Here is a 56447-nt window from a genome sequence, read left to right as displayed (position 1 = left end):
ACGGACGTCCTCTGGTACCCGGAGTTCGCCATGTGGTGCGGCACCCGGCTCACCGCGGACTGGCACCGCACCCACCGCGTGGCCGTCATGGTCTACGGCCACCTGCACATTCCCCGCACCACCTGGCTCGACGGCGTCCGCTTCGAAGAGGTGTCGGTGGGTTACCCCCGCGAGTGGCGCAAGCGCTCGGAACCGCCGGGCAAGCTGCGCCGCATTCTGCCGATGGAGGTCGGATCCGGTGATCGAGGAACTGCTCCCGGAGTCGGTCGTGGCCGTGGAGGCACACGCTGACGACCACGCCGAGGGCATGGGGGCCCCGACGCCCCACCCCGAGCTGTATCCCGGGGAAGAGGCGCTGATCGCGCGCGCCGTCGAGAAACGGCGCCGCGAGTTCACCGTGGTCCGCGGGTGCGCCAGACGGGCCATGGAGAAGCTCGGCGTGCCCCCGCAGGCCGTCCTCAGCGGCGACCGGGGAGCCCCGCGCTGGCCCGCGGGGCTGATCGGCAGCATGACGCACTGCGAGGGCTACGCCGCCGCCGCACTGGCCAGGGCCACCGACCTGGCCTCCCTCGGCATCGACGCGGAACCCCATCTGCCGCTCCCCGCCGACGTGCTGCCCTCGGTGGCGCTGCCCGACGAGGTCCGGCGGCTGGGCGAGCTGGCCGCCGACCACCCGCAGATCCACTGGGACCGGCTCCTGTTCAGCGCCAAGGAGTCGGTCTACAAGGCGTGGTTCCCCCTCACCGGGAAATGGCTCGACTTCTCGGAGGCCGACATCGAGGTCTTCATGGATCCCGGACACACCACGTCCGGCGGCCTGAGCGCCGGACTCCTCGTGCCGGGTCCGGTGGTGGACGGCCGTCGCATCGGCCGCTTCGAAGGACGCTGGACGGTGAGCCGGGGACTCGTGGCGACCTCGGTGACCGTCCCGCACGCGCAGGACGGGCAGCACGGGCAGGACGGCCGGCACGGGCAGGACTGAGCGCGGCTCCGCCCGGCGACGGGCGGCCCAGGGGCTGACGGTGGTTCATCACACCTCCGGGCACCAGGTGTGCAGCAGGCGGAAGAACGCCTCCTCGTTGCCCTCAAGGCCCGCCGCGGCCAGCGCGCGCTCCGCCTCCGCGAGGGCCGAGGGCGGCACGACGACCGGCCGCCCCGAACCCGACGGGGCGTCCATGGCGGCTCGTACGGTCTGCAGCAGGCGCAGATAGGCCTGCACGGCGGTGCGTTCGTGATCGGTCAGTACGGCTGTCGGCATCGGACGGCTCTCCCGGTTCGGCTCGGCTTCCGCTCTTCGGTCCTGCTCGCGCCGCCGCACAGCGGTGGCGCTGGGTCCAGCTTGCCGTCCGCCACTGACAATGCCCTTTCCGTGCGTGTTCGTTCGCCCGGTCAGCCGAGGGGAAACCGCACGGAAACCCGTTGTCGGACAAGGGGCTCACGCTGGAACGAAGGCCCGCAGAGGGGAGACGATCCGGTGGTCGGCATCCCACGACGGCGCCCGTGCGGGGCCACGCGGCTGCGGCCCGTGGGCGACGGCGAACTGCGGCTGCGGCACCGCGTGGTGCACGGACACCGCCGCGCCTACCGCGTGACCGGTGAGGGCCCCGCCCTCGTCCTCATCCACGGCATCGGCGACTCCTCGGCGACCTGGGCCGGGATCGTCCCCGGTCCGGCCCGCACCCATACGGGGGTCGCGCCCGACCTGCTGGGCCACGGCGCCGCGGACAAGCCACGGGCCGACTACTCGGTGGCCGGCGTTCCAGGCCCGGCTGTTCGCGCATCTGATGCCCGCTGCTCGACACCGACCTCGGGCAGGACGCGCCCGAGTTGCTCCGGGGAGCCGGCTGGAGATCTTCGAAGGCGCCGGGCACTTTCCGTTCCATGCGGAGCCTGTGCGGTTGCTCGCGCCCGTGCGGGAGTTCGTCGGGGGACCAGTCCTGCCGACTGGAGTCGGGAGCGGTGGGGTGCGCTGCTGCGGGACGGGCGGCCTTGTGTTGAGGCGGCGGGGTCCCGGGCGGACGTGGTGCGCAGTCGTGCGCGGGAGCGGGACCTGCGGGCAGTCAGTGAGCGGAGTGCGACCTGATGTCCGGGGGTCTTGGGTTGTGTGTCGACTGCGGGTGCGTCGTGGCCGGCCGCGCAGTTCCCCGCGCCCCTCGAAGGGGCTGCGCCGCCTTCGAGGAAAGGGGTGCGCGGTGTCGTCCTTCAGGGGGCGGTCCCGGTGCGGGTGGCCTGCACCACCGGGGAGTGGTGCAGGGCCTGGGACATGCGTACCAGGTCGCGGGGGGTCTCGGTGGGCTCCGTCGGGGTGGGGGACTCGGGGGGTCTGCCCTCGGGGGCGGCGGTGCGGGACCGTATCGCCGCTGCCACCATCGCCGCGTCCGCCTCGGCGCGGGCCTGGGCCGGGTCGGAGCCCGACGCGAGGGCCGCGGCGTGCGCGCGGGCCCGTAACCCGGCGTCGAAGTAGGGGTGGAGGCTGAGCAGGCCGTCGTGGATGTCCGACTCCCGCCGGGTGACCTGGAGTTCGGCGGGGGACCACCAGGACATCCGGGCCGCGCGGCCCGCGTATGGCGCAACGGGTGCCAGTTCCCGCCACAACGGCCCGAGCCGGCGGTACGTGCACCAGGTCGACCAGGTGTCGCCGGCCCGCTGACAGGCCAGCGGAAGACAGAAGCCGACCGCGCTGATCTGCGCCCCGGCCGAGGCGAGCACCGGGGCCACGTCGGTGCTCAGGTGGTCGAGGTTCCCGCCGTTCCAGCGCGCCACCACCGCGGTGGACTTGGCCGTCAGATAGGCGATGTTGCACACATAGCCCGCCACGATGATCAGCAGTCCGGCCCGCAGCCGGCCGTGCACCTGGAGCGCCCAGCGACCGCACATCACGTTCATCGCGACACCCGCCACGGCCAGCGCGCCGAGATAGAGCACGATCATCTCGCGGACGAACGGCTCGTCGGCGTAGTACGTGTCGAAGTCCCGCAGCCGCTCGACCGGGGTGTCACCGAGGGCGAACAGTACGACCAGCGCCACGATCACGACGCCGTACCCGGTGATCCAGCGCCGGGACAGCCGCCGGGTCCGTTCGGGCGGGCCGCCGCGCCAGTTGACGATCAGCACCAGACAAGCCGCGCTGAACGCGCTCAGCAGACAGTAGACGAGCGGCGCGGAGACGTTCGTGACGCCGACGATGTCGTTGACCTCGGCGATGGTCGGCGGCGCCGCGAAGAAGAACACCAGCCCCGTCAGCGCCAGCAGCCAGCACACCGACCGCAGCAGCGGATCACGCCAGGAGCGCCGCAGCGAGGGGCACTTGACGGCCAGGACGGCCGCCATGGCGACGGCGGGCAGGTAGTAACTGGACCCGTCCACGAGGTGCCGGCGCTCTCAGTCCTGCGGCCCGCGGTAGCCCAGGGACGCCTCGATGCGGCCCGCCAGACCCTCGCGCCGTACGGGCCCGCGCGAGCCCGGACCGGCCAGCCACCCCCGGCACCTGCTCGACAGGAGCAGCCCGAAGCTCTCGGCGTCCTTCTCGTCGGCCAGGTCGAACCGGGTGCGCGCCGCCACCTGGCGGACGGTCGCCCGCAGATCGGCGTCGTCCGACAGCAGCCGGGCGGCGACGGCCGCACCCTCCACCTGGTGGCCGCGGTGGCCCGCGCTCATGTGCCACAGTTCGTGGCCGAGAATCACCAGCTGGTGGTCGGGCGCGGTGCGCTCCTCGACGACCACGAGGTCCCAGTCCGCGAGGTCGAGCCAGAGCCCGCTGGCGGTGCCCGGCGGGAAGGGGGCCGTACGGAAGCGGACCGGTCGGCCGCGCCGGCTGCTCATGGCCCCGCACAGTGCCGCGTACAGCTCCCCGGGTTCCGCGGGGGCCGGGAGCGACAGCTCGTCGACGAGCTCGCCGCACAGACGGCGCATCTCCCTTCCGACGCCCACGGAGGTCCCCCGGATCACGACTCGGGCCGCTTGACGCTCTCCAGGAGCATGTCCAGCCACTCGGCGACCTTGTCCCGGTGCTGGTCGGTGGGCAGCTGCGCGGCCCGCCAGGCGATGCCGCGGACCCCGTGGTCCTGCAGCAGTCGCTCCAGCGGGTCGTCCGCGATCGCGGGGTCCGCCTGCCGCTCCCGGTCGGCGAGCCGCTGGAGCAGATCCTGCTCGGTGCGCTGCAGGGCGCCGACCAGTGCCTCAGGGTCCTCGGCGGACAGGAAACCGGCGTGGACGCGGAAGAAGCGCTGGATGGCGTCGCAGTGCTCCATGGTGGGGCGCCGGTCGCCGTTGATGAGGGCGCCCGCCTGCTGACGCGACATGCCCGCGCCGTCGGCGATCTCCTGCTGGGTGTACCGGCGGCCGTTCGGCTTCAGGCGGGTACGGCGCAGCAGGTCGAGGCGCTGCAGGAACCGGGCCTGGAGGTCGGGCTCGCCCGCCGACCGGCCGTTCAGCAGGGACGCGACCACGACCTCGGGGACACCCGACGCGGCGGACAGCCGGCGGACGTCGAACACCTCGCTGTGCGGTGTGCCCAGCCGGTCCGCCAGACCGGCGACCCGGGCCACGACGGCCGGCAGCAGACCCGTCGCCGTGGCGCCCGGAACCTCGAAGCCATCCGTCACCGACAGTTCTCCTACGTCTCGATCGACCGACCGCTGAGGGGGAACCGGACCCCTCGGACGTGAAGTCCCTGTGGGGATCCGTGTTGTGCAGCGTGAACTGCCCGAAGACCGGAGAGTAGCCCTTTGGTCGAACTCGCATCCAGGTCTCGCCACAACTGTGGCGGGATTCAGCCGTCAACGGGCGCCAAATGCCACGATAGTTGACACCGCTCCGGCCGGGGTAGCAGGATCACGACGCCGCGTGAAGCCCGCATAGGCAAGAGGGGTGGACCTCCCGATGGCATACCAGGCAGGAGGGCCCCGGCCGCAGCCGCGGCCCGTCCCCGACAGTCTTGAGGCCCAGGCGTACCTCCAGGACTACGCAGCACTTCTGGACGCCGTCACCTTTCCGTCCGTCGTCGTCGACCACCGCTGGGACGTCGTCCTCGCCAACGACGCGTTCGAGACACTTTTCCGCGCGGTGGGCCCGCACCCCACCGCCATGCCCGGCGACAACTTCCTGCGGTTCGTGCTGTTCCACCCGGACGCGGGCACGGTCCTCGCCGAGCACGAGTCGAGCTGGTGCCTGCCGATGCTGGCGCACTTCGCCGCCGCCGTGGAGCGGCACGGCCACGACCACGGACTCCAGTCGATCCTGCGGGACATCGCCCAGGACCCGATCATGGACGCCGCCTACCGGCACGGCCTGCCGCACTGGATCCGCACGGTGGGCCGGCACGCGGTCGAGCACGACGGCGCCGTGCGGCCGCTGCTGCATCCCGATCCGCGGTGGGGGAGCACCTGCCGGATCGTCGGTGAGACCCCCAAGACCCTGCACGACATGGGGTACACACGGCTGACGCTGGTCCTGCGCGAGGCCCGCCGCCCGGCACCGGCGAAGCGCCGGACGAGCAGACCCGGCCGCGGCCGGCGCACGGCGGGCCACCTCAGCGTGGTGCCGGCCGCCGAGGCGTGAGGACCTTCTCCGGCCGCCGGTGACACGTGCGTACACCGCCCTGCTGGGGCCTACTGCGCCTACTGGGGTCTGCTGGGACCTACTGAGGCGGAGGCGTGTCGGTGAGGTCCTTCACCAGGCGGTCGGCGACCGGGGTGCCACGCTTCGCCGCCTGGATCTGCTCGTACACATGCGTGCGCAGTTCGGCGAAGCGCGGGGCCACCCGGGTGTGCAACTGGTCCCGGTCGGCGGGGAGATCGACTTTCAGCTGCTCCTGGACGACGGTCGGGGAGGAGGACAGGATCAGCACCCGCTCACCGAGATAGACGGCCTCGTCGATGTCGTGCGTCACGAACAGGATCGTGATGCCCCGCTGCCGCCACAGCCCGCGGACCAGATCCTCCAGATCGGCCCGGGTCTGGGCGTCCACCGCCGCGAACGGCTCGTCCATGAGCAGCACTCGGGGCTCGTACGCAAGCGCGCGGGCGATGGCGACCCGCTGCTGCATGCCGCCGGACAGCTGCCAGGGGTACGCGCCCGCCGCGTCCATGAGGCCGACGGAGGCCAGCGCGTCGGCGACCAGCTCACGCCGCCTGGCAGCCGTCAACTTCTTCTGCTTGAGGGGCAGTTCGACGTTCTCGCGCACCCGCATCCAGGGGAACAGGCTGCGCCCGTACTCCTGGAAGACGACCGCCATGTCCGGCGGCGGACCGGTCACCCGTCGGCCACCGATCAGGACCTCGCCCGCCGTGGGAGTGAGCAGGCCGCCCACACACTTCAGCAGGGTCGTCTTGCCGCAGCCGGACGGCCCGACCAGACAGACCAGTTCACCGGCGTCCACCGTGAAGGTGAGGTCGCGCACCGCCTCCACCCGCCGGCCCGATCCCTCGTAGACCTTCTTCAGGCCGCGTACGTCGAGCATGGACCGCCCTTTCACGAGGTTCACGACGACCGCCGGGAAGCGTCGCGCGCACCGTGGTACCAGCCGAGCGCACGACGCTCGACGAACCGGAAGACGACCGACAGGACGAACCCGAGCAGCCCGAGCAGCAGGATCCCGGTCCACATGTCGGGGATGGCGAAGCCGCGCTGGAACTGGACGATGGTGAAACCGAGCCCGTTGCTGGCGGCGAACATCTCGCTGATGACCATCAGGATGATCCCGATGGACAGGGCCTGGCGCAGCCCCGCGAAGATCTGCGGGCTCGCCGCGGGCAGCACCAGGTGCCGCAGCCGCGCCACGCCCGTGATGCCGTAGGAGCGGGCCGTCTCGGACATCACCGAGTCCACCGCCCGTACGCCCTCGACGGTGTTCAGCAGGATCGGCCAGACGCAGCCGCTCGCGATCACCACGACCTTCATCGTGTCGCCGATGCCCGCGAACAGCATGATGACCGGGACGAGCACGGGCGGCGGCACCGCCCGCAGGAATTCGAGGACCGGCTCGCACACCGCCCGCACCCCGCGGTACGAGCCGATCACCGTGCCCAGCGCGACGCCCGCGACGGCCGCGCACGCGTAACCGGCGCTCAGCCGCAGCACACTGGGCAGCACGTCCTCGCGCAGCCGCTCGCCGGTCCACACGTCGGGGAACGTGCTGAGGATGGTGCGCAGCGGCGGCCAGTAGATGTCAGTGCTGCCGTCCGACGCGTACCACCACGCCACGACGAGCAGCGCGGGCAGCGCCACGACGAGGAGCAGCCGCAGCAGGACGCGTTCCAGGCCTTTCACACCGCCACCTCCCCGCGTACGGACTGGTGCCAGGCCAGCGCCCGCCGCTCGACGGTCCGCGCGCCCACGTTGATGAGCAGCCCCAGCAGACCGGTGACCACTACCAGCGCGTACATCTCCGGCACCGCCTGCGAGGTCTGCGCCACGGCGATCCGCGCCCCCAACCCCGGTGCGCCGATGACGAGTTCGGCCGTCACGGCGAGGATCAGCGCGACCGCCGCGGCCAGCCGCACCCCCGTCATGACGTACGGGAGGGCCGTGGGCCAGAGCACATGGCGGACCCGCGCCCAGGTGCCGAGGCCGTACGAGCGGGCGGTCTCCTCGGCGACCGGGTCCACGTCCTGGACGCCGTACATGACCTGTACGAGGACCTGCCAGAAGGACGCGTAGACGACCAGCAGGAGCACCGAGCGCAGTTCGGTGCCGTACAGCAGCACGGCGAGCGGGATCAGGGCGACCGACGGGATCGGGCGCAGGAACTCGATCGTCGAGGCGGTCGCCTCGCGCAGATACGGTGTGACCGAGATCAGGACACCCGCGACGATGCCCGCGCTCACGGCGATCACGAGCCCGATCGCCCAGCCGGTGAGGGTGTCCCCGAGTGCGGTCCAGAACGCGTCGTCGGACAGCTCGCCGGCGAGGGCGTCGGCGATGCGGCTGGTCGGCGGGAAGTACTCCTCGTCGACCAGCCCGAGCCGCGGCACCGCCTCGCCGAGAGCGAGGAAGGCCGCGAGCCCGCAGGCGCCCAGCAGGGCGTTGGCGCCCCTCACGGAAGGAGCTTGTCCAGGTCCGGCTCCTTCTCGAACAGGCCGTCCTGCTGCCCCAGTTCGGCCAGCCTCTCGATGGATCGGCGGTCCGGCTCGGCGGGCCACCGCGGCAGGACCAGCGACTCCACCAGCGGCTTCGGGATCTTCGTGTACGTGGTGATGATCTCGCGGACCTCCTCCGGGTGGCTGTCCGCGTACTCCAGGGACTCGATGGTCGCCGCCTGGAACTTCTTCACCATCTCCGGGTTCTTCCGCACATAACTCTGCGAGGAGAAGAACATGGCCACGGTGAGGTCGGGCGACACGTCGACGAAGAGCGACGCGATGGAGGTGCCGCCCTGCGCCTTGATGCTCGCGAGCGCCGGTTCCACGACACAGGCCGCGTCCACCTGACCGCCTTCGAGCGCGGCCGGCATCTGGTCGAAGGGCATCTCCACGAACTTCACCTTGGACGGGTCGCCGCCGTCCTTGCGGACCGACTCCCTGGTCGAGGTGTCACAGATGTTGTTGAGCGTGTTGGCGGCGACCTTCTTGCCCTCCACGTCCTTGGCGGACTTGAGGGGACTGCCCTTCTTCACGGCCAGCTCCGCGAAGTCGGCGCCCTTCTTGCCGGTGGACGCGACCCCGTTCACCACGGCCTCGACCGGCACGTTCTTGGACTGGGCGACCAGCAGGGACGTCATGTTGCTGAAGCCGAAGTCGAACTGGCCCGAAACCACCCCCGGCACGATCGCCGCGCCGCCCTGCGCGCTGGTCAGCGACAACTCGATGCCGCGTTCGCTGTAGAAGCCCTTCTTCTGGCCCAGGTACAGGGGGGCGACGTCGACGATGGGGATGACGCCGACCTTGACCGTGGTGGTACCGCCGGACGCCTTGTCCTTGTCGTCCGACCCGGGGGAGTCGGACGAACCGCAGGCCGTCACGGCGACGAACGTGGCGCCGGTCACGAGGCCGATGAGCAGACGACGCATCACTCCCCCTATGGAAAATATTGGGACAGTTCTTCGACAGGCTGTGCGCAGACCGCACAGAAGTGCTCAGCGGGAACGTAGAACCTGGCCGTGGAACAGGTCAATGCTCCTGACACGCACGGTCGTTGACAGTTGCCGAAGTGTGCTCCTAGCGTGCGCAGAGCGCACCCTCGTGCGTCCCGTGCGTGCGTCCCGTGGAGGCGTTGATGCCTGCTGGAGCCCGCGAACCGCATTTCGTCCGCTCCTTCGAGCGCGGCCTCGCGGTCATCCGCGCCTTCGACGCCGACCATCCGGAGCTCACGCTCAGCGAGGTGGCGCGAGTCACCGACCTGACCCGCGCGGCGGCCCGCCGCTTCCTGCTGACCCTCTTCGACCTGGGATACGTGCAGACGGACGGCCGGATGTTCCGGCTCACCCCGCGCGTCCTGGAACTCGGATACTCCTACCTGTCCAGTTTCACCCTGCCGGAGATCGCCGAGCCCCATCTGGAGCAACTCGTCACGCAGATACGGGAGTCGTCGTCCCTGTGCGTCCTCGACGGGGACGACATCGTGTACGCGGCCCGCGTACCGACGCACCGCATCATGACCGCGACCATCACCGTCGGCAGTCGCTTTCCGGCCCACGTCACCTCGGTGGGAAGGGTGTTGCTCGCCCAGCTGCCCGACGAGGAGATCGACGCCCGGCTCTCACGCGCGGACCTGACCCCCCTGACGGCCCGCACGGTCGTCTCGGCCGAACTGCTGCGCACCGAACTGCGCCGGGTACGCCGTCAGGGGTACGCGATCGTCGACCAGGAACTGGAGGAGGGGCTGCGCTCGGTCGCCGTCCCGGTGCGCGACCGGGACGGCGAGGTGGTGGCGGCCGTCAACATCCCCGTGCACGCCAGCCGCAACTCGGTGGAGTCCGTACGCCGTGACCTGCTGCCCCATCTGCTGGCCACGGTCGCCCGGATCGAGGCCGACCTGCGGATCACAGGTCGAGCACGAGGCGCTTCCCGAGGCACCGGGACACACAGATGAGCATGGTCTCGCCGGCCGCCCGCTCTTCCTCCGTGAGCACCGAGTCCCGGTGGTCGGGCGTACCGTCCAGGACGTCCGTCTCGCAGGTCCCGCAGGTGCCCTCGGTGCAGGAGAAGAGCACCTCGACACCCGCCGCGCGCACGGTGTCGAGCACGGTGGCATCGGCGGGCACGGTGAGGGTGCGGCCGGACCGCTCCAGAACGACCTCGAACCCGGCGTCAGCCGAGCCCCCCTGAGGGCCCGTCATACCGTTACCCCTGGGCTGGAAGCGCTCGACGTGCAGGGTGCCGCTCGGCCACCCCGCGCACCGCTCCTCCACGGCGTCCAGCAGCGGACCCGGGCCGCAGCAGTAGACGAGCGTGTCCGGCCGCGGGGAGCCGCCGAGCGCGCCGGCGAGATCGAGCAGCCCGTACTCGTCCTGCGGAACGACACGCACCCGACCCCCGTAACACTTCAACTCCTCTCTGAAAGCCATGGAGTTGCGAGTCCGCCCGCCGTACAGCAGCGTCCAGTCGGCGCCCGCCGCCTCGGCCGCGGCCAGCATCGGCAGGATCGGGGTGATGCCGATGCCGCCCGCGACGAAGAGGTAGCGGGGCGACGGCTCCAGGGCGAAGTGGTTACGGGGCCCACGCACCCGGACCTTGTCGCCCACCTCCAACTCCTCGTGCACATGGGCGGATCCGCCGCGTCCGTCGGGTTCCCGCAGCACCGCGACGCGCCACTCGCGCCGGTCGGCGGGATCGCCGCACAGGGAGTACTGCCGCTCCAGGTCAGGCCCCAGGACCACATCGACGTGGGCGCCCGGCTCCCAGCCGGGCAACTCGTCGCCGAGCGGATGGCGAAGGGTGAGGGCGAGCACGCCGTCGGCGGCGAAGTCCCGCCGCTGGACGACGAGTTCGGCTTCGTAAACGTCATACGAGGTCATGGCGATGCCCCTCGGGTGTGTGCCCCTCAGGTGTGTGTCCTTCGGGGTGCGCGAGCATCCACTCCCACATGGCGACCGGGTCCTCGGCGGTGTGCTCGGCGCCGCAGTGACAGGTGCCGTGGAGCACGTCGGTGCCCGGCAGCCAGTCGACGCGGTAGACCTCACCGGTGGAACCGCTCACAGGACCTTCTCCACGGGCTTGTCGCCCTCCTCGACCAGCCGGGCGAGGATGCGGCGGGCGGCCAGACCGCCGGTGTCGATGTTGATGCTCAGTTCCTGGTAGCCGCTCCGCTCGGTGCCGAGCGTCCGCTGCAGCAGGTTGAGCGCGTCGACGTCCTGCATCACGACCGTGTGGTTGTTGGCCCGCAGAAACTCGGTCACCTCGGCGTCGTCGGTCGCCCAGTCCCGCGAGACCATCCAGAAGTCGTACACCTTGCCGTCGGCGGACGGGGTGATGGCGTACGTGATCTCCGTGTGGAAGCCGTTCGGGTCGCTGCCGTCCGGTGCGGGCACGACACCGACCGGAGCGATCCGGCTGTGCAGCAGATACAGACACGGCGCGTGATACTCGATGTCCTGCCACCGCGTGATCCGCCCTTCTATGCCGGTCGACTTCGCGTAGAAGGGCGGGCACGCGGCGTCGTCCATGCGCCGGCTGACCCGCACGATGCCGGCGCCCTCGTCCACCTCGGTGGTGATGGGCGTCTCGGCGACCTCGGGGGTACCGATGTAACCGCCGTGCAGATACGTCTCGTGGGACAGGTCGAGGAGGTTGTCGACGAGGAGCCCGTAGTCGGCGTCGATCGGCTCCATCCCGCTGACGGTGACCCAGCCGGGGGAGTCGAGATGCCTGGCCCGCGGTATGACCTCCGGGTCGGCGAGGGCGGGGTCGCCGATCCACACCCAGATCAGGGAGTCCTGCTCGACCACGGGGTAGGAGGCGACGCGGGCGGTACGCGGGACCCGTTTCTGACCGGGCACGTACACGCACGCACCCGTCGTGTCGTACGTGAACCCGTGGTACCCGCAGACGATCCGGTCGCCGTCGAGCCCGCTGGCGGACAGCGGATAACGGCGGTGCACACACCGGTCGTGCAGGGCGACGGGCCGGCCGTCGTCCTCGGTCCGATAGAAGACGAGAGGCTCACCGAGCACGGTCCGCCCGAACAACTCCCGCCCGACCTCATGGGCGTAGGCGGCTACGTACCACTGGTTCCTGGCGAAGGCGGTGGTGTGCGGCATCTTTGCTGCTCCCGTCTCTGATGGTGGTGGCATCGTCGAGGAGAGCGTCATCGGGCCGCAATGCCCCTTCCGTCTCGCGGAAGTCTGCGAGCGCGAGGCGTGCCCGGGGTGGCCCGCCGTGCGAAACGGCTCCGCCCTCCCGAGGGGAGGGCGGAGCCGTTTTTCGGAACCCGTGCGGGTGCGGGGTCAGGCGTGGCGGCGGTTGCCTGTGACGGCTCGGTACACGGCCAGCAGGATGAGCGAGCCCACGATGGCGGCGATCCAGGTGGAGATCTCGAAGAAGCCGTCGATGGAGTCGACGCCGAAGATCACCTTGCCGAGCCAGCCGCCGAGGAGACCACCGGCGATACCGATGAGCATCGTGATGATGATGCCACCCGGGTCCTTGCCGGGCATGAGCGCCTTGGCGATGATGCCCGCGAAAAGACCGATGAGTATCCAGGCGATGATGCCCATGATTGTGTCTCCTACCTGGTCGTATAAAGACTGTGTCAGAGCATCCGAGTGTTCCGTGCCGGTGTTTTCAAACACGGGTCCTTCGGATTCACAGGCTTTCGGCGGTGATGCCCCGGCCCGGGGGCGGACCGGGCGGATCGTCCGCGCAGAACAGGTCGAGGCCGTCGTGCGGGGTCGCTGTCGGCCGGCCGCCGCGTTCCACCGGGACGACCCTCAGCGCGGCGCCGGACAGGACGGCCTCCACGGACGCGGGGTCGGTGGGATCGAAGCCGAGGACTCCTCCGGAGAGGGGGTCGGGTCCTGTCCAGGAGCCGTCCGTCGTCCTGAGGGAGTGGTAGAGCTCGCCGGCGACGAAGCCGTCATCCCTGCGGTGGAGCAGGAGGACGAAGCCGAGGGGGCCGTCGGTCCAGCGGTCGGCGACGACGGGGCCGTGGGTGAGGTCTGCCGGGTGGGGCTCTCGCGGGCCGCGGGCGAGCGCTTCGGCCGCGACGACGGCCATGCTCTTTCTCATGCGTCTTTATATGTCACCCGGACCACTCGAACCGACCCCCGGGGTGGGAGTGGGCCGGTGGGACAGCCGGTGGTCGTACCAGGCCGGGACCAGTGCGGCTGTCATGAGGGCGCCGGTCGCGGCGAAGGCCACGGCGTAGCCCGTTCCCGCGCTGAGGAGACCGAAGAGGACGGCGCCGAGGCCCATTCCCGCGTCGTAGGCGAAGTTCCACAGGGCGCTGGCCACGCCGTAGCCCGAGGGGGGAACGCGGGCATACATCAGTGTCTGCGTGGCGTTCTGGGCGATGCCGAAGCCGGTGCCGAACAGGGCCATGCCGACGAGAACGGCCGCGGCGCTGCCCGTCGGCGCGGTCGCCAGCATGCCGCCGGCGCACAGCAGCAGACCGGGGACGACCAGCCCGGCAGGACCGTGGCGGTCACCGTACCGGCCCGCCACCCAGCGGGCCCCGATGGCCGTGGCGGCTTGCAGGAACAGCGCCGCCGAGACCAGCGCCGCCCGGTCCGGCGGTACGGCCAGCGGCAGGAAGGTGGCGATGATCCCCGCGCCCAGCGCCGTGGTCCCGAAGACCGCGGCCGGCAGGGCCAGCGCGGGGGTGCGGAAACCGTCGACCATGCCCAGGGGCTTCCGCGCGGCCGCTTCACGACGGGGAAGGCCCGCCACCGCGGGGACGGTGGCGAGGGGGAGGACGGCCGCCAGGACGAACACCGTTGTGAAGCCCGCGTGTCGGGCCAGCCATACGCCCAGGGGGAGGGCCACCACCGACTGCGCCCCGGACACGACACCCACCAGGGCCAGGCCCTCGCCGCGCCGTTCGGGGGGTATCAGCACCGCGGTCAGGGCACCGCCGCCGACCACGGTCAACGCGAAGCCCGCGCCGCGCACGAGGCAGACGGCCACGATCCAGCCCATGCTCTGCGCCATGGGCGACACGGTCAGCAGCAGCGAGGGAGCGCCCAGCAGCACCAGCCCGGTCGCCAGCACGAGACGGTAGCCGAAGCGGGCCGTGAGACGGGGCGCGGCCAGTTCGCCGCAGACGGTCGCCAGCATCAGCGCGCTCGTGGACAGCCCCGCCGCGCCGCTCCCGCCCCCGGACTCCTCCGCGTACAGGGGGACGACCGACAGCAGCAGGAAGAAGCCGGCCGAGGCTCCGACGATCGTGACCAGACGGAGTGTCAGCGGCCAAGTCACCAATGGTGGTGCGGAGTTGCTGCTGCCTGGCCGCCGTCGCCGTGTTCGGTCCTCAGGCCGCACGTGTGCGGATCCTGATCTCCCGCAGATTGCGCCGGCACGCGTCGATCGCGGCGTCGGTGTCGGGGCCGAGCGCCGAGATATGGCCCAGGCCGTCCCACTGGCCCTCCAACGGGCGGACCAGGTCGCCGGGCGCCACGCCGAGACTCACCGTGAGGGTGTCCGGGGCGGCGCGTACCCGCTCGACACCCTCGACGCGCTCGACCCTGCCCTCCTCGGCCACCACCAGCCAGCTCGCGGCGGCGCCCCGGGCCACCGGGCGCCCGGGCAGCGGGTCGGCAAGACCCAGGGCCCAGGAAATGGCCAGGGACTGCGCGTCGCACCCGTACACCGCTTCGATCATGTCGGTCAGCAGGGCGCCGCCCACCCGGTTCTGCGACTCGCAGATCACCGGCCCCTGCGGGCTGAGGATGATCTCCGTGTGCGCGGGGCCGTCCCGGAATCCCATCGCACGGAGGAACCGCCGGGCGGTGTCGGCCATGCGTTCCTCGTCCTCGGCGGAGAGCCGGGCCGGCAGGGCGTGGCCCACGTGTACGTGGGTCCGCGGGCGGGTGATGGCCTCGGTGACGGTGAGCACCACATGCCGCCCGTCGAAGCTGAAGGTCTCCACGCTGTACAGCGGCCCCGGGACGTACTCCTCCATCATGAACCGTTCGATGTCGTACGCGCCGGTCAGCGGGTGGTCCGTGGACGTGTGCAGCCGGCGGATCCGCTGCCGGGCCGCTCCGAGTGAATCCGCGCCGTCCACCTTGACGACACCGAAGCTCGCCGTGCCGCTGGTGGGCTTCACGATGAAGGGGAAGCCGTGCGCGGCTCCGAATCGGTCCAAGTCGTCGTCCACGGTGAGCAGTTCGGCGGCGACCCGGCGGGCGCCGACCTGTGGTCCCTCGGCGAGACGGCGGCGCATGAGCCACTTGTCGGTGAAGCGGTGGCTGACCTCGTACGGTGTTCCGCCGAGTCCCAGCAGGTCGTTCACCCGGGCGGCCGGGTCGAGCCCGGGTTCGGTGAGCGACACGGCGGCCGAGAAGCCCCAGGACTCGTACGCCGACTCCACCAGCGGCCGCAGGGACCGCCAGTCGGTGTAGTCGGTGAGGAGGACGGCCTCGGCCAGGGACCGCAGTCCGGGCGCGAACTCGTTCTCGAACTGGACGTACACCACCCCGAGTCCGAGGGCCGCCGCCTTGCGCAGGTGTTTCGGTGTGCCGCCGATGAGCAGGACGTGCTCGGGATTCCTCATTCGGCCTCCTCGCGGGCTTCGGGTTCGCCGCGGGCTTCGGGCTCCTCGCGGAACAAGCTGGGGAAGTAGTTGATGTCGGCGAGCAGCATCGCGGGGAGCGAGGACGCCGACGGCAGAGAGCCGCGCGGCCCCGCCAGCAGGTCGCGGTGGCGTCGCAGCGACTTCGCCGACAGGGGCAGGGCCCCCGCGCGCAAGTACCGGATCGCGCCCTCGGGGTCGCGCCGGGGCACGATCTGCGACCTCGCGAAACGGCTGGCGCTGAACGGGATGTCGAGCGTGCCGTCGGCGAAGGCCTCGACGATCGCCCCGGCGAGCGCCGCGGACGTGGCCGCGCGTCCCTCCAGCACCGGACCGACGATCTCGTCGACCTCCGCCAGGATCCAGCGGCGCTCCTCGCGGACCCGGTCCTGGTCCGCCGAAAGGAAGTCCAGGAGAGGGGAGTTGGCCCGGTCGGCCAGCCGTACCCCTTCGATGTTCGCCCGCACGTCCGGGATCCCGGACGCCTCCTGATGGGTCTTGGTGATGATCTTCGAGGCCCCGCCGAGGCGGGCCACCAACGCGCCGTACAGGATCAGGTCCTCGGCGTGGCGGCGCGCGCGGGGGAAGACGCCCATGAACTCGTGCAGTACGGGGTGGACCGCGACGCCCGGCGGCAGATAGCGCGCGGCGAGTACGGGGACGGCGGTGAGCGCGGCCACGTCCTGTGCCAGATGGCCGCCCTGCGGATACGCGACCGACAGGCAGCGCACTCCGGCTCGCGCGGCCAGTACCGCTTCGAGCACGCTGACCGCGAGGCTGATCGACGGCGGGACCAGGACGGCGGTGAGCGTGCCGAACAGTTCGCGGTCCACCACCAGGCCCAGCTCGGCCAGCTCGCCGCAGCGGCGGTCGACGCGGTCCCAGGCCGCGAGCGACACCGCCAGGGGTACCTGCTTGGAGTAGGGCAGGTTGTAGGAGATGCCTCCGCCCTCGAACGAGGTGATCCCTCCGGCCACGGCCACGTCGAAGAGGCGCTGCGGCTCGGGTGAGCCGTGCCGTACCTCCAGGGGTGCGGCGACCGCCTCGTTCAGGTCCCTGGCCCGTCGCCAGCCGTGGGCCACCAGCGGGTAGCCGTTGAGCTCCTGCGGGTGGCTGCCCAGGAGCCGTTCGGCCTCCTCGAAGCGCCGCAGCCGGGTGTGCGCGTCGATGGTCAGGCTGAGCACGTCCGGCGCGGCCTCCGCCTCCAGGGAGCGCAACAGGGCCCGCATGCCGGTGTGTTCGGCCACCCCGCACCGGGGCTGGACCGCCACCCGGCCGCGGTCGCGGGCCGCCGCCAGGACCTGTGGCACACCGGGTTTGCCCAGGGCCGCGACATAGGCGACGGACTCCCGCAGGCTCGGGAGGGCGCCCCGGGATCCGGCGCGCCGACCCGTCCCGGCCCCAGCGCCCCGACGCACATCTGCGCCGCCCCCCGTGTCAGGGGGGCCTGCGCCCGCGTCCCGGCCCGCCCCCGCCCCCTTGCCCTCGGCCCTGCCCCCTCCCATGTCCGGGCCCGCGACCCCGGAGCGCCCGGCCGGTGGTGGCGCCGTCATGAGGCGCGGGCGTGCGCGGACCACAACGCCCCCGCGCCGACGGTCTGCCCGCCGACGGTCTGCCCTTCGACGGCCTGCCCTCCGACGGTCTGCCCGCCGGCGACTTGGTCGGTGACGGTGCCGTCGGCGGCGGCTCGGTCGGTGAGGGGCCGCTTCACAACGGTCCGGTCGTCGTCGGCGGCGGCCTGCCCGTCCGTGGCGCGCAGTTCGGTCAGTACCGCGGGGAGCGTGGCCGGGTCGTGGACGATCCGGTCCACTCCCAGGGCGTACAGCCGCCTGTCGGACGACAGGCTCTCGCCGTTTCCCACGGAGAGGTTCCCGCCGACCACCACCGGGCAGTGGACGCGCCCGGCCCTCCTCGCCTCCCGCAGACCCCGCAGATCCTCGTGGATGTGTCCGTTCAGGCTGCCGATCAGGAGTGCCTCCGCCTCCGGACGCCGTACGCAGGCGGAGGCGAACTCCTCGACGGATGTGCAGGCTCCGAGGTTCTCCACCTCGAAGCCCTCGTCCCGCAGGTAGCGGGCGATGAGCTGGTTGGCCACGACATGGCAGTCGCTCGCGGCCACCCCGAGAATGACCAGCCTCGGGGGCGGCGGTGTCGTCCACAGCATCGGCTACACCAGCTCCCCGGTGCACGTGTCGTCCAGGTACGCCTGTTTCGCCGCGGTGTCACGGGCCGAGCGCAGATAGCGCGACCAGCCCCGGCGCTCGTGGGAGGTGGCGTCCAGCTCGACCACGTTCTGGGTGGGCCGCAGCAGTCCCGGCTTGGCCGGGTAGGGCAGGAAACCGCCGTCGTCCTTGAAGAACAGGCCCTGCCACATCTCGTCCCGGTCCCGCCACACGCAGACGAGCAGGTAGTACTTGCCGCCGTCGAGGTGCAGCAGCGCGAACCCCAACTCGCCCCGGAACTCGACCTCCTTGGCCGCGGCCCGCTCGGTCAGGAACGCGCGGGCCTCCGCCGTGACGTCCGGGGCCGCCTTGTCGTCGGCGCGCCGGATGTCGTACCACTTCAGACAGGCCCCCGGTACGGTCAACGGCGGGCCGGGAAAGATCAGTTTGGCGGTGTGCGTCCAGTTCGCGGGGTACTCGGAGAGACCGGAGAGGGTCTCGTTCGTCCTGATCATTGGTCTCCATGCCTTTCGCCGGTTGGGGTGGTGGCCGTTCCGCCGACGGCCGTACCGTCGACGGCCGTTACCGCCGGGGGCCGTCGTACAGGTCGCCGCGCTCCAGTGCGCGCAGCCGCCGGTGGTCCGCCGCCACGCGCGCCGGGTCGGCGGAGCCCAGGTACACGTAGCCGGGGGACGAGGCGAGGTCCGTCGTGCGCGGCAGGACGGTGCCCTCCGGCATGGTCAGCGCCAGCTCGACGAACGTGCCCAGGGCCCGTACCGGCGCGAACCGCCCGGCGGACAGCGGGCCGCCCGCACGGGGCGAGCGGAGGGTGACATACCGCAGATGGGCGCGCGGACCATAGCGCGGCAGCCGCCCCCGCGCCGCCTCCTCGGGGTGGGCCAAGGCGCGTGCCAGACAAGCCAGTTGGTCGGTGCCGAGGAACCGGGACACCACGGACGGCGTGTGCGAACCGCCGTGGCGGGCCGCGCACTCCACCAGGACGGGCCCCCGCCCGGTCGTGATCACCTCGGTGTGGGCCGCCCCGTTGCGGATCTCCAGCGCGTCGAGCACTCGCAGCGTGTACGCGCTCAGCACGCCGACCACCGGGTCGTCCGGGGGCACGGGCTCCTCGTGGTCGTACATCGGACGGTCGCCGACCGGCCGCTTGTGATAGCGCCACACCTCGACGACATGGTGTACGCCACCGCTGCTGACGGTGTTGACGAAGTACTCCTCGCCCGCCAGATGCTCCTGCACGAGCACGGCGCGGTTCCGGCCGCCGTACCGGTCGCGCCCGGCCGTGATGGCGGCGACCCCGGCCCGCAACTGCGCCTCCGAACGGCAGAAGAGGACGTTGTCCGTACCGGCGCTGGCCAGCGGTTTGAGTACGAGGGGCCACCGGCCGTGCCCGCGGGCCCACGCGATCACCTCGTCGGCGCTGTCGGTCGCCAGACACGCCGCTGTGGACTGCCCGGCCTCCCGCACCGCGCAGGCCATCTCGTACTTGTCCCGCCGGGCCGTCGGGCGGCTCATCCCGTGCCCCGGCGTGCCGAGTTCGGCGGACAACGCGTCGGCCAGCAGGACACCCGACTCGGCGCCTGCGACGACCCGGTCCACCCCGAACCGGCGCAGCGCGTCGGCCGTGGCGGTCAGGTCACCGCGGTGCGTGACCTCGGGGAGCCGATCCAGCCCGTTTGAGTGGCCCGAGAGGTCGGGCTGGTTCGCCAGGTGTGGGTTCGGGGCGTCCGACCGCACCAGGACGCTCCGTACGCCCTCGTGGGCCAGCGCGCCGGGCAGGAACGCGCCCATGCCGTCGGCGTCCACCACGGCGACCAGGGTGGCCGGACCCGTGGCGCGGACGGCGTACGCGGGAGACGACCGGGCGCTCATGCCCCGCCCGCCCCCGGGATGCCGGCGGCGGCCAGCGCCAGCCCGTGACTGTCGGCCTCGCCGTCGGTCAGTTCACCCGCGGCGTACTTCTGATAGGCCGCCAGGTCGAAGTGCCCGTGTCCGGACAGGCCGAACAGGATGGCCCGGGAGCGCCCTTCCGCACGGCAGCGCAGCGCCTCGTCGATGGCGACGCGCAGGGCGTGGGTGGACTCCGGGGCCGGCAGGATGCCCTCGGTACGGGCGAACCGGACGCCCGCTTCCAGGCAGGCGACCTGGCCCACGGCCGTCGCCTCGATCAGCCCGTCCTCGACGGCCCGGCTCACCGCCGGGCCGATCCCGTGGGCCCGCAGCCCTCCGGCGTGCACCGGCGGCGGTACGAAGCCGTGGCCGAGGGTGTGCATCCGGAACAGCGGGCCGAGCCCGGCCGAATCCGCGTAGTCGTAGGCGATCGTGCCCCGGGTCAGGGTGGGGCAGGCGGCCGGTTCCACGGCGATGATCCGTACGGGCCTGCCGCCGCGCAGCCGGGCGCCGAGGAACGGGAAGGCCAGCCCGGCCAGATTGCTGCCGCCGCCCGCACAGCCGATCACGATGTCCGGGTGGTCCTCGGCCAGTTCCATCTGCCGCACGGCCTCCTGTCCGATCACGGTCTGGTGCAGCAGCACATGGTTTGCGGCGCTGCCCAGCACGTACCCCAGGGACGGGTCCCCGGCGGCCGTCTCCAGCGCCTCGGAGGTGGCGATGCCGAGGCTGCCGGGGCTGTCCGGGTCGTCGGCGAGGATCTTCCGGCCGACCGCCGTCCGGGTGCTGGGGCTCGCCACGCACTCGGAGCCGTAGGTCTCCATCAGAGCCCGGCGGTAGGGCTTCTGCTGATGGCTCACCTTGACCATGAAGACTGTGGCGGTCATGCCGAAGAAGGCCGCGCCCAGGGCCGCCGCGCTGCCCCACTGACCGGCGCCGGTCTCCGTGACCAGCCCGGTCCGGCCCGCCAGTTTGTTGTAATACGCCTGCGGAACACCGGTGTTGGGCTTGTGGCTGCCGGTCGGGGCGCCTCCCTCGTACTTGTAGTAGATACGGGCCGGGGTGTCCAAGGCGCGCTCCAGCCGGTGCGCCCGTACCAGGGGGGAGGGGCGCCACATGGTGTAGATACGGCGTACCTCCTCGGGTATCTCGATCTCCCGGGCGGTGCTCAGCTCCTGGTCGATCAGCGGCTCGGGCATGGTGGCCGCCATCTCCGCGCGGGTCAGCGGCTCCCGGGTCGCGGGGTTGAGGGCGGCGTGCAACGGGCCTCCCGGGAGGTCGGCCGCGAGGTTGTACCAGTGCGTGGGCGTGTCTTCCTCACCCAGCAGGAACTTCGTCCTTCGCATGTCAGGGTCCCTCCAGCGGGGCTGTGCAGGTCGTCCTGGCCGTCCCCGCCTCGGTCGTCCCGGCGGCTCCAGTGGCCCCGGTAGCCGCCGTCGCTTCGGACACGAGCGAGCCCGTGGTCGTGGTGTGCGAGCCCGCGAACAGCAGGGGGTGCGCCTGCCGGATGCCGCCGACGACCTCCGCGTACGGGAAGTCGTCGAACTCGCCCCGCACGGCCAGGAACTCCATATGGCGCCGGCCCTGCTCGTCGTAGGGGTGGTAGTAGCTGTCCGCCCGACCGTCGAAGTCGAGCGGCTTGATGCCGTACAGCGTGCACAGCAGGGCGTTGAACACCGGAGTCGCCCTGACCCAGGCGCCGTTCAGACGTACGGAGGTCAGGCTGTGGAAGCGGAAGACGTCACCGCCCATCAGCGTGCGCAGCCGGGGCGAGGCGAGATGGTTGCGCACGTCCGCGTAGACGAGCCGGCTCTCGATGCCCACGACGCGCACCGCGGCGGCGTAGACGATGGACTTGTGGACGCAGAACCCCGCGCCGCGTTCGATGACGCTGCTCGCCCTGAGGCCGTCGGCGGACAGGTCGCAGTCGTACACGTCGTAGCGGATGCCGTCGCGGACGGCGTAGTAGAGGGCCACCGCGGCGGCCACCGGGTCCCCGGGTTCCGTCGTGTGCAGGGCCTCGCGCACGAACTCCCGTACCACCGGCGCGTCGTGGTCCAGGAACCGCGTGGGTCGCAGCGCCGTGCCGATCCCGGTCGTCATGTCGTCCGCTCCTTCACGTCCCGGGCGGCGGCGGCCCGGGACAGTCCGAGGAAGGCCGCCAGCCGCTCGCGCTGGATCTCGGAGGTGCCCGAGTAGATGGTTCCGGCGACCGCGTTGCGCAGGTCCCCTTCGAGGCCGTACTCCGCGGTGTAGCCGTGTCCCCCGAAGATCTGGACGGCGGCCAGGGCGGAGGAGACGTTGGCCTCGCTCACCACGAGTTTGGTGATGGCCAGGTCGGTGGCGACGCTCTGTCCGGCGGTGAACCTGTCCGCCGTGTCGTAGAGCCACTTCCTGGAGGTCTCCAGGCCTATCTGCATGTCGACGATGCGGTGCGAGACCGCCTGGTTGGCGCCGATGTGCCGGCCGAACTGGCTGCGGGCGCGGGCGTGTTCGACACAGCGTTCCAGCCGGTGCTGCATCTCGCCGAGGATCCCGGCGAAGCCGCAGAGGATCTCCCACTTCATGACCTCGTCCAGGACCAGGAACCCGGATCCCACCGTGCCCAGTACGTGCGAGCGGGGTATCCGGACGTCCGTCAGGAAGAGTTCGGACAGCGGTGACGTGCGCAGGCCCATCTTCGTCAGGGGGCGGCCGTGCGCCACCCCCTTGGTGTCCGTCGGGACCAGGAACGCCGTGATGCCGTCGAGGCGTCCGGGGGCACCGGTACGGGCGTACACCACCACGAGGCCGGCGATCGGACCGTTGGTCACGAAGGCCTTGCTGCCGTCGAGCACGAACTCCTCGCCCGCACGCCTGGCCGTGGTGCGCATCGCCAGCACGTCCGAGCCGCCATCCGGCTCGGTGATCGCGTGCGCCCCGATCACCTCCCCGGCACACACCCTCGGCAGGTACGCCGCCTTCAGCTCCTTGGAACCGAACCGCTGGAGGGGAACGCCGGTGCTCACGATGTGGGTGCACGCGGAGAAGACCAGGCCGGCGTCGGGGCAGCGGTACCCAAGGCCTTCGAAGACGTACATCACGGTCGGCAGGTCGAGACCCGAGCCGCCCCAGGCGCCGTCGAACGGCGTCCCGAAGAGCCCGGTCTCGCGCAGGTGTCTCCAGCCGTCCCACGCGAACTCGCCGTGGGCGTCCCTCTCCAGGTGTCCGGCGCCCACGTCCGCGCCGATGGCCTCCGCGGTGGTCCGCAGCGCCCTCTGCTCGTCTGTCCAGTGCCTCATCGTGACCTCGTCAGTTCCCCGTAAGTAGTCGGTGGCCTGTCAGTGGTCGGTGACCCGTCGGCTCAGTGGCTTGTCGGCTCGGCGGCCCGTCAGTAGTGCGAGAACTCGTCCTGGTCCAGGTTGTGCCGTTCGCCGCCCTGCAGAGGCGGGTTGAAGACGCTGATCAGCTCCAGGTCGGCGTCCGGCGCGGCGGTCAGGAAGTGCGCGTCGTGCTGGTCCAGGGCGTAGAGGACGCCCGGCCGCAGTTCATGGGTGGCGCTTCCGTCGGGCAGGGAGATCCAGCCCCGCCCGGTGATGCAGTAGCAGGCCTCAAGGTGCCTGCGGTACTCAAGGCGTGACTTCGTGCCCGCCCGGACCACGGTGTGGCAGAAGGAGAAGCCCATCCGGTCGGCCTGCAGCAGCAGGCGGTGGCTCAGGCCGTTGCCCCACTCGACGACCAGGGCCTCTTCCTTCGTGCGTATCAGCATGTCTGTCCCCTAGTGCGTCTTTCCGCCGGAGGCGCCTGCCGCGTCACCGGAGCCGGTGGGCGTGTTCGTCTCGATGAAGTCCTGGATGGCCGCCACCGACCGGAAGGACTGGAGCGACAGGTCCAGGTCCTCGACGGGGAGGCGGTAGCGCTCCCGCAACCAGCCGATGAGCTCCAGCAGTTGCAGGCTGTTCACCACCCCCGTGTCGAACAGGTCCAGCGACGGCTCCAGGTCCGCGGCGGAGGTGTCGGGCAGGTAGGTGGCGACGATGTGACGCGTGATCTCGTGCCGCAGGCTCATGCTGAGGACTCCGGTTGAGTGGGCCGGTCGGGACGGGCGTGCTGCCTGGCCGTGAGGACGGACCGCACCTGGGCGCGGTCGACCTTGCCGGTGATGCCGGTGGGCAGCGGTTCGCGCGTGAGGTGGACCGTGGGGACGGCCGCGCGGGGAAGCCAGGCGGAGCAGTGCGTGAGCAGGTGCAGGCCGGTGACCGCGCAGTCGGGGGCGACCCGCACCAGGGCGTGCAGCCGGATGCCGGGGCCGGGCGCCGCGAGGGCGACCACCGCGGCCTCCATGACCTCGGGGTGGCTCTGCGCCACCTGTTCCACCGCCTCCGGGCTGACCCGGACGCCGCCCACCTTGACCTGGAAGTCGTCGCGCCCGACGAGGGTCAGTCGGCCCTCGCTGTCGCGCCGGACCAGATCGCCGGTCCGGAACCAGACCGGCTCCGAGGTGCCCGGAGCGGGACGTACGAACCTGTCGTCGGGGTCGTCCGAGCCCAGGTAGCCGTCCGCCTGGAACGGGGTGTGCACGACCAGTTCGCCGGTGCCGGGACCGGTCAGTTCACGGCCGCCGTCGACCAGCCGGACGCGGGCGCCCGGCAGCGGCCCGCCCAGCGGCAGCGTCGCCGGCTCGGCCGCCTCCCGCGCGCCGCACGAGTACAGCAGGCTGTCGTTGGTCTCCGTGCAGCCGTACACGTTGTGGAACTCGGCCCGCGGAAAGAGCCGGGCGAGCCGGCCGCGCAGGGAACGCGGGGTGTGCTCGCCGGTGAGCAGCACATGGCGGACCGAGGTGAAGGGCTCCGCGTCCGTACCGGCCCCGGCCAGCAGCCGGAACAGCGTCGGCACCGCCTGGACGACCTCCGGCCCGGTCTCCCTGAGCAGCCCGGCCAGGTGGCGCGGGTCGGCGGCCCGCCCTGGGTCCACCGGGATCACACAGCCGCCGTGCCGCAGGGTCGCCCAGACGTCGAACAGGCTGAGGTCGAAGTTCAGCGGGGCGTAGCTGAGCACCCGGTGGCCCGTGCCGAGCGGGAAGGCGCTCCCGGCCCAGCGGGTGAAACGGTCCAGGGCGGTGTGGCTCAGACAGACGGTCTTCGGCAGCCTCGTCGAGCCCGAGGTGGTGAGCAGCAGCGCGGAGCCCGGCGGCGCCGGCCGGGCGGGCGCCCGGACCGGTTCGATCGCGGTCTCCCCGTCCGCGCCCGGCACCAGAAGGCCGACACAGCCCGCGTGTTCCGCGAGCCGGGCCGCGGCGAGCCGGCCCAGGTCGGGGGAGAGCAGCAGAACGGTCCGCCGGGCGAGCAGACAGGCCAGCACCAGGGCGAGCGACGCGGGGGACTTCACCGCGCGGACCGCCAGCGGGGCGTCCCCGTGGAGCTCCGGCTCGGCGAGCCGGACGGCGGCCGTGTCCGCCAGCGCCGCCAGATCGCCGTAGGTGAGCGTGGTGCCGTTCCACAGCAGCGCCGGGGCGTCCGGGGTACGCCGGTCGTGCGCGAGGACGTCCCGCGCTAGGGAATCGTGCATGGTGCCCGTACCGCCAATTCCTGGGATTCTTTCGGGGCCGTCGCATGCCGGTGCAGCGGCGGTCGCACGCCTGAAGGGATCTTGAGAAGTCTGAGGAGACCTGCGGGGAACAGATATGAACCGGTGCCAGCGTCTTCTCGTATTCGGCACCGAGTCGGCGTCGGATTGCCGCTGCCGTGGATTTTCTCTCCGGAACGGGGCCGCAATACAATTCCGCGAGAAACGCATGTGCTGCCCCTTTCGTGAATCGACGGCATGGCCTGCACGATGTACGGATACTCCGCCGCTGTCACGCGTGGGCGAAGAGCCTCAAACGGAAGGGGCGTTCACAGCGCCGCCAGACTTTCGCGCAGTGTGTCCAGGCCCATGGGGCCAAGACCCAGCGCGCGGCTGTGGAACGCTCTTGCGTCGAACGCCGGGCCGTGGCGGCGGCGGGCCTCGTCGCGGCCGTCGCACCACACCCGCTCGCCGAGCTTGTACGAGGGGGCCTGACCCGGCCAGCCCAGGTAACGGTCGATCTCCTCGTCCACACCGGCCGGATCGATGAGCGTGCGGGTCAGCAGGAACTCCCGGCCCAGCTCGGGTGTCCAGCGTGCGCCCTCGTGGAGGCCGACGCCGGCCGGGACGGGCAGTTCGAGGTGCATACCGGTGTCGACGACCACCCGTGCCGCGCGGAACAGCTGAGCGTCCAGCATGCCCATGAGGGCGGCGTCGTCCTTCAGGTGCCCCAGTTCCCGCATCAGCCGCTCCGCGTACAGGGCCCAGCCCTCGCTGTGCGCCGACACATGGCACATCAGCCGCTGGAAGCGGTTGAGCCGGCCGGCCTGCAGCACGGTGGTGCCGACCTGCAGGTGATGGCCGGGAACGCCCTCGTGGTACACGGTGGTGACCTTGCGCCAGGTCGGGTGGTGGGTCCGGCCCGCGGGCAGCGACCACCAGACCCGGCCCGGCCGGGAGAGGTCGTCCGAGGGCCCGGTGTAGTACGTGCCGCCGCCCGCCGGCGCGATCCGGCACTCCAACGCCGCCAGCGGCGCGGGGATGTCGAAATGCGACCCGCGCAGCTCCTCCGACGCCGTGTCGGAGAGATCCTGTGCCCAGCGCCGGAACGCCTCCGCTCCTTCCGCCAGACCGGCCGGATCGGCGTTGAGCGCGGCGGCCGCTCCGCGCGGTCCGGCACCTGGCGCGATCCGGTCGGCCACCTGCCGCAGTTCGCCCTCGATGGCGAGGAACTCGTGCCAGCCCCAGGAGTGGACCTCGACCGGATCGAGCGCGGCACCGGTGAAGTAGCGGAGCCACAACCGGTAGGTGTCGGCGCCCACGGCGTCCCTGGCCGGCGCCGACGGGGCCAGTTTGTCGCGCAGGAAGCGCGCCAGCGCGGAGTAGGCCGCGGAGGCCGCCCGCACGCCCGCGTCCAGGTCCGCGCGGAGCGCGGCCGGCACGTCGGCGTCGGCGGTCAGTGTCGCGAAATACCCCGACGCCCAGTTGTCGCACTGCGCGGCACACCCCGTGACCTGGCGCAGTGCCGCCACCGTGCCGCGGGAGGCGGCGTGTCGCAGGCCCTCCTGAAGGCCTGTCACGGCCTCCGGTAATCGGGCCAGCCGGGACGCGATCACCGCCCAGTCGGCCGGGGTGCGGGTGGGCATCAGGTCGAACACCGAGCGCAGGAGCTGTACGGGACTCTCGATGACGTTGAGCGCCGCGCTGTCGAGCCCGGCCTCGTGGATCTCCACCTCCATGCCCACGCGTTCGGCGAAGACCGTCCGGGCGGTGGCCTCGGCGTCGTCCCGCGGGCGGGCGGCGGCCACGGCGCGCAGTGCCGTGGTGTTCAGCTCGGAGCGGGCCCGGTGGCCCTCGGGTGAGTAGTCGGTGAGCCGGCCCTCCTGGCCGGGGACGCCTCGAACGGTGGCGGCGACCGGGTCCAGGTCTGCGTGGCGGGTGACGTAGTCGTCGCACAAGGAGTGAACAGAGTCAGTAACCGCAGCGTGCATATGCCGACTGTAAGGAGCAGGCGGCAGAATCAGCCACCACGTGGAGAGCCGTCACCTGATCATCTATGGGGATATTCCGTAGATTTATGGACAAAAGGTGACAGAACTAATGTTGAAATTTCATCGAGGAGCCTGTGACTCCACGCCACGGACGGTATCTCGTGGTGGTTTTGTCCGACTGAGGAAATCATTCCGGCAACGCGATCCGGCCATTGTTCGAAACGATATTGCGACGAACGCAAAATTGCTCTTTGCGATAACGGGATTGACACGGATCCGCGACTCTGGGGTAGCCTCCAAAGCGATCTGGCGATGCCTGACATACGCGAGAATCGACTCAGTCAAAATCCACGGGGGTGGAGTCGACGCATGGGTCTTCATGATCTCAAGCCAATTCCGAAAGATCAATTGCACTTTCGTTGGCCGCGATCGCACGAGGATGCAGGGGATGTAAGGGAAGAACGAAGGCGCCGCCGGGAGAGTCTCCTGGTGGCATTCCGGCTCTTCGGCAGGTTCGGCTTCGAAGAAGGAACGGCAGGGCATATCACCGCCCGCGATCCTGAGCACACGGACTTCTTCTGGGCCAACCCCTACGGGGTTTCCTTCAGGCACATCCGGATGGGTGACCTGGTTCTCGTCGACGACCGGGGGGCGGTGGTCGAAGGCCGCCACCACGTCAACGAGTCGGCGTTCGCCATCCACTCGCGCATCCACAGCGCCCGTCCCGAGGTGGTGTCCGCGGCACACAGCCACGCCCTCCACGGCAGGGCGCTGTCGTCCATGGGCGCGCTGCTGGAGCCGCTGACCCAGGACGCCTGCGCGTTCTACGAGGATCACGGCCTCTACGACGACTACAACGGCGTGGTGACCGACCTGGAGGAGGGCAAGCGCATCGCCGCCGTCCTCGGAGACCACAAGGCCGTGATCCTGCGCAACCACGGGCTGCTCACCGTCGGGCGCTCCGTCGAGGCCGCGGCCTGGTGGTTCATCACGATGGAGCGTTCCTGCCAGGCGCAGCTGCTGGCCAAGGCCGCCGGCCGGGTGGTCCGCATCGACCACAGGACCGCCTGCGCGGCACGGGACCAGCTCGGCAACGACGACATGGCATGGATCAACTTCCAGCCGCTGCGCGACCAGGTCCTGCGCGAGGAGCCCGACCTGTTCGACCGGTGACGGCCAAGTCGGCCTGACACCAAGTCGGCCTGACACCAAGTCGGCCTGTCGCCGGGGCCGTTGACGGCCGAGGCCGTCGCCGACCGGGCCCCATGACGACCGGGCCCGATGACGACCAGGACCGATGGCGGCCGGGATCGATGACGGCCGAGTTCGAACATGACCAGGACCGATGACGGCCGGGACCAGTGACGGCCGGGCTCGAACATGACCGACGGGGGTCGCGAACAGTGGACGACGTCTACCTCTCCGGGATCGGCGGCTACGTGCCCGCCGACCGGACCACGGTGACGGAAGCGGTCGCGGACGGCCGCTACGAACAGACCTGGAACAGCAAGGACCGACTGGAGACAGTGGCCGTGGAGACTCTGCTCTCACCGGCCGAGATGGCTGTCAGAGCGGGGCGGCAGGCCCTGCTGCGCTCCGGGCACCGCCCGCAGGACGTCAGCCTCCTGCTGCATGCCGCCGCGTACCGCCAGGGCCCGGAGGCATGGGCCGCGGCGTCGTACGTGGAACGGTACGCCGTCGGTGCCGGAGCACCGGCGCTGGAGATCCGGCAGGGGTGCAACGGCGGCCTGTTCGCGCTCGGCCTGGCCAGGAACCACCTGGAGCAGCACGCGGACACGGCTGTGCTGATCACCTGCGCGGACCGGTTCGACGGCGAGTTCGACCGTTGGCGGACGAACAAGGGCATGGTCTTCGGTGACGGCGCGGCAGCCGTCGTGCTGTCCCACGGACGAGGCGCCGCCCGCGTCCTCGGCGTCGCGACACGGGCCGACTCCGAACTGGAACAGATGCACCGGGGCGACCGGCCACTGGCCTCGGCGACACTGCGGCGCGGACCGCTGGACGCCGCCCCGGCCAAGAAGGCCTTCCTGCGCACCACGTCCGCCGCCGAGGTGCAGCGCCGCTTCGAGGCGCAGGTCGTCGGCGCGGTGGACCATGCGCTGTCCGAGGCGGGCACCAAGCTGGACGGCATCGCCCAGGTGCTGGTGTCGAACCTGGGGCACGAGATGCTCACCCGGGTGTTCCTGGAACCGCTGGGGCTTCCCGTGGAACGCACCGCCTGGCAGTGGGGCAGGCGCATCGGCCACCTCGCCAACAGCGACCAGTTCCTGGCACTCGAACACCAGCTGCGTACCGGTGTGCTGCACGAGGGCGACCTTGTCCTGCTGGTCGGCATGGGCGTCGGTTTCGTCTGGACCGCCGCGGTGCTGGAGATCGCCGAACCGCCCGTCAGGACGCACTGACCGGGTGATACCGACCGGCATGCCGCGGTAGGAGCGGCGTGCCCTGCCTCGTCCGCGCAGCGGCCTCGTGCCGCCGGGTGGCCGCGCACTGAGCGGTGCCGCCCAGTCCGTCTCGATTCCGGCGGCCGGCCCTGTCCGGTCGCCATGGGAGTGTGTCCGTGCTGGAAGTGAAGGGCCATGACAGGCCCGCGACCATCTCACCCGACCTCGTCGTCGAGGGCGGCAGAACCGGCCGTCCGGCGTCCACCGTCGAGGTGCCCGGCGACAAGTCGGTCAGCCACCGCGCCCTGCTGGCCGCCCTGCTGCCCGGGGCGCCGCGGCGGCTCACGATCCGCAACGCCAACCTGGGCGGCGCGGTCCGCGCGCTGTTCCCGGCCCTCGGGGCACTCGGCCTGGACACCCTCGTCGAGGGGGACGTCCTCACCGTGCGCCGCGCCGCCCCCGTCCCCCAGCCGGTGCGCCCCCACCACGGGATCCCGCACTGGCCGGACAGCAGTCCGTCGTGGCCGGACGGCATCCCCTATCTGGAGACCGCGGGTTCCAGCGCGGCAGCCCGGCTTCTGATCGGGGTGCTCGCAGGCACCGGACGGGCCGCCGTCGTGGACGGGGACGACGTGCTGCGGCACCGCCCCATGGACTGGATCGTCGCCCCCCTGAACGAACTGGGGTCGGACATCCGCTACTTGGGCGACCCCGGCCGGCTGCCGGTGCTCGTCAGCGGCCGGGTGCACCGCTCCCGGCGGGTGGAGTTGGCCGTGGGCAGCGCCCAGGCCCGTTCGGCGGTCCTGCTCGGCGCGGTCGCGGCCGGCGTACCGGTCGAACTGCGCCACCCCGTGCGCTCACGGGACCACACCGAGCGGATGCTCGCCGCCTTCGGCGCCCGGCTGACCGAGGGCCCCGGCGCGGTCGGCTACGACGGTGGAGCCTGTTCCGTGCCGCCGGTCATCGACGTCCCCGGCGACCCGTCGCTGGCGGCCTATCCCGTCGCCGCGCACCTGTTGCGGGGCGGCGGCGGAGAACTGCGGATCCCCGACGTCTGCCTGAATCCGACCAGGACCGGCTTCTTCGACGTCCTGCGCCGCGCCGGGGCAGCCGTCGACTACCAGGACCTGCGCACCACCGCCGGCGGCGAACCCGTCGGTACGGTCGTCGCCAGGGCCGGTCTGGACGGCGTCCGGGCGGTGACGGCCGACGACCCCGGGACACTGCACGCCCTGATCGACGAGGTGCCGCTGATCGCCGTGGTCGCGGCCCGGCTGCCCGGCACGTCGAGGATCGGCTGCGCCGGGGAACTGCGGTTCAAGGAGACGGACCGGCTCGAAACGACCGCGCGGATGGCCGCCGCCTTCGGCGCCCGTGTCGCCGTGGAACCGGACGGGCTGACGGTGCACGGATCGGGTGCGGGCGGCACCGACGGGCTGTCCGCCGGGACCGTGCCCGGGTTCGAGGACCACCGCGTCGCCATGGCCGCGGCCACCCTGGCCACAGCTCTGCTCGGGCGCACCACGATCACCGGCGGCGCCTGCCACACCACGTCCTTCCCCGGTTTCACCGCCGTCCTGCGGGCGGTCGGCGCCGCGATCCACGAGGTCACCCTGTGATGAACAGCAACCGATTACGCACGGCGTACGAGGCCCGGTCGACCGGTACCACGGCGGGCCCCGCGTTCAGCTCCGGCCACGGCCCCTGGCTCCGTACCGACGACGGGACCGCCTGGTTCGACGGCACCTCCGGCAGCGGGGCGGCCACCCTCGGCCACCAGCATCCGGCGGTCGTCGAGGCCGCCGCCGCCCAGCTGACGCGGCTCGCCCACACCGGCTGCAGGCTGAACTCCGATCCGCGCCTCCGGATGGTCCGCCGGCTGGGTGCGCTGTCCCCCTACCGGGAGCCCGCGGTGCTGCCCACCGTGACCGGCTCGGAAGCCGTCGAGGCCGCCCTGAAAGTGGCCCGCGCGGCGACGGGACACCGGTCGGTCGTCGGCTTCCGCCACGCCTACCACGGCAAGACCGCGGGGGCGCTGGCACTGACCTGGCGGGCCGAGTTCAAGCGGTTCGGCGCCGGGCCGCACGGCTCGGTCTTCACGGCCGCGCTGCCGGATCCTCGGCGCCCGTACGAGGACGGGGCGCACCTGTACGAGGACGGCTCGCAGCCCTGTGAGAACGGCTCAGGTGGGACAGCGGCCGGCACAGCGGCTTTCCTGTCATCGCTGACCGCCGCACTGGACGAAGCCGAACGCCACGGGGGAGTGGCCGCCGTCGTCCTGGAGCCGATCCAGGTCACCGAGGGGGTGCTGACCGTCGACCCGGCCCTGCTGGACCTGATCGCGCGGGCCGCGCACGACCGGGGCGCCCTGCTGGTGCTGGACGAGATCTACACCGGACTCGGCCGCGCGGGACGGATGTTCACGGCCGAACTCATGGCGGAGGTTCCCGACCTGACCCTGGTCGGCAAGACGCTGGGCAACGGCTTCCCGATCAGCGCCGTACTGGGAGAACGGCGGGTCATGGACGCGCTGCCCCCAGGGGTGCAGACGTCGACGTACTCCGGCAGCCCGCTGTGCTGCGCCGCCGCCTCGGCGGTCCTCGACACCCTGGTCACCCAGGACGTCCCGGCCAGGGCCCGGTCCCTGGGGCGGCGGCTCGGTGTCCGGCTCGGCGAACTCGCCGCCCATCACCCGTGGATGGCCGCCGTGCGCACCGCCGGGGCCCTGGCGGCCTTCGACTGCACCCGGCACGGCCGGCCCGACCCGGCGCGCGCCGAGGCGGTCGTCGAGGCCGCGTCACGGGCCCGGCTGCTGCTGTTCGGAGGGGGACCGGAAGGGGCCACTGTCAAGATCGTCCCGCCTGCCCTGCTGACGGAGTACGAGCTGGAGTTCCTCCTCCGAGCCCTCGCCACCGCGGTCTCCGACGCCGACCGGACAGAAGCGGGCCGGACAGAAGTGAGCCGGGGAGAAGCGGGCCGGGGAGCAGCGGACCAGGCAGGAGGAGTCCTGCGATGACGTTCCAGCAACTCTCCGAAGCCGTACTGCGGAACGACCTGTGCACCGTGTGCGGGGCCTGCCAACTCGCCTGCCCCGCCGGGGTGGTGGGCTTCTCGGGCCTTGAACCGGTGCTCACCGAACCCTCGTGGACCGAGTCCGACTGCGGCGAGTGCCAGGACTGCCTGGACGTCTGCCCCGGCGCCGACCCGGGCACCCCGGCCGCCGAGACGAGGCTGTTCGGGCGGAGCCGTACTTCGCGGGAGCGGTGGACCGGCATCTTCTCCGAGGTGCTCGCCGGCCACGCGCTCGACCCCGTCGTCTTCGAGGCGTCCGCGAGCGGCGGCAGCCTCACCGCACTCCTCCAGACCGCACTCGCGGTGCTCGGCACCGACGTCGTACTGACGATGGGCCGGGACCCGGAGCAGCCCTGGCGGGCCGCGCCCGCCCTGGTCCGGGAGCCGCACCTGCTGGCGGAGACCGCGCAGTCCACGTACCAGCTCGCCCCCTATCTGGGCGCGCTCCGGGACGTGATGCTCACCGAACCCGACGCCGACGTGGCGGTGGTCGGCGTCGCCTGCCACATCCAGGCGCTGCGCAAGCTCCAGGCCATGGACACCGCCGCCGGGCGCTGGGCCCGCGACCATGTCGTGCTCGCCGTCGAACCCGCCTGCTCGTCCAGCACCCGTCCCGAGGGCACCCGGGCCGTCATCGAGGAACGCGCGCTGATCCCGGTCGACTCCGTGGTCCGGCTCCGCTACCGCGAGGGCGACTACCCCGGTGAGATCGCGATCGGCACCCGGGACGGCGGCGACCACCGGGTGGCGTTCTGGCAGGCCGTGCGGGACTTCGCGAAGAACAAGACGTACCGCTGTCTGTCGTGCGGGGACTGGCTGTCGGGGCTGGCCGACGTCAGCGTCAGCGACGGCGATCCCAATATCTTCGCCGCCAGCGTGGACAGGGCGCGCGAACTCAAGCACGGCCGGGTGTTCGTCCGTACCGGGGCCGGTGCCGCCGCGGTCGCCGCGGCCCGGGACCACGGCTTCTTCACGGGCAGGCCCACGGACCTGTCCGGGCTGAACCTCGGCCTGGAGCGCAAACGCAACCGCCGCGCCTCGTACGAGAGGTCCGGCAGGCCCGTGCCGCACGGCCCGATCCCCGGTCACCGGGAGCAACTGGAGATCGTCCCGGACGAACGGTGGATCGCCGTACCCGGCGAGGACCCACCCACGCACCGGTCGGCGGAGCGGCCGACTGAGCGGTCGACTGCGCGGTCGGCGGAGTCGCTTGCGGACGGGCCGGCGGACCGGCTGACCGTCGCCGACCGAGGGAGCAGCCGATGACCTCTGCCGTGGACACCCGCACGGTCCTGTCGCGACGACTGCTGGCCGGCCGCGGCGCACTGCCCGAGCCGGTCGAGGTGGGCGTCGGACCGGTCGGCACCGGCGAGTTGCGCATCCGCGCGGCGTACAGCCTGATCAGCCCCGGCACCGAACTGCACTACCTGGACCGGCTGATGGGCAGCGGCGAGACCTTCCCGCTGGGCTACTGCTCGGCGGGCACGGTGGAAGCCGTCGGCCCCGGCACGACCGGCTTCGCGGTGGGCGACCGGGTGACCGCGATGGGATGGGGCGAGGCCACCCACGGCGACGTGGTCGTCGTGCCCTACCGGCTGTGCCGACGGGTGCCCGACACCATGCACCTGGCCGACGCCGTCGTGGCCAACCTGGCCGCCACCGCCGTGCACGCCGTCGACCGTGCCGAACTGAGCCCCGGTGACGAGGTCGCGGTCGTCGGCGCGGGCATGGTCGGACTGCTGATCGCCCAGACCGCCGCTGCCGCCGGGCACCAGGTCACCGTCACCGACCTGCATCCCGGCCGGCTGCGCACGGCCGAGGCGCTGGACGTGCGGGTGTGGGAGTCGCCCTTCCCGCCTGGCCCGCCCGGCGCCCCGGCCCCGGCCGGGAGTTCCCGCTGTGTCTTCCTCTGCGGTACCGGAGAGGCGAGCGGCACCCTGGCCGAGGCAGCCCGCTGGGCCGGCCGCGCCCCCGTCCGGCCACGGGTGGTCGGTGTGGGACGGTTCGCCGCGCGGGTCGAGTTCAGCGTCGACCTGGGCAATCTGGACCTGCGGTACGCGGCCCGCTGCGGAGCGGGATACCGCGACTACGCCTACGCCCGCGGCTACACCGACGTCACCCCGCCCCGGGGCCAGGCGACCGTCACCGAGAACCTGCAGCGGGCCCTGGACCTGATCGCCGACGGGGCCGTCCGCCCGGACCGGATGGGCCTACCCCGGCTGCCGCTGGAGCAGGCCGCCGACGCGTACGCCGAACTGCGAGGACGCCCCGCCCACCCCGCGGTGGTCTTCGCCTACGAACCGGCCGAGGAGAGCCGCACATGACCCACACCGTTCCGGTGACCGCCGTGCACACCGGTCACCGTCCGTTCCCGGACGCCGACCGGGCGGGCACCCTGATCCACCGCTTCCTGCGGACCGCCGACGCCTTCCCCCACCGGGAGGCCGTCGTCACCCCGGACGTCCGCTGGACCTACCGGCGGACCGCGGAGCTGTCCGCCCGGGTGTCCGCCGCGCTGGCCGACGCCGGTCTGCGCCCGGGAGACCGGGTCGGACTGCTCTTCTCGCACGGCGCCGAGATGATCGGCGCCCTCCTCGGCGCGCTGCGCGCCGGCCTGTCCTACGTCCCCCTGGACGCCGCCTATCCGCCACCGAGACTGGCCGGCATGGCCGCCGACGCGGGCATCCGTACGCTCGTCGCCGGCCCCGAGCACATGGGGTCGGCCCCGTCGATCGTCGACGGGCTGTCCTGCCCGGTGCTCTCGTACGAGGCACTGGTCCGGCAGTACGAGCCGGTGCGGGACAACCCTCTCGTCGAGGAGAGCCCCGCGCGCCCGGAGTCGGAGGCGTACGTCCTGTTCACCTCGGGCTCCACCGGCCGCCCCAAGCCCGTCACCCAGACACATCGCAACGTGCTGCACCACATCCGCGTCTGGACCGACGGGCTCGCGGTGGGCCCCCTCGACCGGCTCTCCCTGCAGTCCGCGTACAGCTGGGACTCGGCGGTCCAGGACACCTTCGCCGCGCTCCTCAACGGGGCGGCGCTGTACCCGGTGGACCTCAAGTCGCTCGGTGTCACAGGCCTGTTGGAGTGGCTGGCCGACGAGCGGGTCACCGTGTACCACTCCACGCTGCCGGTCTTCCGGGCCCTGGCGCGGACCATGGGGACCCGCGGAGTGCGGTTGCCCGCCATGCGGATGCTCGCCCTCGGCGGCGACACCCTCCACCTCGCCGACCTCGACGCCTGCCGGCGCCACTTCGAGCCGCACTGCCGGGTGGCCGGGGCCTACGGTTCCACGGAGTGCTCCTGCGCCCTGCTGCGGGTCGCCGACCTCTCCTACCGGCCGCCCACCGGTGTGTTCCCGCTGGGCCGGGCGGTGCCCGAGACGGAGATCCGGCTGCTCGACGACGACGGCCGCACGGTCCACGGGCCGGGGGAGGGCGAGATCGTCGTGGTCAGCGACCACCTCGCCCCGGGCACGGCCCCGGACGGCAGGACGTACCGTACGGGCGACCTTGCCAGGCGGCTGGACGACGGGACGCTGCTGCTCGTCGGGCGCCGGGGGACGCAGGTCAAGATCTCCGGGATCCGGGTGGAGACCGGCGAGGTGGAGGCCGCCCTCAAGCAGCTCGCACAGGTGCGCGAGGCGGTGGTGGCGCCGTACACCGACGGGATGGGCGAGCGTCAACTCGCCGCCTACGTGGTGGGCGAGACGGGTGAGGGGCTCGAACCGGCGCTACTGCGGGCCGAGTTGCGGCGGACGCTTCCCGATCACGCCGTGCCGACCGCCTATGTGGCCCTGCGAGAACTGCCGTTGACGGCCAATCACAAGATCGACCGTGCGGCCCTGCCCGATCCGCTCACGGCGACCGGGCCCTACCGCGCCCGGCCCGCACCGGCGACGCACGGGCCGGTGGAGGCAGCCGTCACCGAGGCCTGGCAGGACGTACTCGGTGTCCGCGCGCCCGGTCCCGAGGAGAACTTCTTCGATCTGGGCGGCACCTCCCTGCGGATGGCCGCCGTTCACGAACGTCTCACCCGCGCCCTCGCCCCGGCCCTGCGCATGACCGACCTCTACCGGGCCCCGACCATCCGCGCCCTGTCCGCCCTGGTCACCCGGCTGACGACGGAACGCTCCGGACCGCCGTCCGACGACGCCGCCCAGGGGGCCGCCCGCGGCCTGCGCCGCAGGACCGCCCGCCCACCACGCCGGGCGGCGGCCATCACCGCCGCCCACGCGGAAGCCACCCTGCAACCCACCACCCGCTCCGAACCCGCCCTCCGACCCATCACCCATCCCACTCCGCCCGTCGGCGATCAGCGCCGCACCGCCCCAGGAGGCACGCATGGCTGAGCTTCAGGACGCCCCCTTCCCGGCCGGACGTATCGCCGTCGTCGGCATGGACTGCCGACTGCCGGGCGCCCGCAACCCGCACGACTACTGGCAGAACCTGCTCGCGGGCACCGAGCACATCACCGACCTCGACGAGGAGCGGCTGACGGCCGCGGGAGTCTCCGGACGGACCCTCGCCGACACACGCCATGTGCGCCGGGCGGCGGTCGTCGAGGAGACCGACCGGTTCGACGCGTCCTTCTTCTTCCTCAGCTCCCGCGAGGCCGAGCGGATGGACCCGCAGCTGCGGCTGTTCCTGCAGACCGCCTGGGCCGCCATGGAGCACAGCGGCCACGACTCCGAGGTCTACCCGGGCCGCGTCGGCGTCTTCGCCGGGTCGCTGCACAGCACGTACCTGCTGAACAACGTGCTGACCGGCGAGCGCGGCTTCAACGGCTCGCTGGAGCGGATGCAGCAGGACATGGCGACCCTGATGGGCAACGACCCCAACTACCTGACCACCCGCGCCTCCTACCACCTCAAGCTGACCGGCCCCAGTTTCGCCGTGCAGACGGCCTGTTCGACCTCCCTGGTCGCCGTCCATCTGGCCGCCCAGAGCCTGCTGTCGCAGGAGTGCGACCTCGCGCTGGCCGGCGGTGTCGCCCTGCGCTTCCCGCAGGAGGCCGGTTACCTGTACGAGCCCGACGGCATCACCTCCGCCTCCGGCCGGGTACGGCCCTTCGACGCCGGCGCGGACGGCACGGTGTTCGGCAACGGCGCCGGTGTCGTCGCCCTCAAACGGCTGGAGGACGCGCTGGCCGACGGCGACACCGTCTGGGCCGTACTGCTCGGCTCGGCCGTGGGCAACGACGGCAACGACCGCGCGGGATACACCGCTCCGGGCGTGTCCGGCCAGGCCGCCGTACTCGCCGAGGCCCTCGGCGTCGCCGGCGTCGACCCCGCCACCGTCAGCTACCTGGAGGCCCACGGCACCGGTACGCGGATGGGGGACCCGATCGAACTCGCGGCGGCCCGCCAGGCGTACGGCACCGACGGGCCGCTCACCCTGGGGTCGGTGAAGGCCAACATCGGGCACCTGAGCACTGCGGCCGGGGTGGCCGGCCTGATCAAGTGCGTGCTGATGCTGCACCACCGCACGATCGTGCCGATGCCGCACTTCACCGCGTGGAACCCGGAGTGCGCGGCCGACGGAACCCGCTTCCGGGTGGCCACCGCCGCCGAACCGTGGCAGGCCGACGGTTCGGCCCTGCGCTGCGCGGTCACCTCCACCGGCATGGGCGGCACCACCGCCCATGTGGTCCTGGAGGAGGCACCGCCCGCCGCCGCCGAGGTGCCGGGCGCCGCCCCGGCTCCGGCCGTGGTGCTGCTGCCGGTCTCCGCCAAGTCCCCGGCCGCCCTGGAGAAGGCACGCCTCGCGCTCGCCGACCACCTGGAGGCCACCGCACCCGACCCCACCGTGCCGCAGAGCCCGCTCGGCGACACCCGCCTGGACGACGCCGCGTACACCCAGGCCACCACCCGGCACACCTTCGACCACCGGGCCGTGGTCACCGCCCCGGACCGGCAGACCGCCGTCCGCGCGCTACGGACCGGCGAACCCCGGCACGTCTACCAGGACTCCGGGCACCCCGCCCCGCGCCCGGTCACCTTCCTGCTCCCCGGCCAGGGCGCGCAGTACCCCGCCATGGGCCGCGGCTGGTACGAGCAACTGCCGGTCTACCGGGCGGCCTTGGACGAGTGCGCGCATCTGCTCGAACCCGCGCTCGGCTTCGACCTGCGCGACGCCCTCCACCCCGTGTCGCGCGACCGGCAGGACGAGCGGTACGACCTCCGCCGCACCCGCCTCACCCAGCCGGCGCTGTTCGCGGTGGAGTACGCGCTGGCCCGGCAGTACATGGCCTGGGGGATCGGTCCCGCCGCCCTCATCGGGCACAGCATCGGCGAGTACGTCGCCGCCACACTGGCCGGGGTGTTCCAACTCCCCGACGCACTAAGGGTGGTGGCCGAGCGGGGGCGGCTGATCGACGCCCTGCCCGAGGGGGTGATGGCGGCCGTCATGGCGGGCCCCGACAAGCTGGCCCCGTACCTGGGCGACGGGGTGGACCTCGCGGCCGTCAACGAGCCCACCGTCTGCACGGTGGCGGGCGGTCAAGACGCCATGCGGGCGTTCACCGCCAAGCTCACCGCCGACGGCATCACCCACCGCAAGGTCGCCACCTCGCACGCCTTCCACTCGGCGATGATGGAACCGGCGGTGGAACCCCTCACCCGGCTGCTGCGCGAGGTGGAGCTGCGCCGCCCGCGCATTCCCTTCCTGTCCAATCTGACCGGCACCTGGATCCGCGACGAGGAAGCCACCGACCCCGCGTACTGGGGTGCCCATCTGCGTGCGCCGGTCCGGTTCGCGGACGACGTGGCCGCGGCGCTCACCCAGGGGGACCAGGTCTTCGTCGAAGTCGGCCCCGGTCACACCCTCGCCACCTTCACCCGGCGCCACCCGGACCGGGAGACCGGTATGCCGGTGATCACCTCCGCCGCCCGCGGCAAGGACCCCGTGGCCGACCTCACCGCGCTGACGGCGGCGCTGGGCCGCCTGTGGGCGGTCGGTCTCACCCCGGACTGGCAGGGCTACTACGCCGACCGTGGACGCCGTAAGGTCCCGCTGCCCACCTACCCCTTCGAGGACACCCGTTACTGGGTCGAGCCGGGCGGGGGCGCGCTCTCCGGAACGGGCACCTTCTCCGGGGCGGGCACCCTTTCCGGGGCGGGCGGCGACGGCTCCGGCGCCACCGCCGTGGCCAAGCTGCCGCTGGACGAGTGGTTCACCGCGCCGGTGTGGCACCAGGCCGTCGGCACACTCGACGCCGAACCCGTCCCCATCACCGAGCCGGTGCTGCTCTTCGCCGACGCCGACGCCGACGCCGACGCCGACGCCGACGCGGGCACGGCCACGGCCACGGCCACGGACGCTGGCGCCTTAGCGGGCGCCGGCACGGGCGCGGGCTCCGATTCCGGTACGGCCGGTGTCGCCGCCCGGCTGGCGGCACACGCCCTGACCGGTGAGGTGCTGCCGGTCACCGCCGGCAGCGGCTACTCCCGCGACGGCGCCGCCTTCACCGTGCGGCCCGACTCCGAGGAGGACCACCACCGGCTGATCGCCGAACTCCTCGCCGAGAACCGGCTCCCCGGACGGGTCGTCCACGCCTGGTCCACCGCCGCGCTGCCGCTCGACCGGGGCACGGCACGCTTCGAACAGGCCCAGCGGCACGGCCTGTACAGCCTCATCGCCCTGGTGAAGGCGCTCAGCGCGCACGGCGTCACCGAGCCCGTCCAGCTCGACATCGTCAGCGCCGGGGCCTACGCCGTCAGCCCCGCCGATCCCGAACCCGTCGCCGAACTGGCGCCCCTGGCACTCGCCGCCCGGGTCATCGGCCAGGAGCACGGCAACATCGGTGCCCGCCACTTCGACCTGCCCGCCGACCCCGACGAACGGTCGCTGCGTACGCTGGCCGCGGAACTCGCCGGTACCCGGCCTCCCGAGCTGGCCGTGACCCTGCGCGGCGGCCGGCGCTGGGTGGCCGACCTGCGGCCGGTGCGCGCCGACTGGTCCGCCGAGGCCACCTCGCGGCTGCGGCCCGGGGGCGTCCACCTGATCACCGGCGGCCTCGGCGAGATCGGCTCGCTCCTCGCGCACTGGCTGCACCGGGAGACCGGGGCGCGCCTCGCGCTGCTGACCCGGGACCCCCTGCCGGACCCCGCGGAATGGGACGCGTGGCTGGACAGCCATGAGCCGGACGACGAGACCGCCCTGCGGATCGGCCGGCTGCGCTCCCTCCAGGACGCCGGGGCCACCACTTTCCTGGTGCACGCCGATGTGTCCGACGCACAGGCGTTGCGGGCGGCGGTGGAGCGCGTCGAGGAACGGTACGGCGCACTGCACGGGGTGGTGCACGCGGCGGGCCTGCCCGGCGAGCGGTGGGACCGCCCGATCACCGAGTCCGGCGTGGAGCAGTGCCGGTGGCACTTCGTGCCCAAGGCCCACGGCCAGATCGCCCTGGAGGAGGTACTGGCCGGCCGGCAGGTCGACTTCGTCCTGCTGCTCTCCTCGCTGGCCGGTGTCCTCGGCGGGCTGCGCCTGCTGGCCTACGGCGCCGCCAACCACTTCATGGACGCCGCCGCCGAACGGGCCAACCGCTATCTCGACCGCACCGTCTGGATCAGCGCCGCCTGGGACGTGTGGCAGCACCACCAGGACGAGAAGCGGGCCCTGTCCGCGATCGGCCGCAGCATGGACGACAAGGCGATCCAGCCCGAGGAGGGCCTGGAAGCCGTCCGCCGTCTGCTGACCCTGCGCGACGTCTCCCATGTGGCGGTGTCCACCTGGGACATCGGACACCGGCTCGACCAGTGGGTGCGGGACCCGCGCATCGGCCGGCCCGCCGACGGGTCCGCGGCACCAGGACCGGACCTGCCGGACACCGGGCCGGACACCGCCGACCTCACCTCCCAGGTGACCCGGCTGATCGCGGAGGCGCTCGGCAGCGAGGACCTGTCGCCGGAGGCGGACATCTTCGAGCACGGCGGCGACTCGCTCCTGATCGTCCGGCTGCTGTCCGACATCCGCCGGTACTTCTCCGTCGAGGTGCCACTGGCCGACGTCCTGTCCGAACCGACACCCGCGGCGCTGGCCGACGCGGTCCGGCAGCGCATGGAGGTCCGGTCGGAGACGGGACAGGGCGAGGCGGACGCCGACGCGAGCGATGCCACCGAGGAAACCCTCGCGCCCGAACTGGCCGAACTGGCCGCGCTGGCCCCGGAGGACGCCGAGCGGCTCCTGTCCGACGCGCTGAACGAAGACCGGACCGCGGACAAGGTCATCGACCCGGCCATCAACTCAGCCACCGACCCAGCCGCCGACCAGGCCACCGACCGGGCCAAGGAGGCCTGACAGCCATGGACTTCAGCCTGATCTTCTTCTCCGGAGACGAGAAGAACAAGTACCGGTTCGTCTTCGACGCCGCCCGGTACGCCGACGAGAACGGCTTCACCGCCATCTGGACCCCCGAACGGCACTTCCACCGCTTCGGCGGCCTCTACCCCAACCCCTCGGTCCTGGGAGCCGCGCTGGCCGGCGCCACCCAGCGCCTCGGCATCCGCGCGGGCAGCATCGTCCTGCCCCTGCACAGCCCGATCCGGGTGGCCGAGGAATGGGCGGTGGTCGACAACCTGTCCCACGGGCGGGCCGGCATCGCCCTGGCCACCGGGTTCAGCCCGTTGGACTTCGCCATCAACCCGGACGGCTGGCAGGACCGGAGGCAGCGCACCTTCGACGCCGTGGACACCATCCGCGAACTCTGGGAAGGCGCACCGGTCCCGGCCCAGGACGCCCTCGGGAACCACGTCGAACTGGAACTGCACCCCCAGCCGGTCCAGCCCCAGCTGCCGATCTGGCTCACCTGCACCAAGAGCCCGGACACCTTCGAGACGGCCGGCCGCCTCGGCTGCAACGTACTGACCGCCCTGATCGACATGACCAACGAGGAACTGGAGGACAAGCTCGCCCTCTACTACAAGACCCTCCAGGACTACGGTCACGACCCGGACGACGTCACCGTGACGCTGATGCTCCACACCTTCATCGGCACCGACCTGGAGGAGGTGCGGGAGACCGTCCGGCCGCCCTTCACGGACTATCTGCGCTCCTTCCTGACCGTCATCGACTCGCAGAAGAAGAACCTCGCGCCGGGGGCCGGCGTACGGGACATGTCCGAGGCCGACCAGGACCAGCTCATCGAGTTCGCCTTCGACAAGTACTTCGTGAAAGGCGCCCTGTTGGGCACCCCCGACTCCTGCACCGCGGTGGTCGACCGTTTCCAAGGCATGGGCGTGAAGGAGATCGCCTGTCTCATCGACTTCGGCGTGGACGAGCAACTCGTCGTCGAGAGCTTGAGTCACCTCAACGAACTACGGAGGCGATACGCATGACCGCCGGTGTCCCCGCGGGGCTGCCCGAACGGCTCGCCGCGCTCACTCCCGAGCAACTGGGTCTGCTCCGGGCCCGGTTACGCGAGCAACGGCCTCGCGTACACGTGCGGCTGACGCCCGGTCAGGAGCGGCTGTGGCGTGCCCACCGCACCGCCGCCGGGCGGCCCGTGGACGTGGTCTGCCAGGCCGTGCGGCTGACCGGGGCCCCGGTCGACCTCGCCCTGCTGGCCGGACGCGTCCAGGGTTTCGTCCGCGCCCACGAGGCGCTGCGCACCACTTTCGAGGAACACGCGGGGGCCGTACGCCCGGTGGTGCACGAGGACCTGCCTCCCCGGCTGGTCCGCACCCGCTGCCCAGCGGGGCCGGATCAGGCGCACGCCCTGGCCCGTGAGCTGGCGCACGAGCCGTTCGACCTGGCCGAAGGGCCGCTCGTGCGGGTGGCGCTGGCCGAGGGAGCCTCCGCCGAGGAGGCCTGGCTGCTCGTCGTCGTCCACAACCTGGTGTTCGACGCCTGGTCCTTCGAGCTGCTGCTCGACGAACTCGGCCGCGACAGCGCCGAGTTCGCTCCCGCGACGCGTCCCTTCGGCCGTTTCGCCCTGGAGCAGGCCGAGTCGACGGCCGGACCGCAGGGCCGGGCAGCGGCCCGTTTCTGGGCGGAGGAGCTGGCGGGCGCCCCGCCTCCGCTCCCCACCGACCGGCCCCGGGGGCAGGCCGCCCCCGGCGGCGGGGGACGGGTGGACTTCACACTGACCGGCACCGTGGCTCAAGGCATCGCCGCGGCGGCCAGGGACTCGGCCGCCACCGCCTACGCCGGCTGGGTGGCCGTCGCGTGGGCCACGCTCGCCGAGTTCGGCGGCCGACCGGACGTGCTGCTCGGCACCTTCACCGCCAACCGGGACCGGCCGGACGCACAGCGGACCGTCGGCTACCTGCTCAACGTACTGCCGCTGCGTCTGCGCGACCCCGGCGACGGCACCTGGGCGGCGCGGATCCGGGCCGCCCACACGGCGTCGAAAAGGGGGCTGCGGCATGCGGCGTACCCGGGGGAGCTGATCACCGCCGAACGCCGACTCCCGGGCCTGCACCCGCTGTTGGACATGGCGTTCGTGTACGACAGCCCGGTCGGAGGCCCTCGTACGGTGCAGGGTGCCGTCGTGTCCACGGCGGACGTGGACAAGGGCGTGGCCCGCTACGGCCTGACGCTCGCGATCCACCCCGCCCCCGAAGGCGCCTCCGGGTGGATCGAGTACGACACCGGGCTGTACGACAGGAACACGGTGGCCCATCTGGCCGACCGGTTCACGGCTCTGGCCGCGCAGGCGTCCGGTGCGTCAGGGCACACCTCAGGGCCCGTGTCACAACACGCGTCAGGGCACGTGTCAGAGCCCGCGTCGCGAGAGGCCGGGCAGTGATCACGCCGCGGCTGTGCGCCGCCGCCTACGAACTGGGCGAGTACGAGGCTCCCGTGACGGACCTGCCGGAACTGGCCGCCGCGCCGGACGTGGCGGCCGAACTGACCTCCCCTGCGGCCGGGTTCTCCGTCTACCGCTGGTCGCAGGCGCCGCTGGTGGAGCTGATGGCCGCGGCCGCGCAGAAGTGCCTGGCCGGAGCCGGTGTCCCGGGCAAGGCCGTGGACACGGTCCTGCTCGCCACGGACTCGCTCCCGCACGACCGCAGCGCCCACCGCGAGGTCGCCGACCTGCTCCAGGAGACCGGTATGACCGGCGCCACGGTCGCCACCCTCGGCCTGATGGACTGCGCCACGGCGATGTTCGCGCTCGGCAACGCGGCCTCACTGGTCCGGGACGGCACCGCACGGCACGTCATGGTCATCAGCGGTGACCTGGCCGACCTCTCGACCGGCGGGGAGCGCCTGGTGGCCGGCGGCGCGGCAATCGCAAGCGACGGTGCCGCCGCCGCCCTGGTCTCCGCCTACGCACCCGGGCTGCCGGTCCTGGCCATGGCCCACCACGGCGCGGCCGAGGAACGCAGGGACGCTCCACCGCACCAGCGGCTGACCGCCCGCCTGACCGCCTACCGGGAGCTGTTCACCGGCCTGTCGGACCGGCACCGCGTGCGGCCCGACGCGTCGCTCGTCCTGCCCAGCAACTTCGCGCGCGACGTGATGGAGATGTACCTCGCCGACGTCGGGTTCGACAGCCGGCGGATCGCGCTGGACAACGTGGGCCGCATCGCCCACTGCCAGGGCAGCGACCCGCTGATCCACCTCGCCGACCGGCTCGGCGCACCGGAGCCCGCCACCGGCCCGGACACCCCGGAGGAGTACGTCCTGCTCGGCGCCGGCATGTCCCATCTGGCCGCGGTGCTGCTCGGAGCCGACGCGCTCCCGGCGGAGGGAGAGATCCGGTGACCGTCCACGCCACGGCCGCGGAGCCGGTGACCGCCTCGCTCCTGCGCACCACCGCCCGTTGCCTTCCCACCGGGGTCACCGTGGTGACCAGCGGGCTCGGACCCCATGTGCACGGGATGACGGTCAACTCCTTCACGACCCTGTCGCTCGAACCCCCGCTGGTGTCCTTCGGCGTGCGGCACGACGCCAGGATCAGAGGGCTGGTGGAGCGGACCGGCGGCTTCGTCGTCAACGTCCTCGCCGCCGAACAGACCGGGCTGGCCCGGTGGTTCGCCAACCGGAACCGCCCGCTGGGCGCGGAGAGCTTCACCGAGGTGCGTACCGAGGGCGAGCCGGTGACCGGCGGTGTACGCATCGCCGGGACCGTCGGGTACTTCGTCTGCCGGGCCGTGCGGTTCATCGAACTCGGCGACCACATGCTGGTGGTCGGCCTGGTGCAGGAGTGCGGCGCCCGCGAGAACGTACCCCAACTGCTGTTCGTGAACGGAGAGTTGAACGCGGCTCCGGCCCGGCCCGCCGAGCGGCCCCGAGTCGAGGAGCAGTGATCCGCGGAGTGACCCGAGACGTGCCCCGCGACATGACCCGCGAAGTGGCCCGGGAAAGGAACAGGACCCGAAGATGACCGCACCGCGCATCCGCGCACTCCAGGAGGCGGACTATCCCTCGCTGATCGCCCAGGTGGACGACTGGTGGGGCCGCCCGGCAGCCCACATGCTGCCCCGGCTGTTCCTGCGCCACTTCCACGCGACCAGCCTGGCGGCCGTGACCGACCAGGGCGTGGTCGCCGGGTTCCTGGTCGGCATCGTCTCGCCCTCCGAACCGGGGGAGGCACACACCCACTTCATCGCGGTCGCCCCGGGCCACCGCAGGTCCGGCCTCGGCGGTGTCCTCTACGGACGGTTCTTCGAACTGGCCGGCGAGCAGGGGTGCCGGACCGTCACCGCTGTCGTGTCGCCCGGCAACACCCGGTCCCAGCGCTTTCATCTGGCGACGGGGTTCGAGCCGGTTCCCTTGCCGTCGGCGGGCCCGCCTGACACCAAGCGCCTGCCGGACACGGGGGGCCCGACGGACACGAAGGACCTGGCGGACACGGAGGGCCTGCCCGTCTGGAAGGACTGGGACGGCCCGGGGGAGGACCGCGTCCGGTTCTCGTACGCACTGTGACGAGGAGAGTCACCCATGCTGAACATACTCACCACCGAACGGGCCGTCCTCGACAAGGCGCTGCCCGGATTCGACGACCGGCTGACCGAGCTCGGCACGCTGGCCGTCGAGGACCCCGGCACCCATGTCGTCGAGGAGTTCCGCGAAGCCGGCGGTGGCAACGTCCTCATCCCCGCCGCCCTGGGCGGCGGCGGCCTGAACTGTCTGGAAGGGGCGCGTCTGCAGCGGGCGGTGGGCAGCCGGGCCCCCTCGCTGGCCGTGGCGTCGACCATGCACCACTACAAGGTGGCCTGGCTGGCGCACGTGCTGGGCGAGGGGGCCGCCGACGTGCTCTCGGAGATCGTCGGCCGACGGCTGCTCGTCTCCTCCTGCGGTGCCGAAGGCGCTTCCGGCAAACAGCTCTTCGCGCCCGGCATCGAGGTGGCCGCGGCGAACGGCGGCGGCCTGCGGCTCACCGGCTCCAAACGGCCCTGTTCCCTGGTCGGATCGATGGGCCTGCTGACCCTGCTGGCACCCGGGCCGACGGATTCGCCGTACGCGGGAGATCTGCTGATCGTGATGGTGCCCGCCGAGACGCCCGGACTGCGCCGGGAGCCCTTCTGGGGAAACCACGCCCTGCGGGCAGCGCAGACCGACGCCGTGGTGCTGGACGACGTGTTCGTCCCGGACCACATGATCGTCCCGCTGGGCGACCCCGAGCAGGCGGCCGGCCGGCTGAACTCGCTCATGGCACGCTTCCTGATCCTGATCACCGCCGCGTACGTGGGCATCGCCACCGGCCAGGTGGAGCGGCTCTTCGCGGACGGACGAGGACAGGCCGGTGACCGGGTGACTGCCTTCGGCCCGCTGGAGACGGTGTCGGCCGCTGTCGAGGCCGTCGCCCGCGAACTGGACGACAGTTCGTCGGAGGAGGCGCTCATGGGCCGGATCCTGCTGGTCCGGTACACCGCCCAGCGGGCGATCGCGGAGGCCACCGACCGGGTCCTGGAGCTGATGGGCGGCATGTCCTTCGTGCGGGACGGTCACGGGGTGGACCTGCTGGCCGCCAGTCGCGCCCTGGCCTTCCACCCTCCGTCGGAGCACGCCATGCGGGAGCCGCTGGACGCGTGGCTGGGCGGAGGCAAGCTCTCGCTGCTGTGAACCACACCGAGACAGGTACCGGGACGGGGACCGGTACCGAGGCCGGTACAGGCACCGGGACAGGGGCCGGGACCGAGGCCGACGCGCACCCACCCCTGACATGGCCGGGAGAAGCCGAGGAACTGCGCGGAAAGCTGGCCGCCGCCGCCCGGGGCGAGGCCTTCCTGCTCCACGCGGGCAGCGGCATCCCGCCGGGGGCGGTGCCCCGCGCCGAACACATCACCCGGCAACTGACCTTGCTGGCACAGGGCACGGTCGTCCTGTCGTACGCGCTCGGCGTCCCGGTCGTGCCCGTCGCCGAGATCCACGCACCCCCCGCCGAAGGACGCACCGGATCCGCCCAGGCGCCGGACGTCCACCGGGCGTCTGCCATGGCCCTCAACCTGATCCGGGCGTCCGGCGGCGATGCCCGCCCGGAGGTGTCGTGGGCGCACGAACGGAACCGTGCGTTCGTCGCCAGTTCTCCCGAGCGTGCCCGTTACGAGCCGCTGACCGTCAGGATCGGCTCCGCGCTGAGCTTCCTGCACGCGTGCGGGGGCAGGCCCGCGGTGCTGCCGCCACCCGCCGTCAGCCGTGCGGCCCTCGCGGACGACTCCGCGCCGCCCCCGCCCCGTGTCCCCGGCGGCGACCGGTGGGACCCCGTCGGCCACATGGTCTGGCTGCACCCCTCCTCGGCCGGGGACTGCCATGGACCGGCGGCCGGTGCCGCGGCGCGGATCAGCAACCCCGTCGGTGTGGTGGTGGAACCCGGCACCACCCACGACGCCGTCCTCGCGCTGATCGACCGCCTGGACCCGGAGCGCTCCGCGGGACGGCTCACCTTCCTCACCCGGTTCGGGGCGGACCGGATCACCGACCTCCTCCCCGAACTGGTGCAGAAGGTCGCCGCCACCGAGGCCGAGGTCGTCTGGGCCTGCGATCCCTGGCACCGCAACCGCCGGGATCCGGCGGGCGTCCTCGCCGAGGCCGGCGCCTTCGCCGCACTGCACCGAACGCTCGGCACCCACGCGGGCGGCCTCCACCTACCCCCGTACGACGGGCTGTCCCTGTACGACGGGCTGCCCCCGCGCGACGGGGCCGCCGGTCGTCCCGGCGCACTGGACCTGGTCTTCGCGCTGGCCACTCACCCATCAGCCCGCGCCGCACGCGACGGCCGTACGGTCTGATGGTGGGCGAAGTAGTCGACCAGCGCCGGGTCCGGTGCGGCCACGGCGACCGGTGTGCCGTTCGTCCGCAGTGAGGTCGTCGCCGCCGCCGCGCAGGCCACCGCCTCGCGGGCGGCCACCGGGGAGGTCTCGGTGGGGCCTCCGGTGGCGGCGAAGCGCAGGAACTCGTCGACCAGCGCCCGGTCCGCGCCGCCGTGCAGACCGTCCTCCTGCGCCGGGACCAGGACGCTGAGGTCGGCGTCCTGGCGGTAGCCGGACCTGCGCCGGTTCCACACCTTGACGGTGGCGGGTTCGCCGTCGATGCCGTCGCCGAAGTTCTCCAGACGGCCCTCGTCGCCGATGACCGTGTAGTTGCGCCAGTAGTCGGGGGTGAAGTGGCACTGCTGGTAGCTGGTGAGCACTCCGTTGTCGAGGCGGCCGAGCATCATGCTGAGGTCCTCGACGTCGATGACGGGGTTGAGGTCGCGCAGGGCCGACGGCGGCCAGACGTCGGGGTCGTACCAGTCGGGCATCCGCTCACCGTCGGGTACCGGAGCCCGCGCGGGGCGGCGCGGATTGTCGCCGTAGACGGCGAGGGTGCCATGGGCGACGACGTCCCGGGTGTAGCCGCCGGCCAGCCAGTGGATCACATCGAGGTCGTGCGCGCCCTTCTGCAGCAACAGCCCGTTGGTGTGCGCCCGTTCGGCGTGCCAGTCCTTGAAGTAGAAGTCCCCGCCGTGACCCACGAAGTGGCGGCACCAGATGGAACGTACGGTGCCGATCTCCCCCTTGTCGATCAGCTCCCGCATGCGGCGCAGGATCGGCAGATGCCGCAGGTTGTGGCCGACGTACAGCCGGGTGCGGGAGCGGAAGGCGGCGGCGAGCAGGGAGTCGCAGTCCTCGACGCTGATCGCGAGGGGTTTCTCGACGAACACGGAGGTCCCGGCGCGGAGGAAGAACAGCGCGGGCCCGGTGTGCAGATGGTCGGGGGTGAGGACGAACACCGCGTCCAGGCCGTCGTCGAGCATGTCCTCGTACCGCTCGTGCACCGTGACGTCCGCACCGAACAGACGCCTGGCGTCCTCGCGGCCACGGGGGTCGGGGTCGGCGCAGGACACCACCCGGGCGACACCCGGCCGGTTCGCCAGCGTGGCGAGCGGCGCGCGCTGGCCGACCCCCACCACTCCGACGCGCAGTTCGGCATGCGGTGGCTCGGTGCCCGCCGGCTGGGCGCGGTCATCCATGTAGCCGTCCCTTCAATTCAGTGCTACCAGAGGTCAGGTGCAGGTGCAGGTGCAGGTCAGTTGTCGGGTCGGTTCAGTTCGCGTCGTTACGGGACGTGTCGCGCCGTGGGGCGGTCGGGGCCGCCAGTCCGTCGCTGAGCAGACGGCTGTCGACCTCGTCGAGCGCCAGACGTACGGCGCCCAGGGCCACGCTCTCGTCGCCGAGTGTCGAGGCCCGCAACTCCGGCAGGCGCAGGCAGTGTTTGGTGAGTTCCTGGCGCAGCGGCTCCAGGACGACATCGGCGGACCGCGAGAAACCACCGCCGTAGACGACGACTTGGGGGTCCAGGGCGAGGACGAGGGCGGCGACGCCGACGGCGAGGTCACGGGTGTAGCGGCGGACGGCGGTCCTGGCCTGCCGGTCGCCGTCCCGGGCCGCCTGGAACACCCAGGCCGCGGCCTCGCCCGGCGCCGCCGTGGCCGGGACACCGGGGCAGGTCTCCAGGTGGGCGGGCGCGCTGAGCCACCGTACGGCCTTGAGGGCGCCGATCTCCCCGGCGGCGCCGCCGTGACCGCGGCGCAGGGCCCCGTCCAGGATCAGCCCGGCGCCGGTGCGCAGCCCCGCGAGGAGGAACACGATGTCGTCGGCGTCCGACGCGACCCCTTTCCAGCGCTCGGCGACGGCGGCGAGTTTGCAGTCGTTCTCGACCTGGATCGGGCAGGCGAACCGGGCGGCGAGGTGCGCGACCGGGTCGGCGGTGAGCCAGCCGGGCAGCGGGGTGGAGATGGTGGTGCGCCCGCTGGCGTCGACCGGGCCGGTCACCCCTACGGTGACCGCCCAGATGTCGGCCGGTGCCATACCGGCGCTCCGCAGCACCTTGTCGATCGCGCGGTCCACGGCCGCGAACCGTGCCTCGGGCGCCGCCTCGGGGTCGACCGGGCGGCGCAGGGTGTGGACGAGGTTGCCCTCCAGGTCGCTCAGCATGACGAGGATCTTGTGGACCCCGATGTCGATGCCCAGCACGTGACCGGCGTCGGCGCGGAAGCGGAAGCGGCGGGCCGGGCGCCCCACCACACTGTTGGCGCCCGGTTCCTCGACCTCCGCCCAGCCGTCGGTGACCAGGGACTGCACCAGGACGTCGACGGCGGGCCGGGACAGCCCCGCGCGGCCCGCGAGTTCGGTGACGGTCGAGGGAGGGTTGCCGCGCAGCGCCCACACGATGGACAGCATGTTCATCTCGCGCATCCGGGACAGGTCTGTTCCGGTCGTCGCCATGTGGTGCTCCCTGAAGGGGGCGGGTCCCCTGAAGGGGACGGGTCCCCGCCGCTGGATAATGCTGAGCAGTTTACTAATTCATGACGATGGGGTCGGGACAACGCAGCCAACCCCCTCGGGCGTCAGGCGATGGGATAGCGCTGTTCCGTCCCGGGGTCGACGGCCGGGGTGAAGTCGACCTCGCGGCCGTCGAGCGTGAACCGGTACCGGCCGAGCCGCCGCACCCGCGGGCGCGCGGCCAAGTAGGCGGTCATGTCCTCCAGTTCGTCGGGGTGCAGCCAGCCGGGCGGGTCGGAGACGGCCCGGAATCCGCAGATGTCGGCGAGGTCGCGCAGCCAGCGCTGCTGTTCGTCGGTGAGGAGGTTGAGGCGGCTGCGGAAGTAGACGACATCGGGGTCGACCTCCAGCAGGGGTGACTGCCACAGGCGGTGCAGGGTGTTGACGACGGCGTTGCGGGCCAGCGCGTCGGACGGGTCCTGGGTGGCGTAGTGCTCCCATAGCGGCGCGACGTCGGGCCCGCTGCGGATACCGTCGATCAGACCGAGGGAGGGCAGCAGCGGCGCACCACTGCCGAGCAGGTACGCGTCCTCGCCCGCCGCCTCCCGGACGATGCCCAGCCCGAGCCGGTACGCCTCCTCGCGCCCGACATCACCGGCCCGTACACCGGGGACGGTGGCGGCGCCGATGAAGTCGAGCTTGAGATAGGTGAATCCCCACTCCCGGCTCACCCGGTGGATCGTCTCGCGCAGCTGGTCCTGTGCCGCGGGCCGGGTCAGGTCGAGGGTGAAGTAGCCGGTGCCCCAGTTGTGTCCGGCCACCACGGGTTCGCCCCGCTCGTCGCGCAGCAGCAGTTCGGGACGCTGCCGGGCGGTACGTGACTCCGGGTGGACGATGAACGGGGCGATCCACAGTCCCGGGCGCAGTCCGGCGTCCGTGATCCGGTCGGCCAGCGCCTTCATCCCGGAGGGGAACTTGGCGTTCGGCTCCCAGTCGCCGACGATCCGTTCCCAGCCGTCGTCGACCTGGACGACGTCGAAGGGCAGCCCGCGCAGGGCGGTGATGTCCTTGGTGAGCTGCTGTTCGGTGATGTTCTCGTAGTACGCGTACCAGCTGCACCACACATTGCCCGCGCGCTTGCCGCTGTGGCCGAGCCGGGCGGCGAGGTGGCGGGTGTAGGCGGCGAAGACCTCCTCCTCGCCGCCGTGGGCGAGGAACCACGGTGCTCCGCCGCGCTCGGCCCAGCCCGCCAGGGTGTCCCGGTCGGCCGACAGGCGCGGGACGTCCCCGCCGAGGGCGCCGAGCAGCAGTACCTGTCCGTCGGCGCCCTGGAGGGCGGCGACGGCGGAGGAGTGGTGCCGGGCGGGGTCGTCCCACACGGTGTCGTCGGCGGTAAGCCGGCGTTCGGCGCTCTCGATGCGCAGCGGGGCGCCGGAGAGGCGGCGCCAGCCGCAGGGGCTCCAGGAGTTGTGCCCGTGGCGGTAGAACAGCGCGTCGCCGAGACCGTGCAGGACGGCCACCCGGCCAGGGGGGAGCAGCAGTCCGCCGTCGACGACCTGGGGCGGGGTGCCGCCTTCGACTTCGAGGGCGAGGGTGCGTCCGCCGAGGTCTGCGAGCTGGGCCATGGATCTCCTTGCGTCCGGATTGCGGAGGGGCGGGCGAGCAGGCGCGCGTGAGGGTGAGCGGGGGACGGGCGGCCTGCGGGGCCGCTACTTGAACAGGTCGTTGACCTTGTCGTTGACCGACTTGAGTGCGGCGGCGGGCTTCTCCCTGCCGAGGATCGCCGATTGGACGGCGTCCTGGACCAGGGGGTTGATCTCGGTGCCGTGCTCGGTGACCGGCAGCTGGAAGGTGCCGCCCTTGGCCGCCGCCACATCGGTGAAGGCGCTGACGTCGTGGCCCTTGGCCCGGTGCGCGGCGAGCGCCTTCGCGGTCGCCGACTTGAGCGCCGGGAAGACGACGGCCCGCTCGGCGACGAGGTTCTGGCAGTCGGGCGAGGCGAGGAACTTGACCCACTTCCACGCCTGGTCCGGATGCTCGGTACCGGCGTAGATGGCGTCGGAGAGCCCGTTGATGGCGCTCTTGCGGCCCTCAGGGCCCGTCGGCAGCGGAGCGAAGCCGAACTTCTGCTTGAGCTTGGCGTCGGTGAAGGTGGAGATGGTCCAGGAACCCGAGACCATGATCGCGCCCTTGCCCGCGATGAGCAGTTCTGAGTTGGCGACGGACGACTGCTTGTCGAAGCGGGGCGAGTACCCCTTGTCGATGAGGTGCTTGAACCAGGCGATGGTCTCGGCCAGCCTGGGGTCGTCGTAGTTGTAGTGGGTGCCCCACGGGTTCTTGTCGAGGTAGCTGAAGCCGGTGGACACGGCCAGGTCTCCCCAGCCGTTCTGGCCCTGGGAGCCGTCGGCCCACTCGGGCAGGAACCCGTAGGTCTTCACATGGTTCTTGTCGAAGTCCGGGTCCAGTCCGTTGCGTCCCTCGGTGTCGACGGTGGCCTTGGCGATGGTCTCCTCGAACGTGCCGCCGTCGGCGGGGTTCCAGGTCAGCCCGTCCAGCTCGGCGGCGTCCACACCCTGTTCCTTGAGCCGGCCGGTGTTGTAGGTGAGCGCCATGGTGTCCCAGTCCTTGGGCAGTCCGTAGCGCTTGCCGTCCTTGACCCAGGTGTCGGCGAGCCCCGACTGGTACGCGGACAGGTCCACCTTGTCGCGGTCCACCAGCGGTTGCAGGTCCAGGAGCTGGTTGCTGGTGGCGAACTGCGGATAGTAGGACGCCTGGTCCGTCCACACGTCCGGGGCGCCGCCGGAGGTGAGCTGCGTGGTGAGGTTCTGCCAGTACTGGGCCCACGCGGTCTGCGTGATCTTGACGGTGATGTCGGGGTTGGCCTTCTCGAAGGCGGTCGCACACTCCTGGTAGGCGGGCAGCTGCTTGTCGTCCCACAGCCAGTAGTCGAGCGTCGTCCTTCCTCCGGCGGCGTCGTCGCCTGAACCGCCGCAGGAGACGAGGGTGGTGGTGGCGGACAGGCACAGCAGGGCGGCGCCGATGCGCAGGTGCTTGCTCTTCATCGCGGGACCTCTCAGCGGGTGTGGCGCGGTGGCGTGCGGGAACGGGAGCTACTTGATGCCGGTGAAGTTGAGCGACTCCACCAGGCGGCGGCCGAGGACGACCAGCAGCACGAGGACGGGCAGGACGGAGAGCGCCGAGCCGGCCATCAGACCGGTCCAGTCGGGCTGGGCGTTGGGCGACTGCTGCTGGAAGATGCCGAGCGCCACGGTCAGGACGCGGGTCTCCTCCTCACGGCCCGTCAGCAGCGGCCACAGGTAGTCCTTCCAGGACCAGACCGTGGTGGTGAGCGCGATGGTGATGAGCGGGCCGCGGCTCATCGGCATCACGATCCGCCAGAAGATGCCCCAGGAGCCGACGCCGTCCAGCGTGGCCGCCTCCTCCACATCGCGGGGGATCGACAGGAAGAACTGCCGCAGGAAGAACACCGCGAACGGCGTCATGAGCACGCTCGGGGCGACCATCCCGGCGAAGGTGTTCAGCCAGCCGAGGTTCTTCACCAGGACGAAGTTGGGCAGCACGGTGAAGATCGGCGGCACCATCAGCGCGGCGATCAGCACCCCGAAGACCGCGTCCCGGCCGGGGAAGCGCAACCGGGCGAAGGCATAGCCGGCCATCGCGCAGAACAGCGTCTGCAGTACGGCGATCAGCCCGCTGTAGACGACGGAGTTGAGCAGGTAGCGCAGGAAGTCCAGGTGGGCGCCCGAGCCGCCCGCGGCCTGCGCCTCGGCCTGGCTGGTCAGCCCGAGCACCCGCAGGAAATTGATCATCGTGGGGTGGTCGGGGACGAGTCCGGTGGAGTCGGAGTAGAGGTCGGCCGCCGGGGTCAGGGCGGTGCGGATCATCCAGTAGAACGGGAAGACGGTCACGAACAGCGCGACGCCGAGCAGCGTCCAGGCGGCGATCCGGCCGGGCGAGATCCTTCGCCGCGCGCCCTTGCGCGGGGGTGTGCCCGGGGCTGTCCGCGAGGCCGGAACCAGGGTCGGGGTCGGATTCGGGGTCATGGTGTGCCTCCTCAGGCCAGGTCGGAGCGGGAGGCACGCAGCAGCCGCATCTGCACCGCGGTCAGCACGCCGAGGATCACCGCGAGCACCACGGCCACGGCGGAGGCGTAACCCATGCGGAAGTTCGTGAACGCCTGCTCGTAGATGTAGAAGTAGATGACCCGGGTCGCGCTGACCGGGCCGCCCTTGGTGGTCACCGCGACCGTGTCGAAGATCTGGAACGAGCCGATCAGCGACACCACGAGCACGAGGGCGAGGACGGGCCGCAGCAACGGCAGCGTGATCTTCGTGAACATGCGCCACTCGCCGGCGCCGTCCAACGAGGCGCTCTCGTAGAGGTGATGGGGGATCTGCAGCATCCCCGCGTAGAGCAACAGCGCCGTGTAGCCGCTGTACGCCCAGGTGTTGACCCCGGCCACGGTCGGCATCGCCCAGGTGGGCGAGGTGAAGAAGCCGGTGGTGCCGAGGCCGAGGGCTTCGAGGACGTGATTGACGAAGCCGAGATTGGCGTCGAGCATCCACATCCACAGCAGACCGACGGTGACGTTGGGGACCAGCCAGGGCACCAGCAGGATCGCCCGCAGGGCCACCGACCGGGTCAGCCGGTGCATGAGCGTCGCGAGGAGCAGCCCCAGCACGGTCTGGGTGCCGATGTTGAGGACCACGAAGTAGCCGGTGACCTTGAGCGCGTTGATGAACTGCTCGTCGCCGATGAGCCGGCGGTAGTTGTCCACTCCGGTGAAGGACGGGTCGGTCAGCAGGTTGTAGTCGGTGAGCGAGTAGTGGATACCGCGCAGGGTCGGATACGCGTAGAACAGCGCGAACCCGATCAGTGCGGGCGCCAGGAACAGCCAGGCGGCCTTGCGGTCGTCGCGCTTCTTGCGTGCTCCGCCCTTCGTACGGGCCGTACCCGAACCGTCCGGATCGGCACCGGCGCTCTTCTGCGGCGACGCAACTGCGGTGTCGGCGCCCATGGTTCC

Annotated in this window: 52 protein-coding genes and 1 pseudogene (1 of these 53 cut by a window edge); 20 read left to right on the top strand and 33 right to left on the bottom strand. The window is 72.0% G+C overall.

The annotated features are described in order from the left end of the window. Positions 1–291: the 3' portion of a metallophosphoesterase family protein gene (locus tag C6Y14_RS30435; RefSeq protein ID WP_107020063.1), read on the top strand. It extends 615 nt beyond the left edge of the window; only the last 291 of its 906 coding nucleotides appear in the window; its start codon lies off the left edge, out of view; the stop codon is at positions 289–291. Beyond that, positions 239–982 (top strand): 4'-phosphopantetheinyl transferase family protein, encoded by a 744-nt coding sequence (locus C6Y14_RS30430; protein ID WP_107020062.1) that lies wholly within the window; start codon positions 239–241, stop codon positions 980–982. Before C6Y14_RS30435 ends, C6Y14_RS30430 begins: the two co-directional genes overlap by 53 nt. A gap of 48 nt (positions 983–1030) precedes the next feature. Here C6Y14_RS30430 and C6Y14_RS30425 read toward each other — a convergent pair whose 3' ends face one another. Continuing rightward, complete coding sequence (locus C6Y14_RS30425) at positions 1031–1258, bottom strand: hypothetical protein (RefSeq protein ID WP_107020061.1); 228 nt, start codon at positions 1256–1258, stop codon at positions 1031–1033. Positions 1259–1435: 177 nt separating this feature from the next. Continuing rightward, on the bottom strand, positions 1436–1624 hold the full coding sequence (locus C6Y14_RS44660) for a hypothetical protein (protein ID WP_199854910.1): 189 nt from the start codon (positions 1622–1624) through the stop codon (positions 1436–1438). Between C6Y14_RS44660 and C6Y14_RS45275 the strand changes: the two are divergent. Continuing rightward, a pseudogene (locus C6Y14_RS45275) lies at positions 1541–2083 on the top strand (alpha/beta fold hydrolase). The gene C6Y14_RS44660 and the pseudogene C6Y14_RS45275 overlap by 84 nt on opposite strands. 119 nt (positions 2084–2202) lie before the next feature. On the opposite strand, the gene C6Y14_RS30415 reads toward C6Y14_RS45275, so the two are convergent. The 3 genes from C6Y14_RS30415 to C6Y14_RS30405 are packed head-to-tail and all read right to left on the bottom strand — an operon-like array spanning position 2203 to position 4604. Next, positions 2203–3366 carry an MAB_1171c family putative transporter gene (locus C6Y14_RS30415; protein ID WP_107020060.1) on the bottom strand — a complete coding sequence of 388 codons (1164 nt, stop codon included), beginning with the start codon at positions 3364–3366 and terminating at the stop codon, positions 2203–2205. A 15-nt stretch (positions 3367–3381) separates the two neighbouring features. Further along, a complete protein-coding gene (locus C6Y14_RS30410; protein WP_107020119.1) occupies positions 3382–3912 on the bottom strand; it encodes a toxin-antitoxin system, toxin component in 531 nt (176 codons plus the stop codon). Positions 3913–3944: 32 nt separating this feature from the next. Next, positions 3945–4604 carry a helix-turn-helix domain-containing protein gene (locus C6Y14_RS30405; RefSeq protein ID WP_107020059.1) on the bottom strand — a complete coding sequence of 220 codons (660 nt, stop codon included), beginning with the start codon at positions 4602–4604 and terminating at the stop codon, positions 3945–3947. Between the two features lie 277 nt (positions 4605–4881). Here C6Y14_RS30405 and C6Y14_RS30400 point away from each other — a divergent pair, with 277 nt between their 5' ends. After that, complete coding sequence (locus tag C6Y14_RS30400; RefSeq protein ID WP_107020058.1) at positions 4882–5559, top strand: MmyB family transcriptional regulator; 678 nt, start codon at positions 4882–4884, stop codon at positions 5557–5559. Positions 5560–5638: 79 nt separating this feature from the next. Here the strand turns inward: C6Y14_RS30400 and C6Y14_RS30395 are convergent, their stop codons facing one another. From C6Y14_RS30395 to C6Y14_RS30380, 4 genes are read right to left on the bottom strand one after another with little or no spacing between them, the layout of a single operon-like run. Next, entirely contained in the window at positions 5639–6460 is an 822-nt protein-coding gene (locus C6Y14_RS30395; protein ID WP_107020057.1) for an ABC transporter ATP-binding protein, read from the bottom strand. 20 nt (positions 6461–6480) lie between these two features. After that, positions 6481–7260, bottom strand: coding sequence for an ABC transporter permease (locus tag C6Y14_RS30390; protein WP_107020118.1), 780 nt, complete (start codon positions 7258–7260; stop codon positions 6481–6483). Positions 7261–7265: 5 nt separating this feature from the next. Next, complete coding sequence (locus tag C6Y14_RS30385) at positions 7266–8039, bottom strand: ABC transporter permease (protein WP_107020056.1); 774 nt, start codon at positions 8037–8039, stop codon at positions 7266–7268. Further along, entirely contained in the window at positions 8036–9007 is a 972-nt protein-coding gene (locus tag C6Y14_RS30380; RefSeq protein WP_107020055.1) for an ABC transporter substrate-binding protein, read from the bottom strand. The genes C6Y14_RS30385 and C6Y14_RS30380 overlap by 4 nt, the downstream gene beginning before the upstream one ends. A gap of 206 nt (positions 9008–9213) precedes the next feature. Between C6Y14_RS30380 and C6Y14_RS30375 the strand changes: the two genes are divergently transcribed. Then, positions 9214–10029 carry an IclR family transcriptional regulator domain-containing protein gene (locus C6Y14_RS30375; RefSeq protein ID WP_107020054.1) on the top strand — a complete coding sequence of 272 codons (816 nt, stop codon included), beginning with the start codon at positions 9214–9216 and terminating at the stop codon, positions 10027–10029. Here the strand turns inward: C6Y14_RS30375 and C6Y14_RS30370 are convergent. The 18 genes from C6Y14_RS30370 to C6Y14_RS30285 form a co-directional block, all read right to left on the bottom strand. After that, the gene (locus tag C6Y14_RS30370) at positions 9980–10954 is read right to left on the bottom strand and encodes a PDR/VanB family oxidoreductase (RefSeq protein WP_107020053.1); all 975 of its coding nucleotides are present in this window, start codon (positions 10952–10954) and stop codon (positions 9980–9982) included. The genes C6Y14_RS30375 and C6Y14_RS30370 overlap by 50 nt on opposite strands. Then, the gene (locus C6Y14_RS30365) at positions 10941–11135 is read right to left on the bottom strand and encodes a hypothetical protein (protein WP_107020052.1); all 195 of its coding nucleotides are present in this window, start codon (positions 11133–11135) and stop codon (positions 10941–10943) included. The genes C6Y14_RS30370 and C6Y14_RS30365 overlap by 14 nt, the downstream gene beginning before the upstream one ends. Further along, positions 11132–12196 carry an aromatic ring-hydroxylating dioxygenase subunit alpha gene (locus C6Y14_RS30360; protein ID WP_107020051.1) on the bottom strand — a complete coding sequence of 355 codons (1065 nt, stop codon included), beginning with the start codon at positions 12194–12196 and terminating at the stop codon, positions 11132–11134. Before C6Y14_RS30360 ends, C6Y14_RS30365 begins: the two co-directional genes overlap by 4 nt. A gap of 186 nt (positions 12197–12382) precedes the next feature. Beyond that, a complete protein-coding gene (locus tag C6Y14_RS30355; protein WP_107020050.1) occupies positions 12383–12652 on the bottom strand; it encodes a GlsB/YeaQ/YmgE family stress response membrane protein in 270 nt (89 codons plus the stop codon). Positions 12653–12740: 88 nt separating this feature from the next. Continuing rightward, positions 12741–13163 carry a hypothetical protein gene (locus C6Y14_RS30350; RefSeq protein WP_159074336.1) on the bottom strand — a complete coding sequence of 141 codons (423 nt, stop codon included), beginning with the start codon at positions 13161–13163 and terminating at the stop codon, positions 12741–12743. A 6-nt stretch (positions 13164–13169) separates the two neighbouring features. Further along, the gene (locus C6Y14_RS30345) at positions 13170–14351 is read right to left on the bottom strand and encodes an MFS transporter (RefSeq protein WP_107020117.1); all 1182 of its coding nucleotides are present in this window, start codon (positions 14349–14351) and stop codon (positions 13170–13172) included. 52 nt (positions 14352–14403) lie between these two features. Beyond that, positions 14404–15648, bottom strand: a complete 1245-nt coding sequence (locus C6Y14_RS30340; RefSeq protein WP_107020048.1) for an ATP-grasp domain-containing protein — start codon at positions 15646–15648, stop codon at positions 14404–14406. Further along, positions 15645–16976, bottom strand: a complete 1332-nt coding sequence (locus tag C6Y14_RS30335; protein WP_225891356.1) for a methylaspartate mutase — start codon at positions 16974–16976, stop codon at positions 15645–15647. Before C6Y14_RS30335 ends, C6Y14_RS30340 begins: the two co-directional genes overlap by 4 nt. 239 nt (positions 16977–17215) lie before the next feature. After that, positions 17216–17830 carry a cobalamin-dependent protein gene (locus tag C6Y14_RS30330; RefSeq protein WP_107020046.1) on the bottom strand — a complete coding sequence of 205 codons (615 nt, stop codon included), beginning with the start codon at positions 17828–17830 and terminating at the stop codon, positions 17216–17218. 3 nt (positions 17831–17833) lie between these two features. Continuing rightward, positions 17834–18343: a hypothetical protein gene (locus C6Y14_RS30325; protein WP_107020045.1), complete on the bottom strand. Its 510-nt coding sequence runs from the start codon at positions 18341–18343 to the stop codon at positions 17834–17836. Positions 18344–18410: 67 nt separating this feature from the next. Next, positions 18411–19718 carry an ATP-grasp domain-containing protein gene (locus tag C6Y14_RS30320; protein ID WP_107020044.1) on the bottom strand — a complete coding sequence of 436 codons (1308 nt, stop codon included), beginning with the start codon at positions 19716–19718 and terminating at the stop codon, positions 18411–18413. After that, positions 19715–21082, bottom strand: a complete 1368-nt coding sequence (locus C6Y14_RS30315) for a TrpB-like pyridoxal phosphate-dependent enzyme (protein WP_107020043.1) — start codon at positions 21080–21082, stop codon at positions 19715–19717. Before C6Y14_RS30315 ends, C6Y14_RS30320 begins: the two co-directional genes overlap by 4 nt. A 1-nt stretch (position 21083) precedes the next feature. Further along, the gene (locus C6Y14_RS30310; RefSeq protein WP_107020042.1) at positions 21084–21839 is read right to left on the bottom strand and encodes a transglutaminase-like domain-containing protein; all 756 of its coding nucleotides are present in this window, start codon (positions 21837–21839) and stop codon (positions 21084–21086) included. Then, on the bottom strand, positions 21836–23017 hold the full coding sequence (locus tag C6Y14_RS30305) for an acyl-CoA dehydrogenase family protein (protein WP_107020041.1): 1182 nt from the start codon (positions 23015–23017) through the stop codon (positions 21836–21838). The genes C6Y14_RS30310 and C6Y14_RS30305 overlap by 4 nt, the downstream gene beginning before the upstream one ends. Positions 23018–23106: 89 nt before the next feature. After that, positions 23107–23484 carry an ectoine synthase gene (locus C6Y14_RS30300; RefSeq protein ID WP_107020040.1) on the bottom strand — a complete coding sequence of 126 codons (378 nt, stop codon included), beginning with the start codon at positions 23482–23484 and terminating at the stop codon, positions 23107–23109. A 9-nt stretch (positions 23485–23493) separates the two neighbouring features. Further along, on the bottom strand, positions 23494–23784 hold the full coding sequence (locus C6Y14_RS30295) for an acyl carrier protein (protein ID WP_107020039.1): 291 nt from the start codon (positions 23782–23784) through the stop codon (positions 23494–23496). Beyond that, positions 23781–25283 carry an AMP-binding protein gene (locus tag C6Y14_RS30290; RefSeq protein ID WP_107020038.1) on the bottom strand — a complete coding sequence of 501 codons (1503 nt, stop codon included), beginning with the start codon at positions 25281–25283 and terminating at the stop codon, positions 23781–23783. Before C6Y14_RS30290 ends, C6Y14_RS30295 begins: the two co-directional genes overlap by 4 nt. Before the next feature lie 326 nt (positions 25284–25609). Further along, positions 25610–27238, bottom strand: coding sequence for a DUF885 domain-containing protein (locus C6Y14_RS30285; protein WP_213084358.1), 1629 nt, complete (start codon positions 27236–27238; stop codon positions 25610–25612). A 402-nt stretch (positions 27239–27640) separates the two neighbouring features. Between C6Y14_RS30285 and C6Y14_RS30280 the strand changes: the two genes are divergently transcribed. The 15 genes from C6Y14_RS30280 to C6Y14_RS30210 all read left to right on the top strand — a co-directional run bounded on the left by C6Y14_RS30280 (position 27641) and on the right by C6Y14_RS30210 (position 48928). Then, positions 27641–28444, top strand: coding sequence for a class II aldolase/adducin family protein (locus C6Y14_RS30280; protein ID WP_107020036.1), 804 nt, complete (start codon positions 27641–27643; stop codon positions 28442–28444). A 230-nt stretch (positions 28445–28674) separates the two neighbouring features. Then, positions 28675–29694, top strand: coding sequence for a ketoacyl-ACP synthase III family protein (locus C6Y14_RS30275; RefSeq protein WP_107020035.1), 1020 nt, complete (start codon positions 28675–28677; stop codon positions 29692–29694). A gap of 158 nt (positions 29695–29852) precedes the next feature. Then, entirely contained in the window at positions 29853–31295 is a 1443-nt protein-coding gene (locus C6Y14_RS30270) for a 3-phosphoshikimate 1-carboxyvinyltransferase (protein ID WP_225891355.1), read from the top strand. Then, positions 31295–32692 carry an aspartate aminotransferase family protein gene (locus tag C6Y14_RS30265; RefSeq protein WP_107020033.1) on the top strand — a complete coding sequence of 466 codons (1398 nt, stop codon included), beginning with the start codon at positions 31295–31297 and terminating at the stop codon, positions 32690–32692. The genes C6Y14_RS30270 and C6Y14_RS30265 overlap by 1 nt, the downstream gene beginning before the upstream one ends. Further along, a complete protein-coding gene (locus C6Y14_RS30260) occupies positions 32689–34014 on the top strand; it encodes a Coenzyme F420 hydrogenase/dehydrogenase, beta subunit C-terminal domain (RefSeq protein WP_199854909.1) in 1326 nt (441 codons plus the stop codon). Before C6Y14_RS30265 ends, C6Y14_RS30260 begins: the two co-directional genes overlap by 4 nt. Then, positions 34011–35072, top strand: a complete 1062-nt coding sequence (locus C6Y14_RS30255) for a zinc-dependent alcohol dehydrogenase (RefSeq protein WP_107020032.1) — start codon at positions 34011–34013, stop codon at positions 35070–35072. The genes C6Y14_RS30260 and C6Y14_RS30255 overlap by 4 nt, the downstream gene beginning before the upstream one ends. Then, positions 35069–37102 (top strand): non-ribosomal peptide synthetase, encoded by a 2034-nt coding sequence (locus C6Y14_RS30250; protein WP_107020031.1) that lies wholly within the window; start codon positions 35069–35071, stop codon positions 37100–37102. The genes C6Y14_RS30255 and C6Y14_RS30250 overlap by 4 nt, the downstream gene beginning before the upstream one ends. Continuing rightward, positions 37095–42050: a type I polyketide synthase gene (locus C6Y14_RS30245; protein WP_107020030.1), complete on the top strand. Its 4956-nt coding sequence runs from the start codon at positions 37095–37097 to the stop codon at positions 42048–42050. Before C6Y14_RS30250 ends, C6Y14_RS30245 begins: the two co-directional genes overlap by 8 nt. 5 nt (positions 42051–42055) lie before the next feature. Beyond that, the gene (locus C6Y14_RS30240; RefSeq protein ID WP_107020029.1) at positions 42056–43087 is read left to right on the top strand and encodes a MupA/Atu3671 family FMN-dependent luciferase-like monooxygenase; all 1032 of its coding nucleotides are present in this window, start codon (positions 42056–42058) and stop codon (positions 43085–43087) included. Further along, positions 43084–44499: a condensation domain-containing protein gene (locus C6Y14_RS30235; RefSeq protein WP_107020028.1), complete on the top strand. Its 1416-nt coding sequence runs from the start codon at positions 43084–43086 to the stop codon at positions 44497–44499. The genes C6Y14_RS30240 and C6Y14_RS30235 overlap by 4 nt, the downstream gene beginning before the upstream one ends. Further along, positions 44496–45458, top strand: coding sequence for an acyl carrier protein (locus tag C6Y14_RS30230; protein ID WP_107020027.1), 963 nt, complete (start codon positions 44496–44498; stop codon positions 45456–45458). The genes C6Y14_RS30235 and C6Y14_RS30230 overlap by 4 nt, the downstream gene beginning before the upstream one ends. Beyond that, the gene (locus C6Y14_RS30225; protein ID WP_107020026.1) at positions 45455–46003 is read left to right on the top strand and encodes a flavin reductase family protein; all 549 of its coding nucleotides are present in this window, start codon (positions 45455–45457) and stop codon (positions 46001–46003) included. Before C6Y14_RS30230 ends, C6Y14_RS30225 begins: the two co-directional genes overlap by 4 nt. 73 nt (positions 46004–46076) lie before the next feature. After that, a complete protein-coding gene (locus tag C6Y14_RS30220; RefSeq protein WP_107020025.1) occupies positions 46077–46622 on the top strand; it encodes a GNAT family N-acetyltransferase in 546 nt (181 codons plus the stop codon). A gap of 15 nt (positions 46623–46637) precedes the next feature. Beyond that, positions 46638–47762 carry an acyl-CoA dehydrogenase family protein gene (locus tag C6Y14_RS30215; protein WP_107020024.1) on the top strand — a complete coding sequence of 375 codons (1125 nt, stop codon included), beginning with the start codon at positions 46638–46640 and terminating at the stop codon, positions 47760–47762. After that, the gene (locus C6Y14_RS30210; protein ID WP_159074335.1) at positions 47759–48928 is read left to right on the top strand and encodes a 3-deoxy-7-phosphoheptulonate synthase; all 1170 of its coding nucleotides are present in this window, start codon (positions 47759–47761) and stop codon (positions 48926–48928) included. Before C6Y14_RS30215 ends, C6Y14_RS30210 begins: the two co-directional genes overlap by 4 nt. Here C6Y14_RS30210 and C6Y14_RS30205 read toward each other — a convergent pair. The 6 genes from C6Y14_RS30205 to C6Y14_RS30180 form a co-directional block, all read right to left on the bottom strand. After that, positions 48886–50151 carry a Gfo/Idh/MocA family protein gene (locus tag C6Y14_RS30205; RefSeq protein ID WP_107020022.1) on the bottom strand — a complete coding sequence of 422 codons (1266 nt, stop codon included), beginning with the start codon at positions 50149–50151 and terminating at the stop codon, positions 48886–48888. The genes C6Y14_RS30210 and C6Y14_RS30205 overlap by 43 nt on opposite strands. Positions 50152–50224: 73 nt before the next feature. Then, positions 50225–51406, bottom strand: coding sequence for an ROK family transcriptional regulator (locus tag C6Y14_RS30200; RefSeq protein ID WP_107020021.1), 1182 nt, complete (start codon positions 51404–51406; stop codon positions 50225–50227). Between the two features lie 122 nt (positions 51407–51528). Then, entirely contained in the window at positions 51529–53028 is a 1500-nt protein-coding gene (locus C6Y14_RS30195; protein ID WP_107020020.1) for a glycoside hydrolase family 36 protein, read from the bottom strand. Between the two features lie 84 nt (positions 53029–53112). Continuing rightward, positions 53113–54465 (bottom strand): ABC transporter substrate-binding protein, encoded by a 1353-nt coding sequence (locus tag C6Y14_RS30190; RefSeq protein WP_107020019.1) that lies wholly within the window; start codon positions 54463–54465, stop codon positions 53113–53115. Between the two features lie 48 nt (positions 54466–54513). Continuing rightward, complete coding sequence (locus C6Y14_RS30185) at positions 54514–55467, bottom strand: carbohydrate ABC transporter permease (RefSeq protein WP_225891354.1); 954 nt, start codon at positions 55465–55467, stop codon at positions 54514–54516. 11 nt (positions 55468–55478) lie between these two features. Next, complete coding sequence (locus C6Y14_RS30180) at positions 55479–56441, bottom strand: carbohydrate ABC transporter permease (RefSeq protein WP_107020018.1); 963 nt, start codon at positions 56439–56441, stop codon at positions 55479–55481. Positions 56442–56447 lie beyond the last annotated feature (6 nt).

Origin of the sequence: Streptomyces dioscori, from assembly GCF_003024195.1 — a bacterium.
In the GTDB taxonomy this organism is placed as follows: domain Bacteria; phylum Actinomycetota; class Actinomycetes; order Streptomycetales; family Streptomycetaceae; genus Streptomyces; species Streptomyces dioscori.
Note: the sequence above shows the minus strand (reverse complement) of the source record. Positions and strands in the feature narration are given on the sequence as shown.

Excerpts from the sequence above, each read along its gene's own strand:
- C6Y14_RS30245 (WP_107020030.1), top strand. The coding sequence starts at position 37,095 with ATGGCTGAGCTTCAGGACGCCCCCTTCCCGGCCGGACGTATCGCCGTC.
- C6Y14_RS30325 (WP_107020045.1), bottom strand. The coding sequence starts at position 18,343 with ATGATCAGGACGAACGAGACCCTCTCCGGTCTCTCCGAGTACCCCGCG.
- C6Y14_RS30295 (WP_107020039.1), bottom strand. The coding sequence starts at position 23,784 with ATGAGCCTGCGGCACGAGATCACGCGTCACATCGTCGCCACCTACCTG.
- C6Y14_RS30400 (WP_107020058.1), top strand. The coding sequence starts at position 4,882 with ATGGCATACCAGGCAGGAGGGCCCCGGCCGCAGCCGCGGCCCGTCCCC.
- C6Y14_RS30350 (WP_159074336.1), bottom strand. The coding sequence starts at position 13,163 with ATGAGAAAGAGCATGGCCGTCGTCGCGGCCGAAGCGCTCGCCCGCGGC.
- C6Y14_RS30370 (WP_107020053.1), bottom strand. The coding sequence starts at position 10,954 with ATGACCTCGTATGACGTTTACGAAGCCGAACTCGTCGTCCAGCGGCGG.
- C6Y14_RS30340 (WP_107020048.1), bottom strand. The coding sequence starts at position 15,648 with ATGAGGAATCCCGAGCACGTCCTGCTCATCGGCGGCACACCGAAACAC.
- C6Y14_RS30305 (WP_107020041.1), bottom strand. The coding sequence starts at position 23,017 with ATGAGGCACTGGACAGACGAGCAGAGGGCGCTGCGGACCACCGCGGAG.
- C6Y14_RS30360 (WP_107020051.1), bottom strand. The coding sequence starts at position 12,196 with ATGCCGCACACCACCGCCTTCGCCAGGAACCAGTGGTACGTAGCCGCC.
- C6Y14_RS30355 (WP_107020050.1), bottom strand. The coding sequence starts at position 12,652 with ATGGGCATCATCGCCTGGATACTCATCGGTCTTTTCGCGGGCATCATC.
- C6Y14_RS30320 (WP_107020044.1), bottom strand. The coding sequence starts at position 19,718 with ATGAGCGCCCGGTCGTCTCCCGCGTACGCCGTCCGCGCCACGGGTCCG.
- C6Y14_RS30240 (WP_107020029.1), top strand. The coding sequence starts at position 42,056 with ATGGACTTCAGCCTGATCTTCTTCTCCGGAGACGAGAAGAACAAGTAC.
- C6Y14_RS30185 (WP_225891354.1), bottom strand. The coding sequence starts at position 55,467 with ATGACCCCGAATCCGACCCCGACCCTGGTTCCGGCCTCGCGGACAGCC.
- C6Y14_RS30195 (WP_107020020.1), bottom strand. The coding sequence starts at position 53,028 with ATGGCCCAGCTCGCAGACCTCGGCGGACGCACCCTCGCCCTCGAAGTC.
- C6Y14_RS30290 (WP_107020038.1), bottom strand. The coding sequence starts at position 25,283 with ATGCACGATTCCCTAGCGCGGGACGTCCTCGCGCACGACCGGCGTACC.
- C6Y14_RS30300 (WP_107020040.1), bottom strand. The coding sequence starts at position 23,484 with ATGCTGATACGCACGAAGGAAGAGGCCCTGGTCGTCGAGTGGGGCAAC.
- C6Y14_RS30310 (WP_107020042.1), bottom strand. The coding sequence starts at position 21,839 with ATGACGACCGGGATCGGCACGGCGCTGCGACCCACGCGGTTCCTGGAC.
- C6Y14_RS30190 (WP_107020019.1), bottom strand. The coding sequence starts at position 54,465 with ATGAAGAGCAAGCACCTGCGCATCGGCGCCGCCCTGCTGTGCCTGTCC.
- C6Y14_RS30220 (WP_107020025.1), top strand. The coding sequence starts at position 46,077 with ATGACCGCACCGCGCATCCGCGCACTCCAGGAGGCGGACTATCCCTCG.
- C6Y14_RS30235 (WP_107020028.1), top strand. The coding sequence starts at position 43,084 with ATGACCGCCGGTGTCCCCGCGGGGCTGCCCGAACGGCTCGCCGCGCTC.
- C6Y14_RS30410 (WP_107020119.1), bottom strand. The coding sequence starts at position 3,912 with ATGCGCCGTCTGTGCGGCGAGCTCGTCGACGAGCTGTCGCTCCCGGCC.
- C6Y14_RS30260 (WP_199854909.1), top strand. The coding sequence starts at position 32,689 with ATGACGTTCCAGCAACTCTCCGAAGCCGTACTGCGGAACGACCTGTGC.
- C6Y14_RS30215 (WP_107020024.1), top strand. The coding sequence starts at position 46,638 with ATGCTGAACATACTCACCACCGAACGGGCCGTCCTCGACAAGGCGCTG.
- C6Y14_RS30180 (WP_107020018.1), bottom strand. The coding sequence starts at position 56,441 with ATGGGCGCCGACACCGCAGTTGCGTCGCCGCAGAAGAGCGCCGGTGCC.
- C6Y14_RS30280 (WP_107020036.1), top strand. The coding sequence starts at position 27,641 with ATGGGTCTTCATGATCTCAAGCCAATTCCGAAAGATCAATTGCACTTT.
- C6Y14_RS30200 (WP_107020021.1), bottom strand. The coding sequence starts at position 51,406 with ATGGCGACGACCGGAACAGACCTGTCCCGGATGCGCGAGATGAACATG.
- C6Y14_RS30380 (WP_107020055.1), bottom strand. The coding sequence starts at position 9,007 with ATGCGTCGTCTGCTCATCGGCCTCGTGACCGGCGCCACGTTCGTCGCC.
- C6Y14_RS30205 (WP_107020022.1), bottom strand. The coding sequence starts at position 50,151 with ATGGATGACCGCGCCCAGCCGGCGGGCACCGAGCCACCGCATGCCGAA.
- C6Y14_RS30265 (WP_107020033.1), top strand. The coding sequence starts at position 31,295 with ATGAACAGCAACCGATTACGCACGGCGTACGAGGCCCGGTCGACCGGT.
- C6Y14_RS30250 (WP_107020031.1), top strand. The coding sequence starts at position 35,069 with ATGACCCACACCGTTCCGGTGACCGCCGTGCACACCGGTCACCGTCCG.
- C6Y14_RS30375 (WP_107020054.1), top strand. The coding sequence starts at position 9,214 with ATGCCTGCTGGAGCCCGCGAACCGCATTTCGTCCGCTCCTTCGAGCGC.
- C6Y14_RS30315 (WP_107020043.1), bottom strand. The coding sequence starts at position 21,082 with ATGCGAAGGACGAAGTTCCTGCTGGGTGAGGAAGACACGCCCACGCAC.
- C6Y14_RS30330 (WP_107020046.1), bottom strand. The coding sequence starts at position 17,830 with ATGCTGTGGACGACACCGCCGCCCCCGAGGCTGGTCATTCTCGGGGTG.
- C6Y14_RS30395 (WP_107020057.1), bottom strand. The coding sequence starts at position 6,460 with ATGCTCGACGTACGCGGCCTGAAGAAGGTCTACGAGGGATCGGGCCGG.
- C6Y14_RS30255 (WP_107020032.1), top strand. The coding sequence starts at position 34,011 with ATGACCTCTGCCGTGGACACCCGCACGGTCCTGTCGCGACGACTGCTG.
- C6Y14_RS30425 (WP_107020061.1), bottom strand. The coding sequence starts at position 1,258 with ATGCCGACAGCCGTACTGACCGATCACGAACGCACCGCCGTGCAGGCC.